Raw genomic sequence first — 54,761 nt, forward strand, 5'->3', positions numbered from 1 at the left:
CACCTTGAGCCCGTTGACGAACGTGCCATTGCTGCTTTCCAGGTCGCGGACAGAGAAAACTCCGTGATCGGAAGACAGCAGCGCATGCGCACGGCTGACCTGCGTGCCATGCAGCACGATATCGCTTTGGTCCGACCGGCCGACCGTGATCTGCGGCGATTCCAGCTCGATTTGTTTCGCACGTCCGTCGCTCGTGATCAGGATCACCTTGGCCATCGTTTCGCCCTCGTTGGTTGTTGAGCATGCTCAGCGCGTTGGCTGGCAGGGCTAATGTGACGCTGCCGACCTTAGTACAAAAGTGCAAATTCGACGAGGACGGCGTTTTTACCGAACGCTGCTCAACCATTCGACTCGAACGTGAAATAAATCGGTTGTCGGTTCGATTGAACGGCGGGAGCCCCAAAAGCTGATGGACAAGGAATGCGTCCGTGCCCTGGCCCACGGCCAAGACGGCCTGTTACCCGACAGCCAGACGCCACAAGCGAGGTAGAAACTAGTGGGAACCCTTACGTTAGCACTCGCTCTAACCGAGTGCTAATATGGTTTTTACGAAGGAGTTTCCCCAAATGACAACACTGTCTGGAGCCTCTGCAGCAAACCAGCTCGCCGTCGCCAACCCATGGTCGATGGTGCCCCCGCTGGGTAACCTGGACGCCTACATTTCTACAGCCAACCGGCTGCCGCTGCTCACACTCGAGGAAGAGCAGGGATTCGCGCGCAAGCTGCGCGACAACAACGACCTCGAGGCGGCCGGTGCCTTGATTCTTTCGCATCTGCGCTTGGTCGTGTCCATTTCCCGCCAATACCTCGGCTACGGTTTGCCTCACGGCGACCTGATACAGGAAGGGAACGTCGGCTTGATGAAAGCGGTGAAGCGCTTCGACCCTGACCAAGGTGTGCGGCTGGTGAGCTATGCCATGCACTGGATCAAGGCCGAGATTCACGAGTACATACTGAAGAACTGGCGCATGGTCAAGGTCGCGACGACCAAGGCCCAGCGAAAGCTGTTCTTCAACTTGCGCTCGATGAAGCAGGCCTACAAGGCCAAGGATGCAGCCGCCAATGGCGACACCCATCGCGCGACGCTGACCGAAAGTCAGGTCACGCAAATGGCCGAGAAGCTGAACGTCAAGCGCGAAGAAGTGCTCGAGATGGAAATGCGTCTATCGGGCGGCGACGTGTTGCTCGACCCGAGTCCGTCGGACGACGGCGAAGACCAGTTCGGCCCGATCGCCTATTTGGCCGACGCGACGCAGGAACCGACGGCGCAGCTCGAATCGCGGGCTCGCGACCGGCTGTCGAGCGACGGCATCTCGACCGCGCTCGAAGCGCTGGACGAACGCAGCCGACGTATCGTCGAGGAGCGCTGGCTCAAGGTCAACGACGACGGTTCTGGCGGCATGACGCTGCATGACTTGGCTGCGGTGTACGGTGTCAGCGCCGAGCGGATTCGCCAGATCGAAGTGGCGGCGATGAAAAAGATGAAGAAGTCGTTGGTGGCTTACGCCTGATCTTCTTGCCCTCGCAAAGCAAAAAGCCCGACGGTGTCGGGCTTTTTTTTGGCTTTCAATCTGGGCGGGGGCCATGCGGGAGCCCCGACAGGCTCAAGACGATTTCAGCAAAGCCTTCACGTCGGCCACCATTGCCGGAACGCCCGAGCCGTAGCGCGCATAGAGGCGCAGCCGGCCCTGTGGGTCGTACAGGTAGCTCGCAGCCGAATGGTCCATCGAATAGCTGGTCGGCGTGGATCCGTCGACCTTCTTGTAATAAGCCTTGAAGTCTTTTGCCGTCACGGCGAGCTGCTCGGGAGTAGGAATCAGCGCGATGAAGCTTGGATCGAACGCGCCCATGTACGCCTTCATGACGGTCGGCGTGTCACGCGCCGGATCGACCGTGATGAAGAGCACTTGCAACTTGTCGGCATCGGCACCGAGCGCTTGCTTCACCTGCGCCATCTCGGTCATGGTCGTCGGGCAGACGTCGGGGCACTGCGCATAGCCAAAGAACAGCACGACAACCTTGCCCTTGAAGTCGGCCAGCGTGCGCACCTTGCCATCCGCGTCGGTCAGCGAAAAGTCCTTGGCGTAGTCAGCGCCGGTCATGTCGACCGCATTGAACGTCTGCTTGGCTTCCTCGGTGCAACCTGAAATGCCAACGCCTGCAGCCATGGTCACACCGGTCCACGCCGCGACCAGTGCGATCGCTTTGAGCGCGTTGCGCTTGTTCATGAAAAGGGTCCGTTTAAATCAGGTAGTGATCGACCAGCAGCGCCGCAAACAGCACGCTCAAGTGGATCAACGAAAAGCGGAATGTCTTGCGCGCCAACGCATCGGAATAGTTGCGCCACAGCGCGAAGGCATAGCCAGTGAAACCGATGCTGACCGCAATGGCCACCGCAAGATAAAGCCAGCCGCTCATGCCGTAGATGAACGGCATGAGACAGGCGGCGAACAACACGCAGGTATAGAGCAGGACCTGCAGCCGCGTGAACTCGTTGCCGTGCGTCACGGGCAGCATCGGCAGACCGGCCTTGCGATAGTCCTCGACGCGATAGAGCGCGAGCGCCCAGAAGTGCGGCGGCGTCCACAAGAAAATGATCAGAAAAAGAATGAGCGCATCGGCGCTGACTTCGCCGGTCATCGCAGCCCAGCCCAGCACCGGTGGCATCGCGCCCGAGGCACCACCGATCACGATGTTTTGAGGCGTCAGCGGTTTCAGGATGAGCGTGTAGATCACCGCATAGCCGACGAAGGTGGCGAAGGTCAGCCACATGGTCAGCGGATTGATGGCAAACCACAGCACTGCAGAGCCCGCTGCACACAACACCGCCGAAAAGATCAGCGCCTGCCGGTCGCTGAGCTGACCGCGCGCCGTCGGACGCCATGCGGTGCGTTTCATCTTGGCATCGATGCCCTTTTCAACCAGACAGTTGAAGGCCGCGGCCGCGCCGGCCACCAGCCAGATGCCGGCACAGGCCAGCACGCCGCGCTGCAGATCGTCCCAGCCCGGCACACCGGGAACCGCCAGCACCATGCCGATCAGCGCGCAGAAAACGATGAGCTGCACCACCCGCGGCTTGGTCAGCGCGTAAAACTGGCGGAACACGTTGGCAGTGCTGGTCTGCTCCAGGGGCAATGGAGTGCTCATGCAGCCTCCCAGTCGGGGCCGTTGCTCGATACGCGCGTCTGAGGGTGCAGGTCCGCATCGGAAGGCGCAGGCGCGGCAGCCGTTTCGGGCTTGCTTTCACACAATGTCCATGTCAGGACGACCGCCAGCGCGGCCGCACCGCCGGTGTGCAGCACGGCGGCTGCCAATGGCCAGCCCAGCAGCACATTGCCAAGCCCGGTCGCCAACTGCAGCAGCGCGAGCCCCGCCAGCCAACGGCCTTGTGGCCGTAGCGGGGGGATACGATTCAGGCGCCACGCCAGAATGCCGATCGCGCCGAAGACCACGTAAGCCATCAGGCGGTGCACGTAGTGAATGGCCGTGAGCGCGGCGAATTCGATCGGTACCCCGTCCGATGTCATGCCGAGGTGACGCCAGATTTCAAAGCCCTGCACAAAATTCATCGCGGGCCACCAACTGTCTTGGCAGGTAGGGAACTGCAGACAGGCGACCACTGCGTAGTTGGTGCTGACCCAGCCGCCGAGCGCAATCTGCAGCACCAGCAGGGCGGTCGTCGCAATCAACCCGATGCGGAGCGCTCGACCAAGGGCTGTCGGCGTGCGCCCGGAAGCTATTTGCTGGTAGTGCACAGCCTGCACGCACAACATGGCAAGCAACCCGATGGCCCCGAGCAAATGCAGTGTGACGATGGCCGGGTAGAGCTTCCAGGTCACCGTCAGGGCCCCGAACGCGCCCTGCATGCAGACCCACACCACTGTGACCGCCGGCCAGACGGTGCTGAGCGGAGCAGTTTCGTGCAACGGCATCGTGGCCTCCGATGCCCGCGTGACACGCAGCGAAAGACGCTGGCGCCTGCGCGCCACCAATGTCGCCAAGGCCAAAGCGACGATCAGCGCTCCCACGCCTGTGGCACCGTAGCGATGAATCATCTCGACCCACGCCTTGCCGTGCGTGACCGGTCCGGTGGGTTGCGCAGCCTGCGCTGCTGCGATGTCATGTCGCGCACCGACCGGGCTGGCGTTGCCGTAGCAACCGGGCCAGTCGGGGCACCCCAGGCCGGAATCGGTCAATCGGGTGAACGCGCCGAACAGCGTCAGATCGAAGGTGAGAAACAGCGTGAGGACGGTGAGCGCGTGCAACCGCCGCGCTGCGCCCGCGCCGGCGTTGCGACGCCAAATCCACAGCAAAGGACCCAACGCAAGCAGCGCGCCGGCCACTATCAGCCAGACGATCGGTGTGAGGTCGTAGAGCGCTTGGGTGTTCATGGCATCGACGTCATCACGTCAGCGGTTGGGTTCATCCCAGGAAGCAGAGGCGCGAAGCAACCGATCGAGATCGCGCTTGGCACGCGTGGCGCCTTGCGTGTCCATGCTCGCCGGAAAACGCATCATCCAGTTGCCCATCGGATCGACTACGTAAAGATGCTCGCTCAAGCCATGCCCGGCACCCGGTACCAGCCATTGCGCCAGCTCGGCGGCGGGCAAGCGAAGAACCGTCGCGCCGCGGAGTCCATTGTCGAGACGCTCTGGAATCGGCGCCGTATCGCTCACGAGCCAAACCCGGTCGAGGCGGTCTTTTTCGCGACCGAGGCCTTCGCGCATCTGGCGTTGCAAGTAGAGCTGCTGCTCGCACAAAGAATTGCACGCTGCATCGGCCACGGCAACGAGCAACCACTGCCCCTTGAGAGTCTGTAGGTCGACGCGCGCACCGTCACGCCCGGTTGCGCTGAATGCCGGCAGCGGCTGCTGCGGATCGATCAGTTCTCCGTAAACGCTGCGGCCTTCCGGCCGGACCACGTAGTAAGTGAAGTAAGACGCGACGATCGGTGCGGCACAGCACAGCATGACTGCGATCATCTTCCAGCGCCCCTTGACCGTGCGGCGCGCGCCGTCGCCTTCCGGCTGCTGCGGCGAAGGCATCGAATGCACGGTGAGCGACAACGGTTCGTCAGCCATTCTGTGCACGACTGATTTTGCGCCAGGGGGCGATGAGTTGAAGCCAGACATAGAGAAGTGCGACAAGGGCCGAAAGGGCGAACCACTGAAATGCGTAGCCGTAGTGCCGTTCGATTCCCAGCGCCGGCGCCGGCCAATCGCGTTGCAATCCTTCGGAAGCCGACCCGGACTGCTGCAGCGAGAGATCGGTGCGGAGCGGCAACCCGGTTTCGACACGAAACGCTTCGAGATCCAGATTCTGCCGGATCGCATAAGACCCTTCGGGCGCCGCCATGGCAGCGGCGGCAACCGATGGAGAAGCGACAGCCGATGCGGTGCCGGAAGCGGTTGAACTGGCCGCAGCAGACGAAGCGGCCGCATCAGGTGACGCCACAACAGCGCTCTTGCCAAGTTCCATTAAATGCGACGGCGGCGGCGCGATGCGCCCGACCACCTCCACCAGGCCAACGGGCGTTTGCACTGGCTGCAGTTGCGTACGGTTCTGGAAGTTGCGCTGGATCCAGCCGCGTTGCACCATGACTGTCTGATTGCTGCCCTCCAATGCAAAGGGTGTCAGCACATAGAAGCCAGGCACGCCGTGCATCTGCCGGTTGTCGAGATAGACGGTTTGGGCTCCGAGCCACAGGCCGCGCAACCGCACGGGCCGCAGCATCGCGTCAGAACCCTTGTCGGTCGACAGAAACGTCTGTTGATCGAGCTCTGGGCGCCGGCTCTGCGCCTCGCTTTCGGCCTGCATCGCTTCTTTTTGCGCTGCGCGCGACAGTTGCCAGTGCCCGAGCGACGCCGTTGCGGCAATGGTCAGCATGGCTGCGATGGCGATGACCCAGAAACGGCCTCTCCGTGCGCCTTTCCACTCCTCGCTGGAGCGGGTGGGGGCGGCGCGACCCGTGGTCTGCCCGCGCGTATCGGCATCGTGGTCTGGGTCGCCGTTCAGCACGGGAGAAGGCCTGGTCGGCCGATAATGTGAGTCATGAAATATGTCATCGCCTTGGCGTTCGTGGGCATCTTGGCGAGCTTGGGATTTGCGCTGTTCTTCATGCTGAAGGACGGTCGCGACGGCAGAGCCAAGGGGGGCGGCATGGCGCGCGCTCTGACTGTTCGGATCGGCCTTTCGGTGGTTTTGTTCCTGTGCATTCTGATTGCCTGGAAACTTGGGTACATCCAGCCAGGGGGACTGCCGGTCGGCAAGTAGGTCTTGCCGGCGAGCATCGCCGCTGTCGACACACCACGCCCATGAAAAAAGCGCCTTGCGGCGCTTTTTTTGCTGTGCCGTCGTTACGCGTCAAAGCCAGTAGACCAACGTGTAGAGGCCCAGCCAGACAACGTCCACGAAATGCCAGTACCAGGCGGCACCCTCGAAGCCGAAATGGCGCTCTGGCGTGAAATGCCCTGAGCGAAGTCGCAGCGTGATGAACAGCAGCATCAACATGCCGATGAAAACATGCAGCCCGTGAAAACCGGTCAACATGAAGAAAGTCGAGCCGTAGGCACCGGAACTCAGCTTGAGGTTCAGCTCGGTATACAGGTGGTGGTATTCGTAGCCTTGCACGCCCAGGAACAGCACCCCGAGCAGCACCGTTACCCACATGAAGCGGATGCATTGGGCGCGATGACCGGCGCGCAACGCATGGTGGGCGATGGTGAGGGTCACGCCGGAAGTCAGCAGCAGCGCGGTGTTGATCGTGGGCAGCCAGAACGGCCCGACAGTTTGAAAAGGTTCGACGAGATCGGCAGGAGCGCCGGTTGCGCCCGCAGCCATGCTGGGCCACACCGCTTTGAAGTCAGGCCACAGCAGCGCATTGTCCAAGCTGCCCAGCGCCGGAAGCGCGTGCGTGCGCGCCCACCACAGCGCCGTAAAGAAAGCGCCGAAGAACATCACTTCCGAAAAAATGAACCAGCTCATGCTCCAGCGAAAGGACAAGTCAACCTTGTGGCCGTACTGGCCGCTTTCGCTCTCCGCGATGGATTCGCGAAACCAGACGAACAGCGTGGCCAGCCAGATCACCATGCCCATGGAGAGGACGTAAGCGCCCCACTCATGGCTGTTGATCCATTGCGTCGCTCCGAAGATCACGAACAGCAGGCCGAGTGAGGCCATGACCGGATAGCCCGAAGGCCCGGGCACGAAATAGTAGGGCGTGGTGCCGTGCGTGGTTGAGCTCATATCAGGTCCTGGCTTTTTCTCTCGATTCAAATTCTTATGAAAGTGGCGCCTCAGGGCGCGACCACGAAGCGCACCACCATGATCAGGCCGCCGACAAAAACGATCACGCCCGCAAAGGCCACGACGATGATGTGCAGGGGGTTCAGCTTGGCTAAATCTTCCTGGTAGGCACTGTTTTTCCGAACGCCGAAAAACGACCAGCCCACCGCCTTGATGGTGCCCAGGAGTGAACCTTTACGCGGCTGCGGCGGTGCTTTCACGAATTGGGGCCCAGCGGAACGGGGGCCGTAGCCACCGGTGCAGGTGGTGTCTTGCCACCCACTTCGAAGAAGGTATAGGACAACGTGATCGTCTTCACGTCCTTCGAGATCTTCGGATCGATCACGAAAGCGACCGGCCATTGCTTTTTTTCGCCCGGCTCCAACGTGTACTGATTGAAGCAAAAGCATTCGAGCTTGTTGAAATACTGGGCCGCTTGCTGTGGCGCATAGCTTGGAATAGCCTGCGCAGCCATACGCCTGTTTTGCGAATTCTGGAACTCGTACATCACCGTGTTCAGTTCACCCGGATGGACCACCAGTGAATTGAGTGCGGGTTTGAATTCCCACAGTCCTCGCGCGTTGGCGTCGAACTCGACCGTGATGGTGCGGCTTTTGTCGACCTGCGTATTGTTGGGCAACCGTACGTCGGCGCCTCCAGTGGCGCCACCGGGAACCCTGAGTTCGGCGACTGCCAGCACGTTGATTCCCGTGACCTCACAGATCGTTCGGTACAAAGGCACCAGTGCATAGCCGAACGCGAACATGCCAACTGCGATCACGGCCAGCTTGCCGACCATACGTGCATTTTCGCGGCGGGTTCGAAGCGGCAAGCCCATACGTCCTTCAGCGGCTGAACCACACCATGCGAACGATGAAACCCACGAAGAACAGCACCGCGATGGAGGCCAGGGTCAGGCCCATCCTGCGGTTGTTCTTCTTTTGTTCAGGCGTCATGGTGCGGACAGATCAGGCCAAGATGCGCGTGGCGGTCGGATCAAGCCGCGGAGGCGTTTCGAAGGTATGGAATGGCGCGGGAGAAGGCACTTCCCACTCGAGTCCTTCAGCGCCTTCCCACGGTTTTTGCGTGGCCTTCTCGCCTTTGCCGCGCATGACGGGCAGCACGACGAAGAAGAAGAAGTAGACCTGCGCAAAACCGAAGAAGAATGCACCGACCGACGCCACAGCATTGAAATCAGCGAATTGCATGGGGTAGTCGGCATAGCGTCGGGGCATGCCCGCGAGACCCAGAAAATGCATCGGGAAGAAGGTAACGTTGAACGAGATCAGCGACCACCAGAAGTGGATCTTGCCGCGTGTCTCGCTGTACATCACGCCCGTCCATTTCGGGCTCCAGTAATAGAAGCCGGCGAACATGGCGTACAAGGAGCCGGCCACGAGAACGTAGTGGAAATGCGCAACGACGTAGTACGTATCGTGAAGCTGGATGTCGATGGGGGCGACCGCGAGGATCAACCCACTGAAACCGCCCATGGTGAAGACGAAGATGAAGCCGACCGCGAACAACATCGGTGTCTCGAAGCTCATCGAGCCCTGCCACATGGTCGCTATCCAGTTGAACACCTTGACCGCTGTCGGCACCGCGATCAGCATCGTCGCGTACATGAAGAACAACTGCCCTGTCAACGGCATGCCGGAAGTGAACATGTGGTGCGCCCACACGATAAACGACAGGATAGCGATCGACGAGGTCGCGTACACCATCGAGGCGTAACCGAAGAGCCGCTTGCGGGCAAAAGCCGGCACGATCTGGCTGACGATGCCGAAGGCCGGCAAGATCATGATGTAGACCTCGGGGTGACCGAAGAACCAGAAGATGTGCTGGTACATCACCGGATCACCACCGCCAGCGGGGTTGAAGAAGCTTGTCCCGAAGTGCCGATCGGTCAACGTCATGGTGATCGCGCCGGCCAGCACAGGCATTACGGCGATCAGGAGGTAGGCCGTAATGAGCCACGTCCAGCAGAACATCGGCATCTTCATCAGCGTCATCCCGGGGGCGCGCATGTTGAGAATCGTCACGATGATGTTGATCGATCCCATGATCGAAGAGGCGCCCATGATGTGCATCGCGAAGATGCCGGCATCCATCGATGGGCCCATCTGCAACGTCAGTGGCGCGTACAGAGTCCAACCGGTCGACGGCGCTCCACCCGGCATGAAAAAGGAACTGACCAGCATGAGCGAGGCAGGAATCAGCAGCCAGAAGCTGAAATTGTTCATGCGCGCGAAGGCCATGTCCGAAGCGCCGATCTGCAGTGGCACCATCCAGTTGGCGAACCCCACGAACGCCGGCATGATCGCGCCGAAAACCATGATCAGACCGTGCATGGTCGTGAACTGATTGAACAATTCCGGATTGAGGAACTGCAGGCCAGGCTGAAACAGCTCAGCGCGGATCAGCAGCGCGAGCACGCCGCCGATCATGAACATTGTCAGGCTGAACAACAGGTACAGCGTGCCGATGTCCTTGTGGTTGGTGGCAAACACCCAGCGGCGCCAGCCGACCGGCGCTCCGTGGTGTTCGTCGTGCCCATGGTCGTCGTGGCCGGCCGCGTGGCCGTGGGGATCGAGGACTGCGCTCATGAAATCTTCCTTGGCAATTCGGGGATCGGCCGGCTTACTTGCCGCGCTGCGCCAGCACTTCGGCCGGCTGGACCAACTGCCCTGTCTTGTTCGACCAGGTGTTCTTGGTGTATGTAATGACGGAGGCGATGTCGGTGTCGCTCAGCTTGGCCCATGACGGCATCGCGCCGTTGTTCTGACCCTTCAGCAACACTTGAATCTGAATCGCGTGATCAGGATTCAGCACCTTTTCGTCGCCGTCGAGCGCCTTGATCGGGCCGGCGCCTTTGCCATTGGCCTGATGGCAAGCAGCACAGTTGCCCGCGTAAACCTTTTCGCCGCGCGCCAGCATGTCGGGCAAGGTCCAGACCTTGGTCGGATCGTCCAGCTTGGCCGCCGCTTCTTTCTTCTTGCCGGCGACCCAGGTCGTGTAATCGGCTGCCGAGACCACCCTGACATGAATGGGCATGTACGAGTGCTCTTTGCCACAGAGCTTGGCACACTGTCCGTAGTAGTCGCCCACCTCTTGCGCACGGAACCACGTATCCCGCACGAAGCCGGGAATTGCGTCCTGCTGGATGCCGAGCGACTGCACTGCGAACGCATGGATCACGTCCTCCGCCGTCGTGATGATCCGGACCTTCTTGTCGACCGGAACGACCAGCGGGTTGTCTACTTTCAACAGATAGTCGGCCGGCGGCGCTTCCCCGTTCGGGCCCTTGGCGCCGTTGTTGGACATGGCACGGTGCGAACTGTCGAGCGTCGAAATGAAGGCGAGACCTTCGCCCTCACCCTTGATGTAGTCGTAGCCCCACTTCCACTGGTAGCCGGTCGTCTTGATCGTTAGATCGGCGTTGGTCGTGTCTTTCTGGGCGACAAGCACTTTGGTGGCGGGCAGTGCCATCAGGATCACGATGAGGAAAGGAACGATAGTCCAGATGACTTCGACCACCACCGACTCATGAAAGTTGGCCGCCTTGTGTCCAGCCGCTTTCCGGTGCTTCCAGATCGAATAGAACATGATCGCGAAAACAGCCACGAAGATGACGGTGCACAGCACCATCATTGCGTTGTGCAGAAAGTACTGTTCCTGGGCGATCTTGGTCACACCGACCGGCAAATTGAGCTGGCGCACGGAAGGGCCGCCAGCCAGATCGCTGACTGCATGTGCCGCGCCGCTGAACGCCGCGCCGGCCGCCAGCAGCAGATTCGCCGGCTTGTACTTTTTGCGCCAATTGCTCTTCATCGTGTTCACTTCTTGAAAACCAGTTAACCCTGTGACCGCATGTCGATGCCCGCTTGCGCACGCCTGCCTATTCAGGCGCTGCGCAATGCCATGCGAATCTCGCGCGCCAGCGCCGCGCGCAGCTCGGGGCGCACATAGCGCCCCACCCTGACCGAACGACCTTGTCCTGACACTTCGATCAGCGAGCGGTCGCCCGCCTGCGGCTCGATCCGAACTTGATGCGGCAAAAATTCTGCCCGCTCATAGTGGCCGCCGTTCTCCAGTTCGACCACCAGCCGGCCACCTTGCAAAGCAATCTTTTCCCCGTCGGTCGCATGCCGCGCATACAGCATGAAAGCGACGCCCACCGCTGTCAGTTCGAGCCACGCGAACGGCAACACCAGAGGCGCGCCGTTCACCCAAAACACCGTGCCGATGCCGAGCGAAATTACGCACAGCGACGCGTAGAGCCAGCCGAGCTGGCTCGGCGTGACCGAGCAATTGCGCTTCAAAAACCAGTGGATGCTCTGGCCTGAAACAGTGGCAAATCGAAACACGGAATTCGTCAAGGGGCGAGTTCGGCAAATCGGTGCGCCGCGACTGTCAGACCGATGTCCGATTAGCCTCGATCACGGGCCAATTCCCGCGAGTTCACGCATCGGCGGATTGTAGCGGGTGGTTTGTGCGCGAATCCCATCAGCCCGGCCGTCCGCGCTGCAGCATGGTGCGCATCTCGCGCAACGAAACCGCGCTTTCGGACGAAAGAGAAACGCGTGGAGCCGGCTTGAATGCATGGCCGTAGATGATCTCGAAGGTCAGCGTAATGCGCCCTTCGTTTTCGGCGATGCCATGCAATTCGCTTAAAGCATCGCCCAGCCGCCTGCGCCAGCCTTTGCCGCGCAATTGTGCAAACCGCGCAGGATGCAGGTTGCGCCCGAGCGTGCGAAGTTCGGCCAGCGCCGCCTCCGGTGTGGCCCAGGTCAGCACGATGCGCTCCATGTCCATGACAGGCTCGGCAAATCCAGCGCCGACCAGCATGTCACCCCAGTCGTGCATGTCGGTGAACTCATGGCCGGCTGGCGGCCAGCCATGGCGTGCATAGAGGGCACGAAGCTCATGCACCGTGTCGGGGCCGAAACACGAAAACATGAGGAAGCCGTTGGTGGCGACCGAACGATGCCATTCGCCGATGAGCGCTTGCGGATCGGCCGCCATATGCAGCGCCATGTTGGCCCATAGCAAATCGACGCCAGTCTCAGGCACGCTATCGAATCGCGCGGCACCGCCCTGCCAGCGGCGCGCGTTCCACCAGGGGACCGACACGGCCGCGGCGGTTCGCTCGACCAGCCCGCGCTCCTGCTCCACGACATAGGAAGCCGCCTTGGGATAGCGCTTCGACACCAGTGCGTGCGCCTCGAGCCCACCGTGCAGGGGCGACCAGTCGGCCCACGTCGCGGGCTGCGCCTTGATCCACTGCAATCGGTCCTCCATGCGTCGGCCGATTTCTTCATGCAGCCAGGGCGATCCTTCTGCGGGAACCCAGCGCAACCAGCGTGCTGCCGCCGCGGGGTCGATGGTCGGCGGGCGGCGGTCGGGAGCGGTGGACATGGGCAGGCCAGTATATTGAGCGATGTCCGGCCCTTGGCTCACAGGCCTTTTGCGGCCGATCTCTTCATTGCGTCCTGCCTGGCTCGCGCACCTGCCGAGCCAGTGCGCGGTGTGCCGCGCGTGGCCGTCGCGTCGCATGTGCGATGACTGCGTGATGCGCTTCGCGCCGCCGACGCTGCGTTGCCGGACCTGTGCGTCGCCGCTGCCCGATGGCCTTTCGCAGTGCGGCGACTGCGTGAAGCAGGCCCCGCCGCTCGATGCTTGCATGGCCGCCTGCGCCTACGTCTGGCCCTGGCCGGAATGCATCGCGCAGTTCAAGTTCAGAGGAGACGCCGGCTGGGCTGCTCCGCTCGCGACCTTGATGCGCAGCACACCTTGGGTCGAGCCGGCGCTCGATGCGTGCGACCTGGTGCTGCCGATGCCGCTGTCGCGCGAACGGCTGCGCGAGCGCGGTTTCAATCAGGCGTACGAACTGGCCTGTCGCCTGGCGCCCAAAAGAAAATGCGACGCGACCTTGCTGCTACGCACGCGTGAAACGACGGCGCAGAGCGGACTGACGCGCGCCGAGCGGCTGCGCAACCTTCAAGGCGCTTTCGCGTTGGAGCCCCTGCGCGCGACGGCGGTGCAAGGCAAGCGCATCGTGCTAGTCGACGATGTGATGACCAGTGGCGCATCGATGTTCTCGGCGGCGCAGGTTCTGCGAACGGCCGGCGCGGTGCACATCACGGCCGTCGTGCTGGCGCGCACCGATCCGCCCAGCTGATCGGCAGACCTTCGGGTGTCGCGCCCGTTGCGACAATGCGTGGATGTTTCATATCGTCCTGGTCGAGCCCGAGATTCCGCCCAACACCGGCAATGTGATTCGCCTTGCCGCCAACACCGGCTGCATGCTGCATCTGGTCGAGCCGCTGGGGTTTTCCATGGATGACCGGCTGCTGCGCCGTGCCGGACTGGACTATCACGAATACGCCGAAGTGCGCTGCTACGCCGGCTGGCAGCAATTGCTCGACAGCGAATCACCACCGCCCGATCGCATGTTCGCGCTCACGACGCGCGGCAGCCGTCCGGTCCATGAGGTGGCATTTGCAGACGGCGACTGGCTGGTGTTCGGTTCGGAGAGCAAGGGACTCGACCCCGGATTGCGCGAGTCATTCCCCCAAGCGCAGCGACTGCGGCTGCCGATGCGAGAAGGCCAGCGCAGCCTGAACTTATCGAATGCGGTGGCAGTGACCGTGTTCGAAGCCTGGCGACAGATCGGATTCAGATAGCCCGATCGGCGCTGCATTACTTGTAGCGACGTACCACCGACTCGGCCACGCACGCCGGCTTGGGCGAGCCTTCCAGCTCGATCGTCGTTTCCCAGGTCATCTGCAGACCATCGTTGGCAATCGACTCCGATGTCAGAAGCTTCATGCGCCCGCGCAGCCGACCGCCGACAGGCACAGGCGCCATGAAGCGGACGCGATTCAAACCGTAGTTCACGCCCATCCGCGACTCGGTCACTTCGAAAGCCGCTTCGTAGAACTTCGGCAACATCGACAGCGTGAGAAAGCCGTGCGCGATCGGCCCGCCGAAAGGTCCAGCCTTGGCGCGCTCAACATCGACGTGAATCCACTGGTGGTCTCCCGTCGCGTCAGCGAACTGATTCACCTGCTCCTGCGTCACGGTGATCCAGTCGCTCACCGCGACCTCCTGGCCAACGCAGGCGGCAAGATCCTGAAGGGTCTGGAATGTTTTCATGGCGGCACTCTAGCGCTGCGTCGGTCGGCTGGGCTGTCTGAAGCGTGACAGGGCTTGCCCCGATTGCGCTATGTTCGCCAGATGAGCTCAACCACCGCAACGGCTTCGAAGTCGCCCACCATTTATTTGCTGGCGGCGCATCCGCACTGGCGCGACTCCCGCGTCAATCGGCAGCTGGTGCGGGCCGCCCGCGGCGTCGAAGGAGTCGAAGTCAACGATCTCTACGACAGCTATCCCGACTATGCGATCGACGTCGAAGCCGAGCAAGCCAAGCTCGCTCGCGCCGATCTGGTCGTGCTCATGCATCCGATCCACTGGTATTCGATGCCGCCGCTTCAGAAGCTCTGGCTCGACGAGGTCTTGAGCTACGGCTGGGCCTATGGCACCGGAGGCACCGCACTGGTTGGCAAGGACTTGTGGTTGGTCGCGACCACTGGCGGCCCTGAAGAGAGCTACCACCCGCAGAGCTACAACCGCTATTTCTTCGACGCGTTTTTACCGCCCTATGAGCAGACCGGCGTGCTCTGCGGCATGCGCTTTTTGCCGCCGCTCATATTGCACGGCGCCCGCAGCGCAAGCGACGACGAGGTCCAGTCGCACGTCCAGACTTTCTCCGAGCGCCTGGGCAGCTTTCCGAACTGGCCCGAGATCGACGCGCTCGGCGATTGCCCAACCTGCGTGGTACCGCCGACCGACCGGCCGCAAGAGGATGAGGATGCAGCGGCGATGTCGCGCGAATTCGGCAAGGCGCTGAGCAATGTTCCCGCTGCCATGTCCGGCACGGCAGAAAGCGCCTGAGCATGGAACACGCACCGGTCTGGCTGACGAGCAGCCTCATCTATCTGGGCGCCGCCGTATTGGTGGTGCCGCTTTCCAAAGCGCTGGGCCTCGGCTCGATCATCGGCTACCTGGTGGCGGGCATTGCCATCGGCCCCTGGGGACTCGGACTGGTGTCGAGCGTCGAGGACGTGCTGCACTTTGCCGAATTCGGCGTCGTGTTGATGCTCTTTCTGGTTGGGCTCGAACTGGAACCCAAGCGGCTCTGGAATTTGCGACGCCCGATCTTCGGCTGGGGCCTGGCGCAGGTCGCGAGCTGCGCCGTCGTGCTCTTCGGTATCGGCTGGTTGGCCGGCGCCGAATGGCGTGTCGCGCTGGTCGCTGCGCTCGGCCTCGCGCTGTCGTCCACCGCTATCGCCCTGCAGGTTTTCGGCGAACGCAACCTGCTGAAGACCAGCAGCGGCCAGGCCGGCTTTTCGATCCTGCTGTTCCAGGACGTGGCCGCCATCCCGATCCTCGCGCTGCTGCCGTTGCTGGCGGGCGCTGCCGCTGGCGCTCAGGAGGTGACAGGCCTCGACCGGCTCTTCGAAGGCCTGAAGATCGTCGGCGTGATCGCCGGCATCGTGTTGGGCGGCCGGCTCGCGTTGCGCCCCTTGCTGCGCTGGATCGCCCGCAGCAAAACGCCCGAAATCTTTACTGCCACCGCGCTGCTGTTGGTCGTCGCCATCGCGGCGCTGATGCAGTTCGTCCACCTGTCGATGGCCCTCGGCGCCTTCCTGGCCGGCGTGCTGCTGGCAGAAAGCGAATACCGACGCGAGCTCGAGACCGACATCGAGCCCTTCAAAGGCTTGCTGCTCGGACTCTTCTTCATCGCGGTGGGTATGTCGATCAACTTCGGCGTGTTGATCGCGCAGCCGCTGATGATGGCGTTGCTGGTCGTCGGCTTCATGGTCGTCAAGCTGGTGGTGATCTACACGCTCGCCAAGGCGATGGGTATCCCGTACCAGCAGCGACCCGTGTTCACGTTGCTGCTGGCGCAGGGCGGCGAGTTCGCCTTCGTGGTGTTCCAGGCGGCCGGGCCCAACGTGCTGCCACCGGAAGTGACTTCGCTGTTGATCGGCGCGGTGGCGTTGTCGATGCTGCTGTCGCCGCTATTGCTGGTCGCAATCGACAAATGGGTGCTGCCGCGCTACAACGAATACGCGAAAAACGCTGGGCCGAAGATCGACGAAATTTCCGAGCAGCAGGAGCCCAAAGTGCTGATCCTCGGGTTCGGTCGTTACGGGCAGATCATTGGCCGCATGCTGTGGTCGCAAGGCCTGCCGCTCACCGTGCTCGATCACGATTCGGACACGGTCGAAGGCCTTCGTGAGTTCGGTTTCAGGGTGTTCTACGGCGACGCCACGCGGCTCGACCTGTTGCGCACAGCTGGCGCCGCAACGGCGCGGGTGGTGGTCGTGGCGGTCGACGACATCGAACAGTCGCTCACCATCGTCGACTTGTTGCGCGAGCACTTTCCCCAAGCCCGTGTGGTGGCCCGCGCACGCAACCTCAGGCACTTGTACCAATTGCGCGATCGCGGCGTGGAACACATCGAGCGCGAAGTGTTCGAGTCATCCCTGCGCAGCGCGCGCGCCACGCTTGAAGGGCTCGGCTGGCCAGCGTACGAAGCACGCGAAACGGCAATGCGGTTTCGCGCCCGGAACATCAAACTGATGGACGCGACCTATCCGCACTACAAGGACCGGGCCAAGGTGATCGCCGTGGCCAAGGAGGGTCGTCAGCAGTTCGAAGAGCAGATGACGAAGGAACGCGAGGAGCGGCAGAAGCGGTCGGGGATCGACTGGGGGAAGCTGGAATCGGAGGAAGAGCAGAGCTTGCCCTGAGGGATCCGGGACTGCGCGGACCGATCAGCGCACAGGGGCCCTCAGCTGGCAACCACCTGATCCAGCCTCAACAACCGCACCGCATTCCCCTTCAAGATCCCCGGCACCACTTCCGGCTTGAACCCCGCCCCTTCGAAGTCTTTCAGCCACTTGTCGGGTGTGATGAGCGGGTAGTCGCTGGCAAAAAGAATCCGGTCTTTGAGCAACGTGTTGGCGTACTGCACCAACTGCTTCGGAAAGTATTTCGGGCTCCAGCCAGACAGGTCGATCCACACGTTGGGCTTGTGCGTCGCCACGCTCAAGGCTTCGTCTTGCCACGGAAAACTGGGGTGCGCCATGACGATCTGCATGTCCGGAAAGTCGATGGCCACATCGTCCAGATGCATGGGGTTGCTGTACTCCAGGCGCAGTCCGCCGCCGCAACGCATGCCCGAGCCGATGCCGCTGTGGCCGGTGTGAAAAACGGCGGGCAAGCCGTACTCAGCAATGATTTCGTACAGCGGCCATGCCATCTTGTCGTACGGGTGAAACGCTTGCATCGTGGGGTGAAACTTGAAGCCCTTCACACCGTAGTCTTCGATCAGTCGGCGTGCCTCGCGCGCGCCCATTTTTCCCTTGTGCGGATCGATGCTGGCAAAGGCAATCATGATGTCGCTGTTCTTCTGCGCAGCCTCGGCGATCTCTTCGTTCGGGATGCGCCGGCGACCGGTGTTCGACTCGGCATCGACCATGAACATCACCAGCCCGATCTTGCGTTCACGGTAGTGGTCGATGCTCTCCTGGATGGTCGGCCGCTTGCCCGCCTTGAAGTATTTATCGGCCGCGCGGTCGTACTCCTCGCCGTAGTTGTCGAACGGGTTCCAGCAGCTGATTTCGGCGTGCGTATGGGTGTCGATGGCGACGAGATTGGCGTGATCCATGGCGCGGTCTCCTATTTATGGTCGGGCTGAGGGTAAGTCCCAATGTCGAGGTCTACATTGCGCCTTGAATATTGGTTATCTTGCATAACCATAATCGAAGCCAACACGGATTGCAATCATGACTCACCCCGATCTCCATCTCGAAATCCTCGACGACGTCGCCGTGGTTCGCCTTACACGCAGCGCCAAGCGCAACGCGCTGTCCGACGGCCTCATCTTGGCGCTGCGCGACGCGTTCGAAAGCCTGCCCGACACGGTGCGCGCCGCCGTCGTCGACGGCGAGGGTCCGCACTTCTGCGCGGGCCTCGATTTGAGCGAATTGAAAGAGCGCGATGCCGGTCAGGGCATGAAGCATTCGCGCATGTGGCACGCCGCGCTCGAGCGCGTGCAATACGGGCCGGTTCCTGTGATCGCGGCACTGCACGGTGCGGTGGTCGGCGGTGGGCTCGAGCTGGCCAGCGCCTGCCACATCCGCGTAGCCGACACCTCGACCTTCTATGCGTTGCCCGAAGGCTCGCGCGGCATCTTCGTCGGCGGCGGCGGCTCGGTGCGCATCCCCAAGCTCATCGGCGTCGCACGCATGACCGACATGATGCTCACGGGCCGCGTCTACAACGCCGAAGACGGCGAGCGCGTCGGCTTCGCGCAGTACCTGGTGCCTGAAGGCACCGCATTCGACAAGGCACTCGAACTCGCCAGGCGCGTGGCCAAGAACGCGCCGCTCACCAACTACGCGCTGATGCACGCGCTGCCGCGTATCGCCGAGCAACCGGCCGACCAGGGATTCTTCACCGAAGCGCTGATCGCCGGCATTGCACAGAACGCACCCGAAGCCAAGGAACGCGTGCGCGACTTCCTCGAAGGCCGCGCTGCCAAGGTCGCGAAATCATGAGCACGGGCGCAGCCCCCAAGTACCGTTCGCTGGCCTTCGGCGTCACGCGCGGGGTGCTGCGCGAAGGCGCGGCGGGTACGCGCTATCTCAGTGCCGAAGCACCGTTGGCATCGGGCACCGAACGCATGACCGACCGCCTGGTCCATTGGGCCGAAGTCGCGCCCGATCGCACCTTCATTGCGCGGCGTGAACGCAAGGCCGATGGCAGCACGGGCGAATGGCGCCATGTGACTTTCGCCGAAGCGCTGCAGCACGCGCGGCGCATCGGGCAGGCGCTGCTCGACCGCGGGTTGAGCGCTGACCGGCCGCTCGCCATCCTGAGCGAGAACGGCATCGAACACGCACTCCTCGCGCTGGGTGCGCTCTACGTCGGCGTGCCGCACTGCTCGGTGTCGCCGCCCTACTCCATCGTCAGCCAGGACTTCGAAAAACTGCGCCACGTGCTCGACACGCTGACGCCCGGCCTGGTGTTCGCGAGCGATGCGGCACGCTTCGGCCGCGCCATCAGCGCAGCGGTACCGGCCGACACCGAAGTCGTGCTGGGCGAAGGCTCGGTCGAAGGGCGCGCTGCGCTGTCTTTCGCCGAGCTCGATGCCACCGTCGCGACGCCGGCGGTCGATGCCGCGATGCGCGCCACCGGGCCCGACACCATCGTCAAGTTCCTCTTCACCTCGGGCTCGACCAAGCTGCCGAAAGCGGTCATCAACACGCACCGCATGTGGTGCGCCAACCAGCAGCAGTTGCGTCAGTCGATTCCGGCGCTGGAAGACGAGCCGCCGGTGCTGATCGACTGGCTGCCGTGGAACCATACCTTCGGCGGCAACCACAACGTGGGCATCGTGCTTTCCAACGGCGGCACGCTCTACATCGACGACGGTAAGCCGACGCCGTCGGGCATGGCCGAGACGCTGCGCAACCTGCGCGAGATCGCGCCGACCATGTACTTCAACGTGCCGACCGGTTTCGAAGCCATCGCCAACGCGATGGAAACCGATACCGTCCTGCGCAAGAAACTGCTCTCGCGCGTGAAGATGTTTTTCTACGCCGGTGCCGCGCTGTCGCAGCCAATCTGGGACAGCCTGCATCGCACGCAGGAAGCCGAAGTCGGCGAGCGCATCGTGATGGGCACCGGGCTCGGCATGACCGAGTCGTCGCCCTTCGCGCTCTACATAACCAGCCCCCAGGTGTCGTCCGGCGATCTGGGTCTGCCGGCACCCGGCATCGACTTGAAGCTCGTCGAGGTCGACGGCAAGACCGAGGTGCGCTACCGCGGCCCCAACATCACGCCCGGCTACTGGCGCGCGCCGGAAGCCACGGCTGAAGCCTTCGACGAAGAAGGCTTTTTCTGCACTGGCGATGCCGTCACCTGGATCGACCCCGACGATATCCACAAAGGCCTGCGCTTCGACGGCCGCATCGCCGAAGACTTCAAGCTGGCGACGGGTACCTTCGTGAGCGTCGGCCCGCTGCGCGCGAAGATCATCGCGGCCGGCGCGCCGTACATCCAGGACGTGGTGCTGACCGGCATCAACCTGAAGGAAGTGGGCGCGCTGATCTTCCCGACGCAAGCCGTGCGCAAACTCGCCGGCTTGCCCGCCGATACGCCGATGCAAGACGTGCTGCAGAGCACGCCGGTGCAGACCTACTTTCAAGGCGTGGTCGACACGCTGGCGCAACACGCGACCGGCAGTGCCAATCGCATTGCCCGCGCGCACCTTGTCGCCGTCCCGCCCTCGATCGACAAGGGCGAGGTGACCGACAAGGGTTCCATCAACCAGCGCTCGGTGCTGAAACATCGCGCGGCAGAAGTCGAGGCACTGCATGCGGGCTCGTTGCCGTACACCTTGCAACCGACACCCCAAGGACACAAACAATGAAGATCGAAGGACAAGCCGCACTGGTCACAGGCGGTGCATCGGGCCTGGGCGAAGCGACCGCACGCGAGCTCGCGCGCCTGGGCGCCAAGGTCGCCGTGCTCGACCGCAATGCCGAGCTTGCAGCGAAGGTCGCGGCCGAGATCGACAAAGAATTTGGAAAAGGCTGCGCCGTGGCGTGCGCCTGCGACATCACCGACACCGCGAGCGTCATCTCCGCGCTCGCCAAAGCCGCTGCCGCGCACGGTCCGGCGCGCATCCTGATGAACGTCGCCGGCATCGGCAGCGCGAAACGCATCGTCGGCAAAGACGGCCATCCGGCGCCGCTCGAAGACTTCGTGCGCGTGGTCAACGTCAACCTCATCGGTGGCTACAACATGGCCCGCCTCTTCGCCGCGGCTTGCGCCAAGCTCGACCCGCTGGACAACGGCGAGCGCGGGGTGATGCTCTTCACCGCTTCCGTCGCCGCCTTCGATGGCCAGGTCGGGCAGCAGGCTTACAGCGCATCGAAAGGTGGGCTGGTCGGCATGACCTTGCCGATGGCGCGCGACCTGGCGCAGCACGCCATCCGCGTGTGCACCATCGCGCCGGGCTTGTTCGCCACGCCGTTGCTGATGGAACTGCCCGAACCGGTGCAAAAATCGCTGGCTGCATCGATCCCGTTTCCGCCGCGGCTCGGCAAGCCTTCGGAGTTCGCCGAGCTGGCCTGTCACATCGTCACCAACGGCCACCTGAACGGCGAAGTGATTCGCCTCGACGGTGCGTTGCGCATGGCGCCGCGCTGAGCAAGGCCACCGGCTTCGCATTTCAATTCGCTCCCCCTGGAAACAGTCCGATGAAGTTCACCAAAACCATCCTTGCCACCGCCTTTGCGTTCGTGACCGTGGCCGCCCATGCCGACCTCACCATCGGCGTGGTGCAACCCCTGACCGGCCCGGCCTCGGGCCTCGGCATTCCCGTCAAGAACGCGGTCGCCCTCTGGCCCAAGACCATCGCCGGTGAAACCCTCAAGGTCATCGTGCTCGACGACGCCAGCGACCCGACGGCAGGCGTCAAGGCGACGCAGCGCCTCATCACCGAAGACAAGGTCGACGTGCTGGTCGGCTCGACCGCGACGCCGGTCGCCATTCCGATGGCCGACGTGGCTGCCGAATCGGGCACGCCGCAGATCTCGACCGCACCCGCATCGCTGCCGCCCGGCAAGGACAAGTGGATGTTCCGGCTGCCGCAATCGAACGCGGTGATGGCGGTCGCGGTCGTCGGCCACATGAAGAAGATGGGCGTGAAGACGGTTGGGTTCCTGGGCTACACCGATGCCTACGGCGAAGGCTGGTTGAAAGACTTCACCGCAGAAGCCGAGAAGAACGGCATCAAGATCGTCGGCACCGAACGCTTCGCCCGTGCCGACACCGGCGTGACCGCGCAAGCGCTCAAGCTCACCTCGGCCAACCCCGACGCCATCCTGATCGTCGCCTCAGGCAGCGGTGCGGGCATGCCGCAAAAGGCCATCATGGAGCGCGGCTTCAAGGGCAAGGTCTACCAGACGCACGCCGCCGCCACGCAAGACCTGATGCGCACGGCAGGCAAGGATGCCGACGGCGCCTACGTGGTGTCCGGCCCGGCCGTCATCGCCGAACAACTGCCCGACAGCCATCCCTCGAAGAAGATGGCGATCGCCTTCGTCGAAACCTACGAGAAGGCTTACGGGCCGGGCTCGCGCAACCAGTTCGCCGGCCACGGATCGGATGCGCTCGTCGTGCTCGAAAAAGCGGTACCCATCGCACTCAAGAAGGGCAAGCCCGGTACACCGGAGTTTCGCGCCGCACTGCGCGATGCGCTCGAAACCATGGGCCGTACGGTGCTGGCACACGGCGTCATCAACTGGTCGCCGACAGACCATTGGGGCTACACGAACGAGACCGGCGTGATGCTGAAAGTCGTCGACGGCAAGTTCAAGGTCGAGCAGTAAACACACACGCGCAGAAAGACGGCTCCGTCACGTTATGGATTTTTCGATTGCCAGCATCCTGACGCTGGATGGACTCACCAACGGCGCGATCTACGCGCTGTTGGGCATGGGCATTGTGCTCGTGTTCACCGTCACCCGCGTCATCTTCATTCCGCAGGGCGAGTTCGTTGCGTACGGCGCACTGACCCTGGCGATCTTTCAAACCGGCAAGGTGCCGGGCACGGTGTGGCTGCTGCTCATCCTGGCGGTGGTCGCGGCGCTGATGGAGCTGGTCACGACGTGGCGGCACCGTGGCGGCAACGCTGCAGCCGCAGCGCCGGCCTTCAAGGCGGCACTCAAGACCTTCGTCATTCCGGCGGTGATCTGCGCGGTGTCGGCCTGGGCCGGGCCGCGCAATTTGCCGCTGGCGGTGCAGGCGCTGCTCACCATTTGCATCGTGACCGCCTTCGGTCCGCTGGTATACCGCGTGGCATATCAATCGCTGGCCGGATCGAGCTCGCTGGTTCTGCTGATCGTCTCGGTCGGCGTGCACTTCGCGATGACCGGACTCGGCCTCTTGTTCTTCGGCGCCGAAGGCTTTCGCAATCCGTCGTTCTGGGATGTGCGCTTTGCACTCGGCCCGCTCAACCTGAGCGGCCAGACGATCATCATCTTCGGCGCGTCGGCGGCGCTCATCGTGCTGCTGTGGCTCTTCTTCGAGCGCAGTCTGTATGGCAAGGCGCTGCGCGCGACCGCGGTCAACCGCCTCGGCGCGCGGCTCATGGGCATCTCGACGCAGAACGCGGGGCAGCTCACCTTCGCGATGGCCGGCCTCATCGGCGCACTGTCGGGCTTGCTGATCGGGCCGACCACGACGATCTTCTACGACTCCGGTTTTCTGATCGGCCTCAAGGGTTTCGTGGCGGGCGTGATTGCCGGCCTGTCGAGCTATCCCGGCGCGCTCCTCGGTGCGCTGGCGGTCGGCATCATCGAATCGTTCGGCTCGTTCTGGGCCAGTGCTTTCAAGGAAGTAATCGTGTTCACCATCATCTTGCCGGTGCTGCTGTGGCGCTCGCTGGCCAGCGGTGGATCGGACGAGGAGCACTGACATGGCCATTGCTTCGCCAGTCACCCCGACACCCGACGCGCTGCTTGCCGGGCCTGCACGCAAGAGCGTTGCCCGCACCTGGGGTCCGCTGCTCGCCATCCTCATCCTGGTGGCCCTGCCGCTGCTGCCGCTGCCCGACTTCTGGATCCTCCAGCTCAACTACATCGGCATCTACGCGTTGCCCGTACTCGGCTTGGTGCTGCTCACCGGCGTCGGTGGCCTGACTTCCTTCGGGCAGGCCGCCTTCGTCGGCATCGGCGCGTACACCACCGCCTATTTGACGGTGAACCTGGACATGTCGCCGTGGCTCACCTTGTTCATCGGCTTGGGCCTGACCGCGCTGAGCGCCGCCTTCATCGGCGCCATCACCCTGCGAATGTCGGGCCACTACCTGCCGCTGGCGACCATCGCCTGGGCGCTGGCGCTGTACTACCTCATGGGCAATCTCGATGCGCTCGGCAAGTACGACGGCATCCTGGGCGTCAAGGGGCTGTCGCTGTTCGGCTTCGAGTTCGGCAAGCAGCGCATCTTCTATGCGCTGGTCTGGGCGCTGGTGCTGGTCGCTTCCTTCGCCGTCATCCGGCTGCTCGATTCGCGCAGCGGCCGCGCCATTCGCGCGCTGGCCGGCGGCTCGCAAATGGCCGAGGCGATGGGCGTCAACACGCTGCGCTTCAAGATCGGCATCTTCGTGCTGGCGGCGCTGTTGGCTTCGGTCTCTGGCTGGCTCTATGCGCACTTCCAGCGCACCGTCAATCCTTCTCCCTTTGGCTTGAAGATGGGCATCGAGTACCTCTTCATGGCGGTGCTGGGCGGCTCGGCACACGTGTGGGGCGCCATCGCCGGCGCCGGCATCGTCAAGCTGCTGGAAGACCAGTTGCAGGTGCTCCTGCCGCGCCTGATCGGCACCAGCGGCAACTACGAACTCATCGTCTTCGGCATCATGATCGTGCTGGTGCTCAAGTACCTGCCGGACGGCGTCTGGGCCTTCGTCGACCGGCGCCTGCCGCGGCCGCACCGGGCGCGAGACTGGGGTGAAGGCGCTAACGTTGCCGAGTTGTCCACACGGACCAAGCCGGCCGCCGGCGAAGTGGTGCTCGACGTGCAGGCCATCCGCAAGACCTTCGGCGGACTGGTCGCGGTCAACGACATCAGCTTTCAGACGCGCGCCGGGCAAGTCGTCGGGCTGATCGGGCCCAACGGCGCGGGCAAGTCGACCACCTTCAATCTGGTCACCGGTGTGCTCGGTCTCTCCGGTGGCACGGTGAAGTTCCGTGGTGAGCGCATCAGCGGCCTGCCATCCCGCAAGATCGCCGAGCGCGGCGTGGCGCGCACTTTCCAGCACGTGAAGATGGTGCCCGACATGACGGTGCTGGAGAACGTCGCACTCGGCGCCCATCTGCGCGGCCGCAAGGGCGCCATCGCCGCGATGCTTCGCACCGACCGCGGTGAAGAGCGGGCGCTGTTCCGCGAAGCCGAGCGCCAGCTGCAGCGCGTCGGCATGGGCGACATGACGAACGAACTGGCCGGCAACCTCGCGATGGGCCAGCAGCGGCTGCTGGAGATCGCCCGCGCACTCTGCGCCGACCCCGCCTTGCTGCTGCTCGACGAACCCGCCGCCGGCTTGCGCCACAAGGAGAAGCAGGCGCTGGCCGAGGTGCTGCGCGGTCTGCGTGCAGGCGGGATGAGCATCCTGCTGGTCGAACACGACATGGGCCTGGTGATGGACATCTGCGACCACATCGTGGTGATGGAGTTCGGCACGCATTTGATGGAAGGCACGCCCGGCGAAGTGCAGCGCAGCGACAAGGTGCGCGCGGCTTACCTGGGCACGGAACACTGATGACGACACCTCTTCTCCAGATCCGGGACCTGCATGCCGGCTATGGCCGCGCCGAGGTGCTGCACGGCATCGACCTGCAAGCAGGCGCGGGCAGCGTCGTGACGGTGATCGGCCCCAACGGCGCGGGCAAGTCGACGTTGCTTAACGCGCTCATGGGGGTGCTGCCGGCCAAGGGGGTCATCGAGTACCGCGGGCAGTCGATCGCCGCGCTGTCGCTCGAAGAGCGGGTGATGCTCGGCATCGCGCTGGTGCCCGAAAAGCGCGAACTCTTCGGCACCATGCCGGTGGAAGACAACCTGGTGCTGGGCGCGTTCCGGCAGGTGCGCATCGGCAACCGGCAATGGCGCGACCAGATCGATCAGGTCTACACGCTGTTCCCCCGCCTCAAGGAGCGACGCACGCAATTGGCGGGCACGCTGTCGGGTGGCGAACGGCAGATGCTGGCGGTGGGCCGCGCGCTGATGTCGCGGCCATCGCTCCTGATGCTCGACGAGCCGAGCCTGGGGCTGGCGCCGCTGGTGGTGCAGGAGATCTTCCGCACGGTGAGTGCGCTGCGTGCCACCGGCGTGACCATCTTGCTGGTCGAGCAGAACGCACGCGCTGCGCTCGAAGTGGCCGACCACGGGTATGTGCTGGAGATGGGCAACGTGAGCCTCGAAGGCGCGGCGCGCGATTTGGCCGGGGATTCGCGGGTCATCGATACCTATCTGGGCGCTGCACGGGCCTGAGCGCACGCGCGATCACATGAACTACCGACCCAACTCCGAAGACGTCCGCTTCGTCCTGCACGCCGTGCTCGACGCGACGCCGCAACTCCGTGCCCTCGCACCATTCGCCGAGATCGACGCCGACCTGCAGATTCAGGTGCTCAACGAAGCCGCGAAGTTCGTCGCCGAAGTGGTCGCACCGGTGAACCGTGCGGGCGATGAAATCGGCTGTCGCTTCGTCGATGGCGAAGTCATCACGCCGCCTGGTTTTCGTGAGGCTTATGCAGGCTTTCAGCAAGGCGGATGGCCGGCCCTGTCAGCTGCGACCGAAGACGGCGGACAAGGCCTGCCGGGCGTGCTGGAAGCCATCGTGTTCGAGTGGTTGAGCGGTGCCAACCACGGCCTGACGATGGCGCCGGGCTTGCTGCACGGTGCCTATGAATGCCTGAAGCACCATGCCAGCGGCACGCTCAAGCAGCGCTATCTGTCGAAGATCGCGACGGGCGAATGGCTGACCACGATGTGCCTCACCGAAGCACATGCCGGCAGCGACCTCGGCCAGGTTCGCACGCGCGCAGAGCCGCACGTCGATGGCAGTTATCGCGTCAGCGGCGCCAAGATTTTTATCTCTGGCGGTGAGCACGACCTCACGCCCAACATCGTTCACCTGGTGCTGTGTCGGTTACCGGATGCGCCCGCCGGCCCCAAGGGCCTGTCGCTCGTTCTGGTGCCGAAGGTATTGCCCGACGGCCGGCGCAATGCCGTGCGTTGCGACCGCATCGAAGAGAAGATGGGCCTGCATGGCAGCTCGACCTGCAGCATGCGATTCGACGCTGCCGAAGGCTGGCTGGTCGGCGAGCCGAGCCGCGGTTTGGCCGCCATGTTCGTCATGATGAATTCGGCCCGGCTGCACTGCGCGATGCAGGGCATCGGCCTGCTCGACGCGGCCTGGCAAAAGGCCGATGCGTACGCCCACGAGCGGCGCCAGATGCGCGCGCCTGCACCGGCGAGCGGCGCAGTACCGGGCTCGCGCGGCACCCAAGCAGCCGACCTGCTCGCCGAGCACCCCGCGATGCGCCGCATCCTCGATACGCAGCGCGCCTGGATCGATGGCGCGCGCGCCATCGCCTACCGCACCGCCATTCAGCTCGATGTCGCCAAGCACGCCGCCGACGTCAAGACACGCGACCGCGCGCAGCGCTGGTGCGCGCTCGTCACGCCGGTGCTCAAGGCCGCCTGCACGCAGCAAGCCTTCAGCGGCGCCAGCGAATGCCTGCAGGTGTTCGGCGGCCACGGCTACGTGCGCGAATGGGGCATCGAGCAGGTGGTGCGCGATGCGCGCGTGACCATGATCTACGAGGGCACCAACGAGATTCAGGCGATCGATCTGCTGGTGCGCAAGGTGCTGGTCGATAGCGGCACCGGCATGTCGGCGGTGCTGATCGAGATGCGCGATCAGCTCGATGCGTCGCGGGAGACCGATGCCGACGTACAGCGGCGTCTCGCCCAACTGCGCTACCTCACCACCACGCTGGCGATGGCCGCCAAGGTCGACCCGGTGCTGCCGTACGAGGTGGCCGACGACTACCTGCGAGTCGTCATGATCGTGATGCTGGCGTGGGCCTGGGCGCGCATCGACGTCGCAGCAGCCACGGCGACAGACGCCGAATCGACGCGCTGGTCACGCCCATCGGCCGCGTTCCGGCGCTGGGTGCTGCCCGAGTTCGACATGCGGCTCGGCATCGTCAAGCGCGCCTGCGACGCGGTGATCACGGCGCAGGCCGAGCGCGGCAATACATTCGGCACATGACCACTGGACGTAAAAAAACAGCCGGTGCCGATACGTCGCAAGCCGCGCCAGGCGCGCCCGCTTCGCCCGCGTCGCTGGCGTCGCGGCACGACCGCACCGAACGCCTCGACAGTCACGTGCTCGAAGCACTGGTCGGCTACAACACGCGGCGCGCCTGGTCGATGATCAGCGCGGTGTTCTCCGAGCGCATGGCGCCGTACGGACTGAAGCAGGTCGATTTTTCAGTGCTGTCGCTGCTGGGGCACAACCCCGGCGCGACTTCACGCCAGCTCTGCAGCACGCTCGACATCCTGCCGCCGAACCTGGTGAGCCTGGTCGCGACAATGGACAGCCGCGGGCTCATCGAGCGGCGCCCGCATCCGCGCGATGGCCGTGCTGTCGGCCTTCACTTGACGCCCGCCGGCGAGAAGCTGGTGCACGAAGCCGAACAAGCGGTGGTGCAACTCGAACTCGAAGCCAGCGCCAAGCTCACCACCCGGGAGCGCGACACGCTCATCAAGCTGCTTCAGAAAATCTATCTGTAAGGCTGGGCGCAGAGGTCGGCCAAGCTTTCAGGCCGCATCCCGTACATCCGCCACCGGCTTGCTGCCGAAGTCCGGCCGCTCGAGGTAAGCCAGCACCTTGGTGGCGGCCGCATCGGGCGAATCGAGCAGCCCCTTCTCCTGCATATCGACGAAGCGACCACGGTCTGCAAAGAGGGCAGGATCGGTGGCGCGCATCTGCACCTGCATGTCGGTGTCGATCACGCCCGGTGCCAGCGACACGATGCGTGCACCGTTCGGCGCTGCGGCTTCTTCGAGCGCCACAGCGCGCGTGAAGTGGTCCATGCCGGCCTTGGCGGCGCAGTACGACGCCTGGCTCGCCATCGCGTTGCGCCCGAGGCCCGACGATATGTTCAGCACCTTGCGCACGCTGCGCCAGTCTTTGGTCGCATGCAAGAAAACGGAGGTCAGCAGCAACGGTGCCTCGAGGCCGACGCGCATGGCTTGCGCAAGCACCGCTACGTCGGCCGTGGCCAGCGGACGCGGATCGCCGATGGTGCCTGCGTTGTTGATGAGCGTCACCTCGTCGAACGCCTGCCCGTCTTGCTGAGCGAGCCACGTCGCCACGCGTTCGGCCGCAGCCACCGGGTCGGCCAGGTCTTGCTCCCATTGCTCGAGACCGGTGCCGCGTGAGCTCGCCTGCGCTGCAAGTGATGGGTCGCTGCGCCGAGAGATGCACAGCAGCTTGTTGCCCGGCTGCAGGAGGCGGCCGGCCATGGCGCGACCCATGCCGCGCGAGGCACCGGTAAGAATGATGAGACGTGATGTGGTCATGGGATGAGCTCCGGGTCGGCGGTGCATGAAGAAGGAAAGCCCGCCATCATGCACAAGCCGCCGCCGCGCGTTACAGCGGCAAACTAATCGGCAATCCGCCGCTTGGCAATACGTCGCTCAGGCTGGGTGCACTGGGTGCGGCTTCAGGCCCCGGCAGTGCCGCGGACGGCACTGGTCCACAAGGCTCGGCGATCGAGCGGCACGGAGGACTTCGTCAGTGGCTTTTTTCAGCGCGAGGCCGGTCCGGTCCATCCGCTGCGGCGCCCCGGGGCTCCAGCAGCTTCGAACTGGCGCGCGCCGGTGTCTATCGAGTCATCGAGCCGGCCGAGCAGCGTCACCGTTTCCTGAACCCGATTCGCCATCTCGTCACCCAATTGCTTGGGCGACCGGCTGACCACGATGACGATCAAAATTCCGGCGCCGACGATCGAGAAAAGTCCGGCGAAAAACTCCGCTTGTGTAAACAGTTCCATGATCTTTTCTCCGTTGCAGACGCCGATGAGCAATTTGTCGAAGGGCGAGTCTCACATGTGACGCGCGGAGTTCCTATTCGCCTTTTGGCTAACTCGCCCGTATGCTTTTCGGCGCAGCCCGTCCGCCTTAAAACTAAAGGCCTCAACCCTCGGCATGAAGCACACGATATGGTCCTTTCACGCCGCACAAAGCGCGAGGGATAACACCGAGAAACAAAAACAACACGAAAAGGTCAGACGCGCTCGAGGATGACCGCGATGCCCTGGCCGACGCCAATGCACATCGTGCACAGCGCATAGCGGCCGCCACCCTTGTGCAACTGGTTCACCGCGGTCGTGGCAAGCCGCGCGCCGCTGGCACCCAGCGGATGGCCCAAGGCAATAGCACCGCCGTTGATGTTGACGCGCGCGTCGTCGTCCTTCAGGCCGAGCAGCCGCAGCACCGCGAGGCCTTGCGCCGCGAAGGCTTCGTTGAGCTCGATCACGTCCATCTGGTCGATCGTCAAGCCAGTGAGCGCCAACACCTTTTGCGTAGCAGGTGCCGGGCCGATGCCCATCACGCGAGGCGGCACACCGGCCGTCGCCATGCCGACGACACGCGCACGGGGTATCAGACCGTTCTTGGCCGCCATCGACTCGCTCGCCAGCAGCAGAGCGCATGCGCCATCGTTCACACCGCTGGCGTTACCGGCCGTCACGGTGCCATCGGGACGGACCACGCCCTTGAGCTTGGCAAGCGCTTCCATCGTGGTGTCACGCGGATGTTCGTCCTTGCTCACAACGATGGCCTCTCCCTTTTTCTGCGGCACGGTGACAGACACGATCTCGCTGTCGAAGAAGCCCGACTTCTGCGAAGCGACAGCGCGCTGCTGCGATGCCAGCGCCATGCGGTCTTGCGCTTCACGCTCGATCTTGTAGTCGGTCGCAACGTTCTCGGCGGTCTCGGGCATGGAGTCCACGCCATAGAGCTCTTTCATCTTCTTGTTGATGAAGCGCCAGCCGATGGTCGTGTCGTACACGGCGTTAGCGCGGCCGAACGCGCTCTCGGCCTTGGGCATCACGAACGGTGCGCGGCTCATGCTCTCGACGCCACCGGCGATCATCAACCCCGTCTCGCCGGCCTTGATGGCACGCGCTGCGGAGCCGACTGCGTCGAGCCCCGAACCGCAGAGCCGGTTGATGGTGGCGCCGCCGAGTTCGAGCGGCAGTCCGGCCAGCAACGACGACATGCGCGCCACGTTGCGGTTGTCTTCACCGGCCTGGTTGGCGCAGCCGTAGAGCACATCGCCGACGGCTTGCCAGTCGACTTGCTTGTTGCGCTCCATCAAGGCGCGCAGCGGCACGGCGCCGAGATCGTCGGTGCGAACGCTGCTGAGAGCACCGCCGTAGCGGCCGAAGGGCGTGCGGATGGCGTCGCAAATAAAGGCTTCGTTCTTGCTCATGGTCTTGTCTCTTTCAGGTAGTTGTCAGGCGGCGATCGGAAGGCCGACCAGCTTCTCTAATTCATCGTGGGCGAGGCCTTCGACCTTGTCGATCAGCTTCAGCCCATCGGGCGTGCATTCCAGCGTGGCGAGATCGGAATACACACGCTTCACGCACCCGATGCCGGTCAGCGGGTAGGTGCATTCCTTGACCAGCTTGCTCGCGCCTTGCTTGGTCAGGAGATCCATCATCACCCAGGTCTGCTTGGCGCCGATGGCCAGGTCCATCGCACCGCCGACCGCCGGGATCGCGTCTTTCTCGCCGGTATGCCAGTTGGCCAGGTCGCCGGTGGCCGACACCTGGAAAGCACCGAGCACGCAGATGTCGAGATGGCCACCGCGCATCATCGCGAAGCTGTCGGCGTGATGAAAGAACGAGCCGCCGGGCAGCAGCGTGACGGGCTGCTTGCCGGCATTGATGAGGTCGTAGTCCTCTTCGCCAGCCGCAGGCGCAGGGCCCATGCCGAGGATGCCGTTCTCGCTTTGAAGGATGACCTCGCGTCCCGCAGGCAAGTGATTGGCGACGAGCGTTGGCTGGCCGATGCCGAGGTTGACGACGGCGCCGTCGAAGATGTCTTGCGCGACGCGGGCGGCAAGCTGGTCTTTGGTGCGGCGCTGGTAGGTTGCGGTTGTGGTGGTCATGATCACGCTGCCTTTTTGAAGCCGCCGGCCTGCGTGGCGACACGCTCGATCTGCACGACCTGATGAACGAAGATGCCCGGCGTGACGATGGTCTCCGGGTCAAGCGTGCCGAGCTCGGCGATCTCGTGCACGGTGGCGATGGTCTTCTTCGCGGCCATGGCCATCACCGGGCCGAAGTTGCGCGCGGCCTTGCGATAGACCAGGTTGCCCCAGCGGTCGCCGCGTTCGGCCTTGATGAGCGCGACGTCGCCTTGAATCGGGTACTCGAGCACGTACTGAACGCCACCGATGACGCGCGTTTCGCGGTCGCCCGACAACTGCGTTCCGTAGCCCGTTGGGCAAAAGAAAGCGCCGATGCCCGCACCCGCTGCGCGAATGCGCTCGGCCAGATTGCCTTGGGGTACCAGTTCGAGCTCCAGCTTGCCGGTGCGGTACAGGCCATCGAACACCTGGCTGTCGGCCTGGCGCGGAAAGCTGCAGATGATCTTGCGCACACGGCCCGCCTTGAGCAGCGCAGCCAGTCCCGCCTCGCCGTTGCCGGCGTTGTTGTTGACGATGGTCAGGTCTGTTGCGCCTTGTGCGATCAGTCCGTCGATCAGTTCGTTGGGAATGCCGGCGGTGCCGAAGCCGCCGATGAGAACGGTCGAGCCGTCCTGGATGCCGGCCATCGCTTCAGCGATGGAGCGGGCGATCTTGTTGATCATGGAATTTGTCTCCTGTGGGTTGGGGAGCAGCGAGGGAAATTACCGAGAAATCCGTCTGCGTGTTCGCTAATCGTTCGACTGCCAATTTGTTCGCATGTAGAACAATTGTTCTTATAATGAATTTTAGGAGATCCACTGCGCCATGGCAACCACCACGAAACAAACCGACAAGCCACGCCCTGGCGATACCTATGTGCAGTCGTTCGCGCGCGGGCTCGAGGTCATCCGATCGTTCAACGCCAGCGCACCGCGGCAAACGCTCAGCGAGGTCGCCGCGGCCAGCGGGCTCACGCGGGCCGGCGCACGACGCATCCTGCTCACGCTGCAGACTTTGGGCTATGTCGAGAGCGACGGCAAGCTCTTCGCGCTGACGCCGCGCATCCTCGACCTCGGCTTTGCCTACCTGTCGTCGATGCCGATCTGGAACCGCGCCGAGCCGGTGATGGAGGCGCTGGTGCAGCAGGTGCACGAGTCGTGTTCCGCCGCCGTGCTCGACGCCACCGACATCGTCTACGTGATGCGCGTGGCCACGCAAAAGATCATGAGCATCAGCCTGGGCGTCGGCTCGCGGCTGCCAGCCTGGTGTACGTCGATGGGCCGGCTGCTGCTGTCCGACCTGGACGATGCCGAAGTGCTCGCACGGCTCGAAGCCGCACCGCCCGAGGCGCTAACAAAGCACACCGTGACCGATGTCGATGCTTTGCTCGCCAAGGTGATTCAGGCGCGCCGACAGCGCTGGTGCCTGGTCAATCAGGAACTCGAAGAAGGGCTCATCTCGATCGCCGCGCCCATCGTGAATCGCTCTGGCCGCATGGTCGCCGCGCTCAACATCAGCGGGCAGGCCAATCGCACCAGTGCCAAGGTGATGCAGGAGACCATGCTGCCGGCGCTGCTTGCCTCGGCGCAGCAGATTTCCCGTTTGCTCTGAGCCGCTTCTATCCCCGCTCCGCGCTCTATCAGCCGAGCCCGAGCATCCGCCGATTCATCGCGACGCCCGCGCCATCGTCGCTGGCATTGCCGGCCGCGAAGTCATCGAAGGCCCGGTCCGCCACGCGAATGATGTGTTCGGCAATGAATGTCGCGCCTTCCCGCGCGCCGTCTTCAGGGTGCTTGATGCAGCACTCCCACTCCAGCACCGCCCAGCCCGGAAAGTCGTACTGCGCCATCTTCGAAAAGATCGCCTTGAAGTCGACCTGGCCGTCGCCCAGCGAACGGAAGCGCCCTGCCCTGTTGATCCAGCTCTGAAAACCGCCGTACACGCCCTGCTTGCCGGTCGGGTTGAACTCAGCGTCTTTCACATGAAAGATCTTGATGCGCTCGTGGTAGTGGTCGATGTAGGCGAGGTAGTCGAGTTGCTGCAACACGAAGTGGCTCGGGTCGTAGAGCAGGCAGGCACGCGGATGGTTGTCGACGCGTTCCAAAAACATCTCGTAGGTCACGCCGTCGTGCAGGTCTTCACCGGGATGGATCTCGTAGCAGACGTCGACACCCGCATCGTCGAAGCGGTCGAGGATGGGCTTCCAGCGCCTTGCCAGTTCATCGAATGCAGTCTCGATCAACCCCGACGGGCGCGGCGGCCATGAGTACAGGTACGGCCAGGCGAGCGCGCCGGAAAAGGTCGCGTGTGCGGTCAATCCCAGATTCTGCGAGGCCTGCGCCGCGTACATCAGTTGCTGTACCGCCCACTTCTGGCGCGCCGCCGGATTGCCGCGCACTTCGGGCGCCGCGAAGGCATCGAAGGGCTCGTCGTAGGCCGGATGCACCGCGACCAACTGGCCTTGGAGGTGCGTCGACAGCTCGGTGATCTCGACGCCGTGCAGCGCCAGCTTGCCTTTGAGTTCGTCGCAATAGGTCTTGCTGGCAGCAGCGGTCTTCAGGTCGATCAGGCGTGGGTCACACGGGATTTGCACGCCCTTGTAGCCGAGGCCAGCCGCCCAGGCGCCGAGCGATTCGAGCGTGTCGAAAGGCGCTGTGGCGCCGAGAAACTGCGCCAAAAAGATGGCGGGGCCTTTGATGGTTTTCATCGTGCTTGTCTCATTGCTCGTGTCTCCTTGCAAAACCGCAATCGGGTCGAGGAATGATAGGCAATGCTAGCCTCGGCGTCATGTTCAATCCCTCCCAGGAAGAAGTTCGCCGCTTCTTTTGCGACGTCTACGCCAAGCACCGCGAGGGCTTGCCGATGGAGCCGCTAGAAACGATCGCCGCCGGCTGGATCGACGCGCACCCCGAATACGCCGCCGACCTGGCCGATGCCGATGCCGCGGTCGCACGTACCTACGACGGCGCGAACGGGCGCGAAAACCCGTTCCTGCACCTGTCGATGCACCTGTCGATCAGCGAGCAGTGCTCCATCGATCAGCCGCGCGGCATCCGCCAGGCTGTCGAGTTGCTCGCCGCACGACGCGACTCACTGCTCGACGCGCACCACGAGGCGATGGAATGCCTCGGCCAGATGATGTGGGAAAGCCAGCGTGCCGGACGCCCGCCCGATGGCGATGCTTACACCGCCTGCGTGCAGCGCCGCGCGACGCGCGATTGACGGGCGTCGCGCCTACAGCTGAACGCCGCGCGTGAGCGCGCCGTCGACCACCAAGTTGGTACCGGTGACGAAACTCGCCGCCGGGCTCGCGAGAAACGCTGCAGCGTTGGCCATTTCCTGTGGCGTGCCCATGCGCCCGGTCGGGTTAAGGGCCAGCGCCTGCGCGTAGAGCGTGGGGTTGCCCTGCTCGATCTGGTCCCACACGCCGCCCTTGAAGTAGGTGTTGCCAGGCGACACCGAGTTGGCGCGGATGCGCTTGGCCGCCAGTTGATGCGCCAGCCCCTGCGTGTAATGCACGATCGCGGCCTTGAAGGCGCCATAGGGTCCGGCGGCGAAATCGATCTCGCGGCCCGAGACGCTCGATATGGTGACGATGGCCGCGTGAGGGCTGCGTTCCAGTCGCGGCATGGCGGCGTCCACCAGCCGCACCGTGCCCATCATGTCGACCTCGAAACCTCGCTGCCAGCCGGCCTCGTCGTTCGCAATGGCGAGGGCGCTCACGTTCGCGACCACGATGTCGATGCCGCCCAGCGCGTCGCCCGCCGCCAGTACCCAGTCCTTGAGCGCGGGCCCGTCGCCGACGTCCACCGCATGGCCGAACACCTTGACGCCGTAGGCCGACAGTTCTGCGACGGTCTGCGCCACCTCGTCGGCGTTGCGAGCACAGATGCCCACGTTTGTGCCCTCTGCCGCGAAGGTCTGCGCAATGGCGCGGCCGATGCCTTTGGTGCCACCGGTGACCAGCGCGTTGAGTCCCTTGAGTCCGAGGTCCATGTGAGTTCCTTTGGTTGTGGGCTTCAGCCCGGGGCGAGATAGGTCTTGGAAATGCCGGCGCCGACCGTGTACTTGGGGTCCACGAAATTGCCGAGTCGCACCTGGCCGCATTGGCTCAGCATCATGTAGGCGTCCCAGCGGTCGTATCCGTACTCCGCTTCCATCCACAGCACCAGCTCGCGGTACGCGATGCGGGTGGCGTCTTCGAGCGGACGTGCGCTGCCGATGGCCATGATCACGCGCTCGTTCTCGAGCCGCGGCCAGTCGAGCCGCCAGCCCTTGATGAGATCGACCTGGATGGTGGTGGTGCTGGGGTACTCGACGGCAGTGCCGCAGACCTCGCCGTCGCCCTGGCAGGCATGCGCGTCGCCGATGAAGAGCCGCGCACCCGGGCTCTGTACCGGCAGGTAAGTGATGCTGCCCGGCCCCATGTCGGGCAGGTCCATGTTGCCGCCGTGCTGGTCGGGCGTGAGCGTATTGATGGAATCGATTTCGGGCGAGCAACTCAGCGTGCCGATGTGCGGCCGGTACGGCAGCGTGACGCGCTTACTCCAGTAGACGCCCTGCTCGTCGAGGTCGATCTTGCGGACGATCTCGGGCAGCGGATCGGCCAGCAGCGCGGTAAACGCCGTGCCGCTGAGCGCGCCGAAGTGCGGGATCATTGCGCAGGTGCCACGTGGGTTGGGACCACGCGGTGCCATCGACTCGATGTACACCGCGACCACGTCGCCCTTCTCGGCGCCCTCGACCATGATCGGGCCGTTCTGCGGGTTCACGAAGGGCATGGTGAGCACGCGCGACGGCAGGTCCTGCTCGGTCTTGATCGCACCTTCGAAGGCATCGCGCGTCTCGACCACGACACGGTCTCCGGGCCGAACGTGCAGCACCGGGTCGGAGTACGGGCCAATGGTGTAGTGGTACTTGCCCTGCTTCGCTTCGGTCAGCTGGTGAAGGTCGGGCGTGCGGCCCTGCGCCACGCCGCGCGTTCGCATGATGGAGGTGTCGAGCCAGGTCATCGGTGTGCTTCTTTCAGGATGAATTCGGTCGCGCTGACACTTTATGCGCCGGCCGCGGCACCGGCTTTCGGTAGGGTGCGAAAAGCCCAGTCGACTCCCGTGTTGCGAAGTGCACCGCGCCCGGCCTCGAGCAGCCGCACCTTGCGCGTCGGGTCGGCCGATGGTCGGCTCGCCAGCACGGACGTTTAGAGTGCCGGGTGTCGCTGATGCCAGTCGGTGGCCTGCTGAAAGGCCCAGCCGGCACGCACCAGCAACTCTTCCTCGAAATGGCGCGAAACGAACTGGAAAGCGACCGGCGTGCCGGCATCGGTGAAGCCACCGGGCAGCGTGATGGTCGGGCTGCCGCTGGTGTCGAGCGGGCAGGTGTAGCGCAGCATCGCGGACATCATTTCGGCGTCGGTACCGAAGGTCAGCATGCGTTCGAGCGTGGGAGACGCTACGCCTTGCGACGGCATCAACAGCAGGTCGATGCCCTCGAACATCGCTCGCACCTTCCCGGTGAACGCCAAGCGGTTGAGCACGATCTTCTGGTAGTCCATGCCGGTCTGCGCATGGCCCAGGTCGAGCAGGCCCGACAGCGCCGGGCCGTACATGTCCTTGCGTGCCGGGTAGGTCGACTGGTGCACCACTGCAGCTTCGATACCGCAGAGCGGGAACCAGTCGACGATGACCTGCGCCGGGTCGGGGAAAGTCACTTCGCGCACGTCTGCTCCAAGTTCGCGCACGGCAGCCAGTGCGCCGACCATCACCTTGAGGGTGGCGGCGTCGACGCCTTCTTCGTTCCAGCGCGAGTCGATGCCAACGCGCAGGCCGCGCAGGCCGCGCTTCATGCCGGCGAGGTAGTTGGGCACGGCCGCCAAGCTGGCGGTCGGGTCTTTCGGATCGGCGCCGGCAATGGCACCGAGCATCGCGCCGGCGTCGGCCGCGCTGCGCGTCATCGGGCCGATATGGTCGAGCGTCGCAGCCAGTTCGAATGCACCGTAGCGGCTCACACGGCCCCAGGTCGGCTTGAGGCCGGTGAGCCCGTTGGCGGACGAGGGAAAGCGGATCGATCCGCCCGTATCAGTGCCGAGCGAGCCGTAGCAAAGCCCGGCCGCCGTGGCCACGCCCGAGCCACTCGACGAAGCGCCCGACCAATGGGCCGCATTCCACGGGTTGACGGGTGGCGTGACGGTCGGATGATGGTCGGCGTAGGCGCTTTCGGTGAGCTGCAGCTTGCCGAGGATGACGGCGCCGGCTTCGCGCAGCTTGCGCACAGCGGTGCCGTCTTCGGTCGGCACGAAGTCCTTGTAGAGCGTCATGCCGGCCGCCGTGGCCACACCCTGGGTCCAGCACAGGTCCTTTACCGCCACGGGCACGCCGTGCAGCGGCCCGCGAATCTCGCCCCTGGCGATCTCGGCCTCCGCCTTGCGCGCGTCGGCCAGCGCCTGCTCGGCCATCACGGTCACGTAGCTCTTGAGCGCGCCGTCGACTTTGCCGATGCGGTCGAGCTGCGCCTGCGTGACCTCGACCGGCGAGAGTTCCTTCTTTTGAATGCGCTGGCCGATATCGACCAGCTCCAGGTAATGCAAATCGTTGGTCATCCATGTACTCCTGTGTATTGACTCATGATTTCGAAATCGCCCAAGTGCTCGCGCGGGATCTCCTCGCCGATCTGGCCGCGCTTGATAACGAGCACGCGTTGCGACACCGCGGCGATGAATTCGAGGTTCTGCTCGACCAGCACGATCGTCAGCTTCATGCGGTCGCGCAGCGACGCCAGTGTCTCGGCGATCTCTTCGATGATCGAAGGCTGGATGCCTTCGGTCGGCTCGTCGAGCAGCAGCAGCGTGGGCTTGCCGGCCAGCGCGCGCGCCAGCGACAGCAGCTGCTGCTCGCCGCCGGAGAGCGATCCACCAGGCCGGTCGAGCAGCGGCTTGAGCCTTGGAAAGTCCTGCAGCAATGCCTCGATCGTGTCGAGCGAGCGCTCGCCGGTCTTGACCAGGCCCATGCGCAGGTTGTCCATCGCGCTCAGCGTCGGAAATATCTCCCGCCCCTGCGGCACGTAGGCCATGCCGAGCTTGGCCCGCGCGTGCGGTGCGTAGCGCGTGACGTCGGTGTCGTTGAAGCGGACCGTGCCGGTCGTGGCGCGCAACGCGCCGATCAGCGTGCGCAGCATGGTCGTCTTGCCCATGCCGTTGTGGCCGAGGATGCCGACCGATTCGCCCGTCGCTATCCGCAGCGAGATGTCGTGCAGCACGGGGATGGCGCCGTAGCCGGCGTGAAGGCCAGAGACTTCCAGCATGCGTGGCTCCGGTCAGTGCGGCTTCTTGCCGAGATAGATCTGCTGGATCAACGGGTCGCTCATGATGCGGTCCGGCGTGTCTTCCATGATCACTGCGCCCTGGTGCAACACAGTGACCTTGCGCGCGATCATGCGGATGAAGTTCATGTCGTGCTCCACCACCACCAGCGCATGCTGGCGGTTGATTTCCAGGATGAGCTCGGCGGTGCGCGCCACCTCGGCGTCGCTCATACCGGCGGCGGGCTCGTCGAGCAGGATGAGCGGCGGATCGGCCGCGATCACCACGCCGATTTCGACCCATTGCCGCATGCCGTGCGCGAGCAGCCCGGCCTGCACGTTGCGATACGCTGCCATGCCAACGCGCTCCAGCGTTTCGCCCGTGATGCGATTGGCATGCGCGGTGCTGTTGAGCCGGCGCGCCGACAGCCACACGTTCTCCCAAACGCTGAGTCCGTTGAACAAGCTCGGCACCTGCGTCTTGATGCCGATGCCGAGACGGCCCGGCTCGTGCGGCTGCATGTTGGAGATGTCCTTGCCCCGAAAAAGGATCTGCCCCGAAGTCGGTTTGACCTGCCCGGTCAGCAGCTTGAAGAAGGTGCTCTTACCGGCGCCGTTAGGGCCGATCACGCAGCGCAGCTCGTTCTCGGCCAGCGAGAAGTTGACGTCGCGCGTGGCATGCACACCGCCGAAGCGCACGTTGAGGCCGCGGGTTTCGATCAGCGGCGTCATTGCACCTGCTCCGAAGTCGTCAGTGCGCGTGGCGATTCAACCAAAGCTGCACCGACTGCGGCAGCTGACGAAGCGGGTTTGGGCGAGGGCTTGGGTGCGGGCGAAACCGCAGGCCGCCGCATGCGGCGCCACGCCAACTCAAGCAATTGCCCGATGCTGGGCACGATGCCCTTGGGCACCAGCAGCACGAACACCACCAGGATGCCGCCCAGCACCAGGTTCGAGTTGAAGACCTGCTGCGTGCCGATCTGCGAGGTGAGCCACTGGATCGCGACCGCGCCGACCACCGGGCCGACCAATGTTCCCAGCCCACCGACGATGACCCAAATGATGATCTGAGCCGATTGTGCGAGCCCGAAGATCGTGGGGCTGGTGAACGCGCCCCAGTTGGCGAACAGGCAGCCGGCCAGGCCCGCGATGGCGCCACCGAGCATGAAGCTGAAGAGCTTATATGCACGGGCGTCGTAGCCCAGCAGCAGCACGCGCTGCTCGTTCTCCTTGGCCGCGATGATGACGCGCCCGATCTTCGAGGCGATCAGCACGCGCAGCAGGACGTAGACCATCAGCAGGCAGGTGAAGGTGACGTAGAACAGGTCTTTGGGCGTCAGCACTTCGTCTTGTTGCCCGGGCCAGTTGAGCGTCGGTATCGCCGGAATGCCGTTGAAGCCGCCGAGCGGCGCGCTGCCGATGCGCCATTCCGGACCGGCCGTCGAGTTGATCAGGTTGAACAGGATGAGCGTGACCGTCAGCGTGATCACGCCCATGTACACATCGGACAACCGGCCATAGAAAATCACGTAGCCGAGCAGCGTGGCAAACAGCGCCGGCACCACGATCGCGAGCAGAAATGGCACGGTGCTGTCGCCCATGTTCACCACCGCGATAGCGTAGGTGTACGAGCCCAGCCCGAAGAACGCGGCCTGCCCGAAGCACAGGATGCCGCCAAAGCCCCAGATGAAGGCCAAGCTAACCGACAAGATCGCCATCACCGCATAGATGGTGACCTCGATCAGCGTGTAATCGTCCATGACGCCGGGCAGCCCGAACATCAACGCGATGCCGATCGCGAGACACAGCGCGGCACTCCCCCAGGAGTTGGCGAATCGATTCACAAAGAGCCTTTGAAGAAGCGGCCGGTGATGCCTTGCGGCAACAGGCGCAGCATGATGATGGCGGCCAGCAGCAGTGCCACCTCGCCCAGCACCGGCGTGGTGACGAAGGTGGCGAGCTGGTTGATGGCACCGAACAGCGACGAGGCGCCGAGCAGGCCGGCGAGGATCGCCGGTCCGCCGCCGATCACGGTGATGAAGGCCTTGGCCACGAAGGCCGCGCCCATGGTCGGCACCACGCCGGTCAATGGCGCGAGCAATCCGCCAGCCAGCCCTGACAACGCCGCACCGACCGCGAAGGTCACCGAGTACACGCGGCTCGGGCTGATGCCGAGCGCGTTGGCCATGTCGGGCTTTTGCATGGTGCCGCGTGCGATCAAGCCGAACTGCGTGCGCGTGAGCACAAAGCGGATGGCGAGCGAAAGTACGACGGCGACCGCGATGATCACCAACGTGTAGCCACTGACCGAATACGCACCGATCGAAAAGCTGCCGAGCGGCGCCGAGACGCCGGCCGTGGTGTTGCCCGCCACCGAAGTGACGATGCCCACCAGCAGCAGCGACAGACCCCAGGTCGCCAGCATGGTGTCGACCATGCGGCCGTAGAGGCGGCGAATGACCAGCCGCTCCAGCACCACACCGACGATGCCGACCGCGATCGGCGCGACGATGAATATCGCGACCCAGAGGTTGATCCCCACCTTGAGCGCGGCGATCACGGCATACGCACCGAGCATCATGAACTCGCCATGTGCGAGATTGATGACCTTCATCATTCCAAAGATGACAGCCAGACCGGCCGAGATGATGACCAGGCTCGCCACCGCGTAGAGCACCTGGATGAAAACGATGAGTGCGAGATCCATGTCGGCGCGCTTCTCCTTTTGCCTTGCCTAACCTTGGCCTATGCCTTGATCACGTACTGCTGGTTGTCCTTCGGGTTCTTCTTCAGATTGCAGACCGCACTGGTGTCGACCGGCGGCTGCTGCTGGAACGTCTCCACGATGTTGAGCTGCTTGTTGCGGACCTCGGCGATCCTCACATTGAGCACGCAGTGGTGCGTCTCGGGGTCGATCGACACCTTGCCGCTCGGGCCGTCGATTGTGATGCCGCTCTCCAGCGCCGCGATCATCTTCTCGCGGTCGATGGAACCCGCCTTCTTGACAGCCTCTGCCCACAGCTTGAAGCCCTGGTAGGTGCCCATCGCGAGTTCGGTGATGTTCGGATAGTCGGCACCGAAGCGCTTGTAGAAGCGCTCCTTGAAAGCCTTGTTCTCCGGCGTGTCGACGTTCTGGAAATAGTTGTACGAGACCAGGAAGCCATCCGCCTCGGCGGGCGACAGAACGATATGCTCGTTGCCGCCGGCAAAGGTGGTCGATGCGAGCGGAATCTTCTTGGTGAGGCCTGCTGCGGCCCATTGGCGGTAGAAAGCGATGTGCGCGCCACCGACCAGCGCGGAGACGATCATGTCGGGCTTGGCCTGCTCGATCTTCGAGATGGTTGGACCGAAGTTCGTGACGTCGAGCGGGAAGAAGTCGATGGATGCGACCGAGCCCCCGTTTTCCTGTACGAACTTCTTGACCCACTGCGACGTGATCTGGCCGTAGTTGTAGTCGGCCGCCACCACGTAGACCTTCTTGCCCCACTTCTTCATGGCATACGGAACGAGCTTGGCAACGGTCTGGCCCGGCGTGACGCCAGTGCAGAAGGTGTTGCGGTCGCACACGCCACCTTCGTACTGCGTGTTGTAGAAATAGAGCGTCTTGTTGCGCGTGAGCACCGGGCGAATCACCTCTCGCGAGGCGGACGTAATGCCACCCATCACGACCGTCGACTTGTCCTTTAACGCCGACTGTTGCGCGAACTGCGCATAGAGCTGCATGTTCGATTGCGGGTCGTACGTCGCGAGCTTGATCTTCTTGCCGAGCAACCCGCCGGCAGCGTTCTGCTCCTCGACCGCGAGCGTCATGCAGTCGGCCATCGGCTTGCCGTAGATGTCGAGCCCGCCCGACATGTCGATGATGCTGCCGACGACGATTTCGTCGGCGGCCATGGCAGCCATCGGGAACAGCGGCAAGGCGGAACCGGCGAGTGCGGCGGCGGAACCGTGGATGAAGGAACGACGATCCATGAACAAACTCCTCGAAGATTAACGGCGGGTGCCGTCGTGGTTTTATTGAAAGAAGAACTGCGGAACGAAAATTGGAAGGACAGGGGCCGAGCTCAGATGGCCTTCCAGTCGCCGGCCTGCTCGAATGCGAAGGCGGCGCGGTAGATCGTGGCTTCGTCGTAGAACTTGCCGACCAGCATCATCCCGACCGGCATGCCATCGACCAGGCCGCACGGCACGCTCATGGCCGGATGGCCGGTCACGTCGAACGGGCAGCAGTTGGGCAGCATTTCGAAGGCACGGCCGATCACTTCCTCGACCGGTGCACCAGCGGCGGGCAACGGCGTGGCGGTCATGGGCAGGGTGGGCATAAGGAGCAGGTCGAAGTTGGCGAGCGAGCTGTCGTAGGCGGCCGTCAACTGGCGCGACAGATTCTGCGACTTGGCGTAGAAGTGGCCGCGGTAGTGCTGGATGAAATACTCGCCCAGCACCATGGTGAGCTTGAGCGTTTCCGACAACTCGTCGGCCCGCTGTTTCCAGCCCGCGTGGAAGTCGACCATGCTGGTGACGTACAGGCCCTTCCAGTTGAAGCCGTGCCCGTTGTCCTTCATCATTTGCTGGGTCGCGCCCTCGGCCGCGATCGGCAACCAGATCGCCGGACCGACCGCATGCATGGGCACCGACACTTCGCTCACGATGGCGCCGAGCCCGGTGAACACCTCGGCCGCCTTGCGCACCTTTTCGTTCACCAAAGGGTCGGACTGCGGCCAGCCGAAGCCTTCGGTGACGATGCCGATGCGCATGCCCTTGACGCCGCCTTTCATGAGTTCGGCGTAGGGCTTGGATTCCTGGCCCGCATGCTGACGCGGGTCGAGCCCATCGGGCCCCGCAAGCACTTCGAGCATCAGCGCGTTGTCGGTGACGTTGTTGGTCATCGGACCGGTGTGGTCGATGGTCAGCTCGATCGGCATCACGCCGGTGTAGGGCACGAGTCCGTGCGTGGCCTTCATGCCATAGATACCGCAGTAGGAAGCGGGCATGCGGATCGAGCCGCCCTGGTCGCCACCGATGGCGAGGTCGACTTCTCCAGCGGCGACCAGCGCTGCGCTGCCGGACGACGAGCCGCCCGCCGAATACCCCATGCGGTGCGGGTTGTGCACCGGCCCCGACGAACTGGTGTGCGAGCCGCCGGAAAAGCAGAAGTACTCGCAGACCGACTTGCCCACCACCGTGGCGCCGGCGTCGAGCAGACGTGTGACGACCGTCGCGTCGACGTTCGGCATGTAGCCCTCGAGCGTGGAGGCGCCGTTCATCATGGGCACGCCGGCCAGGCACACGTTGTCTTTGAGCACGACCGTCTTGCCGTCGAGCTTGCCGCCCGGCTTGCCTTTGATCGTGGTCTTGATGTACCAGGCGCCGTACTTGTTTTCTTCGCCAGAGGGGCGGTAGCCGGGCGTGCGCGCGTAGCTGACGACGGGCTGGTAGTCGGGCATCGCATCGATCACATCGTAGGCATCGAAGTTGCCCTGCAGCAGCGCGTTATAGCTGGCCGCTTGCGATTCGGACAGATGGATGCCGAGACTCAGGGCAACGTCTTGCAACTGGTCGATGGTGGGGCGCTTGATGGCCATGGCTGACTCCGTCTTTTGCGTTGAATGTTGACCGAATTTTGTGAGTCGATAGTTCCTACGTCAAGCATTTTATTTTCCTTGGAAAATAAAATGCGTCGATCCACCGCTTCTAAAAACGTGTCAGCACGCGAAAAGTATTGCCCTCGGCGCGTGCAAGATAGATCGGCACGCGGTTGATGCCACTGCCGTCGTATGCGGCGTCGCGGGCACTGCGGTAAACCAGTGGCGCGTGGCCCAGGTGCTTGCGGTCGATGTCCGTCTGGAGATGGCCGTCGAGCAGCGCCGCGAGGAAATGCATGCCTTCGTAGGTCGACTGGCCGAAGGTGTTGAGCGTGGGTGCGCGTTCGCCGAAGTGCGCGTGATAGCGCTCCTTGAACGCCAGGTTGGACTCGGTGTCGAGCGTGGCGAAATAGCCGCACGCGACATAGAGTTCCTCCGAGTTGTCGGCGCCGATTCCCAGCAGCTCGTTCTCTCCAACGGCACACGACAGGCGCAGCATTTCGCGGTGCAGCCCGGCACGGCCGAACGCTCGGTTGAACTCGATGGCATCTTGGCCGACGAGGGACACCAGTACGGCGTCGGCACGGCACTGCCGCAGCGCGTCGAGCGCTGCCGAAAAATCCGTAGTGCCGAACGGAACGTAGCTCTCGCCGACCATGGCAGCGCCTGCCTCGGCGATGTAGCCGCGCGCCATGCGATGCGACATTTGCGGCCAGATGTAGTCGTTGCCGATCGCGAACCAGCGCCGTGGGCGTTTTCGCTGGCCCAGCCAGGCGATGGATGGCTGCAGTTGGCGGGCCGTGGTCTCACCGATCGCGAACACGCCAGCGGACGACTCTCCACCTTCATATAGCGGGGTGTAGATGATAGGAATCTGGCCACCGACGGCGCGCAGGATGCGTTGGCGCACTGCACTGGTGTGCATGCCGATGATCGCGTCGATATCGCCAGCGTGCACCAGTTCGGTCAGTGCGGCCTCGATGTCGGCTGAGTCGTCTGCGGCGTTGACCGTCAGCAAACGGCAGGACCGGCCGCCGATACCGGCCTCGCGGTTGAGTTCAGACACTGCGAGCTTCGCGCACGCGAGCGCCGACGGCCCCCATATACCTGCCGATCCGCCGAGCGGCACGCAGAGCGCGATATTGAGTTCCGTACGCGCTAGCGGTGGGTGCGGGGGACGCGGCAAGTGCCAGGTGCCGCCATTCGGCGCAGGTACGGGCGAGCGACGCATGACCGATTCAAGGGATGAAAACATCGGAGCTCCCAGGCATTGCACCAAGATGGCAACAGGGATTGAAGTGTCGCAAAAATCGCGCCAATGCTTTCCAAGGAAAACGATCGTTGCTAAACTGGAAAGATACCCTGCGTCTTCATGACAAAGCCTACCGCCACACCCATGCCTGAGCAAGACATCTCACAGTACCTGGCCTATCTGCTGGCCTCCGCCAACCGGCGCATGCGCATCGGGCTGGCGCAGTCGATCGCTGCTGAAGAGGTGACAGAAGAGCACTGGCGCATCCTCCAGGTGCTCGCCGACGAGTACGGGCGCTCGATGGGTGATCTGGCGGAGACGGTGCTGCTCAACCACCCGGCGTTGACGAAGAACATAGACAAATTGGTGAGCCGGGGCTTGGTGCAGCGTGCGGCCGACGCATCGGACAGCCGTCGCGTGCTCGTCTACATCAGCGACCTCGGGCTCGAAACGGTGGCGCGCCTGAAGAAGAGCGTCGACGCGCACCACGGTCAGCTGGAAGAGGCGCTGGGGCCGCGCAAGACCAGTCAGCTCAAGAAGCTGCTCGAAAGCTTCATCGAGGAGTGCGAGACGCACTGAGCCGGCCGGTGCGCTTGGGCTCCTGGCCTTGCCGGGCCGACTCGCGCAACAGCCCCACCATCGCATTGCAGGCGGCCGACGGCTCGGCTTCGCTGCGCAGCAGCAGCCCGACCGGTTCTTCGGTGCCGGATGTCTGGATGCGCAGCCGTGACAGCGTGCCGGCCTGCAGGTCGTCGTGGACAGCGCCTAGCGGCGTGATCCAGACCGCATCGGACTGCGCCACCAACGCGCGCGCCACCATCAGGTCCAGCGTCTCCAATGCGTTTGGTGGCACTGCGAGGCCGCGCGCGGAAAAGAAACTCTCGGTGCTGTGGCGCGGGATCGTGCCCTCGGCGAACAACACGAGCGGATAGGCGAGCACCGCCTGTACCGACGCTGCACGCCGGGCCAGCGGGTGCCCATTCCGTGCCACGAACACCAGCGGCTCGGCGTAGAGCAACTCGAAGCTCAAGCCCTTCATCAGCTGCGGATCGCTCATGCGGCCAGCGACGAGGTCGAGTTCTCCTGCGCGCAACGCGTCGAGCAGCACCGCGTTGGCAGCGCTCTTCACGGTCACCTGCAATGCTGGCCAATGGCTGCGCAGGCGGGCCAGCGCCAGCGGCAGCAGCGCGGGTGCCACGCTCGGCAGCGCGCCGATGCGCAACCGCTCTAGTCGGTCACCCGCAGTGGGCGCGATCGCCTGCGCGCTGGCGTCCACCGCCTCCAGCACGCGCAGCGCGTGGCCGAGCAACTGCTCGCCCATCGGCGTCAGGCCCTGAACGCCGCGCCGACCGGCACTGCTGCGCTCGACCAGACGCGTGCCGGCAAGCGTCTCGAGCTCTGCCAATGTCTTCGAAATGGCCGGCTGGCTCAGCGCCAGTCGCTCCGCTGCCCGTGCCAAATGGCGCTCCTGCGCGATCGCGACGAAGCATCGCAAATGACGCAGTTGCACGTTGCGAGCGAAGGCCAGCGAGGAAAGAAGGGGGACGGTTTTCAATTACCTTTGATTATCGAAAAAGACGGAATCTTCAATTTACATGATCGGAGGCGACTTCTAAAGTAAGGCCCGCCGTTGAAATACCGACGAGACATCCTCAAGAAATTCAGACTGGACACAAAAAACATGCTGGACCGAAACCCAAAGCCCCTGGCGACGCTCTCACCGCGCGACTGGGCCAGCCATCCCTCGTACATCTACCCGGGCTACAAGTCGACCTTGAAGCGCGGCCCGCAACAGCCGCTGATTCCACTCAAGGCATCGCTCGGCGAACTGCAGCAACCGGTCTACGGACACAACGCCATCGGCGAGTTCGACCACGACCTGACGCGCAACGCGCGCAAGAACGGCGAGCCGTTGGGCGAACGCATGATCCTGACCGGCCAGGTGCTCGACGAGCGTCGACGCCCGGTCGCCAACACGCTGGTCGAGCTGTGGCAGGCCAACGCGTCGGGCCGCTATGTGCACAAGGTCGACCAGCACGATGCGCCGCTCGATCCCAACTTTCTCGGTGCCGGGCGCTGCCTGACCGACAGCGAAGGCCGCTATCGGTTTCTGACCATCAAGCCAGGCGCCTATCCCTGGGGCAATCATCCCAACGCATGGCGCCCACAGCACATTCACTTGTCGCTGTTCGGCCAGCATTTTGCGAGCCGCCTGGTGACGCAGATGTACTTTCCCGGAGACCCGCTGATGCAGTACGACCCGATGATCACCGGCACGCCGGAGCGCTATCGCAACCGCTTGATCGCCGACTTCAGCCTCGACGTCACCCAAGAAGGCTACGCACTGGGCTACCAGTTCGACATCGTGCTGCGCGGCGCCGACGAAACGCCGTTCGAAAACCGTTGATGGTCCACCAGACAAAGACACCGACAAGGAGACTCGCACCATGATGAGCGCACTGGAAGCCGACTTCGGCCAGACCCCTTCCCAAACCGTAGGCCCCTACTTCGCCTACGGCCTCACCGCCTCGCAATATGGCTACGACTTCGACCAGCCTTTTGACGCCGTGCTGGCGCTCGAAAACGCCAGAGGCGAGCGCATTCGGGTCGAAGGTCGCGTGATCGACGGCGACGGCAATGTGATCGGCGATGCGCTGGTCGAGATCAGCCAGCCCGATGGCGAAGGTCGCTATCCACAAACGGTCGACGACGCGCGAAGCTCGAGCTTTCGGGGATTCGGCCGCTGCGGCACGGGCACCGAAAGCGGCAATCGCTTCGTATTCCATACGGTGAAGCCCGGCGCCGAAACATTGGGCGAGGCACCGCACATCAACGTCATCGTGACGATGCGAGGGCTGTTGCTGCACACCTTCACGCGAATCTATTTCAGCGACGAAGCGGGTGCCAACGCGAATGACACCATGCTGCAAAGCGTACCCGCCGATCGCCGCGGCACGTTGATCGCGGAACGCGTGGCGCAAGACGGCGCGGTGCGATATCGCTTCGACATTCGTATGCAGGGCGATGGCGAAACGGTGTTCTTCGACGTCTGAACCCGGTTTGCCGTGCAATGACGCGCCGCAAGATCGCGTTGTGAGCTCGACCGTAAAAAAGCCCGCTGCGAGCGGGCTTTTTCAATGGTGCGGGGACGCCTGACCGGGCGTCTTCACCGGCATCTTCAATCAGACCGGTGAATGAGCGACTCGGGCACCGTTTTCACTTCGCCCGGCAACGTGCTGATGTAGCTGGCCAGCACCTTAAGTTCAGCCACGCTATACCTCTTGGCTTGCCCGCCCATGATGGCGTTGGCACGGCCGACCATCGGATGGTTGTCGGCCTTGTACGCCTTGAGTGCGACGAAAAGATAGTCCGGATACTGGCCGGCCAGCTTGGGCACGGAGCCGTCGTTCGGCATGTTGAAGTTGGCGCCATGGCACTTGGTGCAGGCGTTCGCCGAATCCCGCGCGATGAGTGCTTCGACTTCCTTGCTGGGCGCCTTGGCCAACGCAGCCGGCGGCGCGGCGCCTTCTTTCAGGCCGAGCTGGCTGTAGTACGCAGCGAGGTCGACGATGTCTTGCGGGGCGAGGGTATCGGCGATGGCACGCATCGTCGGGTGCTTGCGATCGCCGCCCTTGTACGCAGTGAGTGCCGACACGATGTAGGTGGCGCTTTGGCCCGCAATCATCGGCACCTTGTGGATCTCGGGGAAGCTCGCCTGGTACCCGACGATGCCGTGGCAACCCACGCACATGGCAATCTTTTTGGAGCCGTCTTTTGCGTTGCCGGTGAGCGTTTGGGACTGGGCCGAAAACGTCACGCAAGCGACAGCGAAGGCAAATATCGTGGTCAACAACTTGTTCATTTTGCGCGCACAATCTCGTGGAAATTTCGGTTTCTCTATCAGCTTTCGATTATATGCGGCGGCTCACGCGGCGGCTCTCAGCAGCCCCGTGCGGAATGCGCCTCACTGGCCGCATAGCGACTCGACTGTCTTCTTTTATCCACCCTCCTGTTGCAGCTACATCCATGAAATTCAAGGGTTCAGACAACTACGTTGCCACGCAAGACCTGATGCTGGCAGTCAACGCCGCCATCACGCTCAAACGGCCCCTGCTCGTCAAGGGCGAACCCGGCACCGGCAAGACGATGCTGGCCGAAGAAGTGGCGCAAGCACTCGAACTGCCGCTGCTCCAATGGCACATCAAGTCGACCACCAAGGCGCAACAGGGTCTGTATGAATACGACGCCGTCAGCCGCCTTCGCGATTCGCAACTGGCAGACGTCGACGGTGGCGAGCGCGTCAAGAACATACACAACTACATCCTGAAGGGCGTGTTGTGGCAAGCCTTCACGGCAGAAGAACCGGTGGCACTGCTGATCGACGAAATCGACAAGGCCGACATCGAATTTCCGAACGACCTGCTGCGCGAAATCGACCGCATGGAGTTCTATTGCTACGAGACGCGCGAGCTCATTCGCGCCAAGCACCGGCCGCTGGTGTTCATCACCTCGAACAACGAGAAAGAACTGCCCGACGCTTTTCTGCGCCGCTGCTTCTTCCACTACATCAAGTTTCCAGACGCCTCCACGATGAAGCAGATCGTCGACGTGCACTTCCCCGGTCTGAAGCAGGAATTGCTGACTGCTGCGATGAAGACGTTCTACGACGTGCGCAACTTGCCGGGCCTGAAGAAGAAGCCTTCGACCTCCGAGCTGCTCGACTGGCTCAAGCTGCTGGTGGCTGAAGACATTCCGCTCGAAGCGTTGCAGAGCAAGGAAGACAAGGTGGCAGTGCCGCCGCTGGTCGGCGCGCTGCTCAAGAACGAACAGGACGTGACGCTGTTCGAGAAGCTCGTCTTCATGCAGCGCAACAACCGCTGAGGCCATGGCTCAAACACCGCACCCGACGAGCCAGTTGCTCATTCTCGGCGTCGCGCAGGCGGTGCTGTTCGTCCTCGGCGGCTTGCTGGGTCGCTGGATCGGCATTGCGTTCGGCATCGATGCCTTTGCCAGCGCCGGCTACAGCGCCCGCGAAATGATCGGCATCCTGCTCGTCGGCCTCGGTGCCGGTGGCGGGCTGCAGTTGGCGCGTGTCTGGTACGCGCGCCGGTATGGAAACCCCAGAGGCTGAACAGATGGCTTTCGTCGAACCGATCACTCTCTCGTCGCGCGGCATCGCCTTGGTGCCGCTGGCGCTCTCGCACGAAGTGGGCTTGGGCGCCGCAGCGGCCGATGGCGAGTTATGGAAATTGCGTATTACCTCGGTGCCCGAGCCGCAAGACACGCGCGGCTACATCGAGACCGCATTGCAGATGCGCGAGGCCGGCAATCGATTCGCCTTCGCTGTGACCGAACAGGCCACCGGCACCGTGCTTGGCAGTACCAGCTATCACGACATCCTGCCCGCAGTGAAACGCGTCGAGATCGGCTACACCTGGTATGCGAAGCGCTGCCAGCGCACGCACGTCAACACCACCTGCAAGCTGCTGATGCTGAGCCACGCGTTCGAGGTGCTCGGCTGCAACGTGGTCGGATGGCGCACCGACAACTTCAACCACGCGTCGCAGCGCGCCATCGAGCGGCTCGGCGCCCGCAAAGACGGCGTGATCCGCGGCCATGCGATGCGCCGCGACGGCACCATCCGCGACACGGTGATGTACAGCCTGCGCTCGGGCGAATGGCCGGAGGTCAAGGCGCAACTGCTCTATCTGCTCGACAAGCCACGTGCGCAAGCAAACGACAAGGAGTGATCCGCCATGCTGATCGACTTTTTCTACACCCTGCGATCGGCCAAGTTGCCGGTGTCGGTCAAGGAATACCTGGTGCTGCTCGAAGCGCTGAAGGCCGACGTGGTCGGACCCAACTCCGACGATGCTTTCGGCCTCGATGACTTCTACTATCTGAGCCGCACTTCGCTGGTCAAGGACGAGAAGCACTACGACAAGTTCGATCGTGCCTTTGCCAGCTACTTCAAGGGCGTCGACACGCTGACCGACTTCACCAAGGAAGTGCCACTCGACTGGCTTCGCAAAACGCTGGAGCGCGAGTTCACCGCCGAAGAAAAAGCCAAGATAGAAAAGATGGGCTGGGACGAGCTCATGGAAACATTGAAGAAGCGTTTCGAGGAGCAAAAGGAGCGGCACGAAGGCGGCAACAAGTGGATCGGCACCGGCGGCACATCGCCTTTCGGCAACGGCGGCTACAACCCGCAAGGCGTGCGCATCGGCGGTGCCGGCAAGAACAAGAGCGCGGTCAAGGTGTGGGATCAGCGCGCTTACAAGGACTACGACGACAGCCAGGAACTGGGCACGCGCAACATCAAGATCGCGCTACGGCGCCTGCGCAAGTTCGCGCGCGAAGGTCATGAAGAAGAACTCGACCTCGACCACACCATCCAGTCGACCGCAGCCAACGCCGGCTATCTCGACATCAAGATGCGGCCCGAGCGCCACAACAACGTCAAGGTGCTGTTGCTGATGGACGTGGGCGGCACCATGGACGAACATATCCAGCGCGTCGAAGAGCTGTTTTCAGCTGTCAAGACCGAGTTCAAGCACCTCGAGTTCTATTACTTCCACAACTGCGTCTACGACTTCATGTGGAAGAACAACAAGCGGCGCTTCTCGGAAAAGTTCGCTACGGTCGACATCCTGCGCAAGTACAACAAGGACTACAAGCTCATCTTCGTCGGCGACGCCACGATGAGCCCCTACGAGATCCTGCAGCCGGGCGGCAGCGTCGAATACAACAACGAAGAAGCGGGCGCCGAATGGATGGCGCGCCTGACGCATGCTTTCCCCAAATTCGCCTGGATCAACCCGGAGCCCCAGGGTGTCTGGCAGTACCGCCAGAGCATCGCCGTGATGCAGCAGCTGGTGTCCAACCGCATGTATCCGCTCACGCTCAAGGGGCTGGAAGAGGCGATGCGCCTGCTTTCCAAATAACGTCGACCAGAACATTGATCCGGATCAAACTGAAAATTTGAGCATTTCGCTACTTTCAGATACATTAATACAAACGTACACACATTCGACCCTTAAGCCCAACACATCATGTCGATCAGCGTCCCGCCCGAAATCTTTACATCGGCCACGGAGGCTGCGTCCATCGGACAGTTGGAGCGCGCTCCCGTCGCTAACACGGTAACCATCCGCGGCGTCCGGCTGCCATTGGATGAACTGGTCAACTACAAGCTCTTCGAGCCGGAGCAGCGCCAGCGCTTTCGCGATGAGTTGCTGGTCGCAAAGCCTTTTCCGCATCTGGTGATCGAAGGCATCTTCAATCCGCGCCTGCTGGAGCTGGTGCTCGAAGAATTCGAAACGCTCACGACGGGCGGCTGGCTCGACGTCAAGAGCCGCTACGAATCGTTTCGCCGATCGGTGATCGGGGCTCGCCTCGGGCCGGCTTCCCAAATTTACTTCGACATCGTCAACTCGGGCTGGTTCACCGAATGGGTGTCGAGCATCACAGGCCGCCCGTACCTGCTGCCCGACCCGCAATTGCATGGCGGCGGCCTGCACGAGAGCCGCACCGGCGCCTCGTTCGCGATCCATCGCGATTTCGGACGCCACACCGAATCGGGGCTGGTCAACGAGATGGTGTTCATCACCTATCTCAACAAGGGATGGGAGCCGACCTGGGGCTCCGCGCTGGAGCTCTGGGACAAGAAGAAAAACGCCTGCATCACCAAGGTGCAGCCGGAGTTCGGCCGCAGCGTTTTCATGCTGCACGGCAAGGCCAGCTACCACGGTCATACCGATCCACTGAACGCGCCCGACGGCCGGCCGCGGCGTTCGATCGCTGCCTACTACTACAGCAGCCCCGAGGCCGGCAAACCGAGTCGCGACATGCTCAACACGATCTTCATGGACCGTCGTCCCATCGACAAGGCCCTCGCGGTGGCACGCGTGCTGACGCCGCCGATCGTCTGGTCGACCATCAAGAAGGTCACCGGCCGCTGACCACGCCGTTGCGCATGTGACCTTGCGGCGACGTGGGGCATATCGGGCGGGCTGACCTTGCTGTCAGAATCAACCCGATGGTCAGGAGGGTGCTTTTTTTAACGCCGGCATGGATGCCGGCTTTGTTTTTTGGGAGTGTCCTTCTTCTGCAGGGATGCAGCGTGCTCTCGGGCCTCACCGGCCACACACCGCCCGCGGATGCACCCGAAGGCGCACCGGTTGCCAGCAGCACCGCGCAACGCGACAAGCGCGACGCCTTCGCCCTCGAAGTGCACGGCCCCGACACGGTCCGTGACTACCTCAACCGGCACCTCGAAATCCAACGCTATCGCCAAGTCGACGACCTTGGCGCCGCGGAACTCTCGCGCCTTATGGTGGCCGCCGAGGCCAACGCGCGCGAGCTGCTCGGCACGCTGGGTTACTTCACGCCCACGCTTACGCTCGAACTCAAGGAAACACCAGTCGCCAGCGCCAAGGCTCCTCGCGAAGTGGTCATCACGGTCGAGCCCGGCGAAGTGACGCATGTCAGCTCGGTG

At 63.5% G+C, this 54,761-nt stretch carries 60 protein-coding genes (2 of these 60 only partly in view); 26 read left to right on the forward strand and 34 right to left on the reverse strand.

Features of this window, described 5'->3' with window-relative positions; all coding sequences use genetic code 11:
* On the reverse strand, positions 1–216 hold the 5' portion of the coding sequence (locus H7F36_RS01380; protein ID WP_187052997.1) for an FHA domain-containing protein. Its footprint begins 117 nt before the window's first position; 216 of the gene's 333 nt are visible here — the first part of the coding sequence; its start codon is at positions 214–216; its stop codon lies beyond the left edge, outside the window.
* 350 nt (positions 217–566) lie between these two features.
* Here H7F36_RS01380 and rpoH point away from each other — a divergent pair, with 350 nt between their 5' ends.
* The gene (rpoH, locus tag H7F36_RS01385) at positions 567–1,511 is read left to right on the forward strand and encodes an RNA polymerase sigma factor RpoH (RefSeq protein ID WP_187052998.1); all 945 of its coding nucleotides are present in this window, start codon (positions 567–569) and stop codon (positions 1,509–1,511) included.
* A 93-nt stretch (positions 1,512–1,604) separates the two neighbouring features.
* Here the strand turns inward: rpoH and H7F36_RS01390 are convergent, their stop codons facing one another.
* Genes H7F36_RS01390 through H7F36_RS01410 form a run of 5 tightly spaced genes read right to left on the reverse strand, consistent with a single transcriptional unit; the run spans position 1,605 to position 5,886 of the window.
* Complete coding sequence (locus H7F36_RS01390; protein WP_187052999.1) at positions 1,605–2,228, reverse strand: SCO family protein; 624 nt, start codon at positions 2,226–2,228, stop codon at positions 1,605–1,607.
* A 13-nt stretch (positions 2,229–2,241) separates the two neighbouring features.
* Positions 2,242–3,147 (reverse strand): heme o synthase, encoded by a 906-nt coding sequence (cyoE, locus tag H7F36_RS01395; RefSeq protein ID WP_187053000.1) that lies wholly within the window; start codon positions 3,145–3,147, stop codon positions 2,242–2,244.
* Positions 3,144–4,391, reverse strand: a complete 1,248-nt coding sequence (locus tag H7F36_RS01400; RefSeq protein ID WP_187053001.1) for a COX15/CtaA family protein — start codon at positions 4,389–4,391, stop codon at positions 3,144–3,146. Before H7F36_RS01400 ends, cyoE begins: the two co-directional genes overlap by 4 nt.
* Positions 4,392–4,409: 18 nt before the next feature.
* Entirely contained in the window at positions 4,410–5,081 is a 672-nt protein-coding gene (locus tag H7F36_RS01405) for an SCO family protein (RefSeq protein ID WP_187053002.1), read from the reverse strand.
* Positions 5,074–5,886 (reverse strand): SURF1 family protein, encoded by an 813-nt coding sequence (locus tag H7F36_RS01410; RefSeq protein WP_187054748.1) that lies wholly within the window; start codon positions 5,884–5,886, stop codon positions 5,074–5,076. The genes H7F36_RS01405 and H7F36_RS01410 overlap by 8 nt, the downstream gene beginning before the upstream one ends.
* Positions 5,887–6,051: 165 nt before the next feature.
* Between H7F36_RS01410 and H7F36_RS01415 the strand changes: the two genes are divergently transcribed.
* Positions 6,052–6,273, forward strand: coding sequence for a twin transmembrane helix small protein (locus H7F36_RS01415; protein WP_187053003.1), 222 nt, complete (start codon positions 6,052–6,054; stop codon positions 6,271–6,273).
* A 90-nt stretch (positions 6,274–6,363) separates the two neighbouring features.
* Here H7F36_RS01415 and H7F36_RS01420 read toward each other — a convergent pair whose 3' ends face one another.
* The 8 genes from H7F36_RS01420 to H7F36_RS01450 all read right to left on the reverse strand — a co-directional run bounded on the left by H7F36_RS01420 (position 6,364) and on the right by H7F36_RS01450 (position 12,702).
* Positions 6,364–7,245, reverse strand: coding sequence for a cytochrome c oxidase subunit 3 (locus H7F36_RS01420; RefSeq protein WP_187053004.1), 882 nt, complete (start codon positions 7,243–7,245; stop codon positions 6,364–6,366).
* A gap of 50 nt (positions 7,246–7,295) precedes the next feature.
* The gene (locus tag H7F36_RS01425) at positions 7,296–7,505 is read right to left on the reverse strand and encodes a DUF2970 domain-containing protein (protein ID WP_187053005.1); all 210 of its coding nucleotides are present in this window, start codon (positions 7,503–7,505) and stop codon (positions 7,296–7,298) included.
* On the reverse strand, positions 7,502–8,122 hold the full coding sequence (locus tag H7F36_RS01430) for a cytochrome c oxidase assembly protein (RefSeq protein ID WP_187053006.1): 621 nt from the start codon (positions 8,120–8,122) through the stop codon (positions 7,502–7,504). The genes H7F36_RS01425 and H7F36_RS01430 overlap by 4 nt, the downstream gene beginning before the upstream one ends.
* Before the next feature lie 7 nt (positions 8,123–8,129).
* Positions 8,130–8,240 (reverse strand): cytochrome oxidase small assembly protein, encoded by a 111-nt coding sequence (locus H7F36_RS21985; protein WP_222620422.1) that lies wholly within the window; start codon positions 8,238–8,240, stop codon positions 8,130–8,132.
* Between the two features lie 12 nt (positions 8,241–8,252).
* Positions 8,253–9,890, reverse strand: coding sequence for a cytochrome c oxidase subunit I (gene ctaD, locus H7F36_RS01435; protein ID WP_187053007.1), 1,638 nt, complete (start codon positions 9,888–9,890; stop codon positions 8,253–8,255).
* A gap of 34 nt (positions 9,891–9,924) precedes the next feature.
* Positions 9,925–11,115 carry a cytochrome c oxidase subunit II gene (gene coxB, locus H7F36_RS01440; protein WP_187053008.1) on the reverse strand — a complete coding sequence of 397 codons (1,191 nt, stop codon included), beginning with the start codon at positions 11,113–11,115 and terminating at the stop codon, positions 9,925–9,927.
* Between the two features lie 71 nt (positions 11,116–11,186).
* A complete protein-coding gene (locus H7F36_RS01445; RefSeq protein ID WP_187053009.1) occupies positions 11,187–11,663 on the reverse strand; it encodes a DUF2244 domain-containing protein in 477 nt (158 codons plus the stop codon).
* A 127-nt stretch (positions 11,664–11,790) separates the two neighbouring features.
* A complete protein-coding gene (locus H7F36_RS01450; RefSeq protein WP_187053010.1) occupies positions 11,791–12,702 on the reverse strand; it encodes a biotin synthase in 912 nt (303 codons plus the stop codon).
* A 22-nt stretch (positions 12,703–12,724) separates the two neighbouring features.
* On the opposite strand from H7F36_RS01450, the gene H7F36_RS01455 reads away from it, so the two are divergent.
* Both H7F36_RS01455 and H7F36_RS01460 read left to right on the forward strand, forming a co-directional pair.
* Positions 12,725–13,465, forward strand: coding sequence for a ComF family protein (locus tag H7F36_RS01455; protein WP_187053011.1), 741 nt, complete (start codon positions 12,725–12,727; stop codon positions 13,463–13,465).
* Between the two features lie 43 nt (positions 13,466–13,508).
* Positions 13,509–13,970, forward strand: a complete 462-nt coding sequence (locus H7F36_RS01460; protein ID WP_187053012.1) for a tRNA (cytidine(34)-2'-O)-methyltransferase — start codon at positions 13,509–13,511, stop codon at positions 13,968–13,970.
* A 16-nt stretch (positions 13,971–13,986) separates the two neighbouring features.
* Here H7F36_RS01460 and H7F36_RS01465 read toward each other — a convergent pair whose 3' ends face one another.
* Positions 13,987–14,442, reverse strand: a complete 456-nt coding sequence (locus H7F36_RS01465; RefSeq protein ID WP_187053013.1) for a MaoC family dehydratase — start codon at positions 14,440–14,442, stop codon at positions 13,987–13,989.
* 81 nt (positions 14,443–14,523) lie between these two features.
* Here H7F36_RS01465 and H7F36_RS01470 point away from each other — a divergent pair, with 81 nt between their 5' ends.
* Complete coding sequence (locus H7F36_RS01470) at positions 14,524–15,240, forward strand: NAD(P)H-dependent oxidoreductase (RefSeq protein ID WP_187053014.1); 717 nt, start codon at positions 14,524–14,526, stop codon at positions 15,238–15,240.
* 2 nt (positions 15,241–15,242) lie between these two features.
* Positions 15,243–17,105, forward strand: a complete 1,863-nt coding sequence (kefC, locus tag H7F36_RS01475) for a glutathione-regulated potassium-efflux system protein KefC (RefSeq protein ID WP_187053015.1) — start codon at positions 15,243–15,245, stop codon at positions 17,103–17,105.
* A gap of 41 nt (positions 17,106–17,146) precedes the next feature.
* On the opposite strand, the gene H7F36_RS01480 is transcribed toward kefC, so the two are convergent.
* Positions 17,147–18,025 (reverse strand): amidohydrolase family protein, encoded by an 879-nt coding sequence (locus H7F36_RS01480; protein ID WP_187053016.1) that lies wholly within the window; start codon positions 18,023–18,025, stop codon positions 17,147–17,149.
* Positions 18,026–18,143: 118 nt separating this feature from the next.
* Between H7F36_RS01480 and H7F36_RS01485 the strand changes: the two genes are divergently transcribed.
* Genes H7F36_RS01485 through H7F36_RS01525 form a run of 9 tightly spaced genes read left to right on the forward strand, consistent with a single transcriptional unit; the run spans position 18,144 to position 28,728 of the window.
* Entirely contained in the window at positions 18,144–18,917 is a 774-nt protein-coding gene (locus H7F36_RS01485) for a crotonase/enoyl-CoA hydratase family protein (protein WP_187053017.1), read from the forward strand.
* Positions 18,914–20,794 carry a feruloyl-CoA synthase gene (locus tag H7F36_RS01490; RefSeq protein ID WP_187053018.1) on the forward strand — a complete coding sequence of 627 codons (1,881 nt, stop codon included), beginning with the start codon at positions 18,914–18,916 and terminating at the stop codon, positions 20,792–20,794. The genes H7F36_RS01485 and H7F36_RS01490 overlap by 4 nt, the downstream gene beginning before the upstream one ends.
* On the forward strand, positions 20,791–21,576 hold the full coding sequence (locus H7F36_RS01495; protein WP_187053019.1) for an SDR family NAD(P)-dependent oxidoreductase: 786 nt from the start codon (positions 20,791–20,793) through the stop codon (positions 21,574–21,576). The genes H7F36_RS01490 and H7F36_RS01495 overlap by 4 nt, the downstream gene beginning before the upstream one ends.
* A gap of 50 nt (positions 21,577–21,626) precedes the next feature.
* Positions 21,627–22,760 (forward strand): ABC transporter substrate-binding protein, encoded by a 1,134-nt coding sequence (locus tag H7F36_RS01500; RefSeq protein ID WP_187053020.1) that lies wholly within the window; start codon positions 21,627–21,629, stop codon positions 22,758–22,760.
* 34 nt (positions 22,761–22,794) lie between these two features.
* Positions 22,795–23,847 carry a branched-chain amino acid ABC transporter permease gene (locus tag H7F36_RS01505; RefSeq protein WP_187053021.1) on the forward strand — a complete coding sequence of 351 codons (1,053 nt, stop codon included), beginning with the start codon at positions 22,795–22,797 and terminating at the stop codon, positions 23,845–23,847.
* Between the two features lies 1 nt (position 23,848).
* Positions 23,849–25,687: an ABC transporter permease subunit gene (locus tag H7F36_RS01510; RefSeq protein ID WP_187053022.1), complete on the forward strand. Its 1,839-nt coding sequence runs from the start codon at positions 23,849–23,851 to the stop codon at positions 25,685–25,687.
* Entirely contained in the window at positions 25,687–26,415 is a 729-nt protein-coding gene (locus tag H7F36_RS01515; protein WP_187053023.1) for an ABC transporter ATP-binding protein, read from the forward strand. The genes H7F36_RS01510 and H7F36_RS01515 overlap by 1 nt, the downstream gene beginning before the upstream one ends.
* 16 nt (positions 26,416–26,431) lie before the next feature.
* A complete protein-coding gene (locus H7F36_RS01520) occupies positions 26,432–28,204 on the forward strand; it encodes an acyl-CoA dehydrogenase family protein (RefSeq protein ID WP_187053024.1) in 1,773 nt (590 codons plus the stop codon).
* A complete protein-coding gene (locus H7F36_RS01525; RefSeq protein WP_187053025.1) occupies positions 28,201–28,728 on the forward strand; it encodes a MarR family winged helix-turn-helix transcriptional regulator in 528 nt (175 codons plus the stop codon). Before H7F36_RS01520 ends, H7F36_RS01525 begins: the two co-directional genes overlap by 4 nt.
* A gap of 27 nt (positions 28,729–28,755) precedes the next feature.
* Here the strand turns inward: H7F36_RS01525 and H7F36_RS01530 are convergent, their stop codons facing one another.
* The 5 genes from H7F36_RS01530 to H7F36_RS01550 all read right to left on the reverse strand — a co-directional run bounded on the left by H7F36_RS01530 (position 28,756) and on the right by H7F36_RS01550 (position 32,820).
* Positions 28,756–29,520 carry an SDR family NAD(P)-dependent oxidoreductase gene (locus H7F36_RS01530; protein WP_187053026.1) on the reverse strand — a complete coding sequence of 255 codons (765 nt, stop codon included), beginning with the start codon at positions 29,518–29,520 and terminating at the stop codon, positions 28,756–28,758.
* A 227-nt stretch (positions 29,521–29,747) separates the two neighbouring features.
* Complete coding sequence (locus tag H7F36_RS01535) at positions 29,748–30,026, reverse strand: hypothetical protein (protein WP_187053027.1); 279 nt, start codon at positions 30,024–30,026, stop codon at positions 29,748–29,750.
* A 200-nt stretch (positions 30,027–30,226) separates the two neighbouring features.
* Positions 30,227–31,435, reverse strand: coding sequence for a 3-oxoadipyl-CoA thiolase (gene pcaF / locus H7F36_RS01540; protein WP_187053028.1), 1,209 nt, complete (start codon positions 31,433–31,435; stop codon positions 30,227–30,229).
* Between the two features lie 24 nt (positions 31,436–31,459).
* Positions 31,460–32,116 (reverse strand): 3-oxoacid CoA-transferase subunit B, encoded by a 657-nt coding sequence (locus H7F36_RS01545; protein ID WP_187053029.1) that lies wholly within the window; start codon positions 32,114–32,116, stop codon positions 31,460–31,462.
* Between the two features lie 2 nt (positions 32,117–32,118).
* Positions 32,119–32,820 carry a 3-oxoacid CoA-transferase subunit A gene (locus tag H7F36_RS01550; protein ID WP_187053030.1) on the reverse strand — a complete coding sequence of 234 codons (702 nt, stop codon included), beginning with the start codon at positions 32,818–32,820 and terminating at the stop codon, positions 32,119–32,121.
* 142 nt (positions 32,821–32,962) lie between these two features.
* On the opposite strand from H7F36_RS01550, the gene H7F36_RS01555 reads away from it, so the two are divergent.
* Positions 32,963–33,748, forward strand: coding sequence for an IclR family transcriptional regulator (locus H7F36_RS01555; protein WP_187053031.1), 786 nt, complete (start codon positions 32,963–32,965; stop codon positions 33,746–33,748).
* Between the two features lie 28 nt (positions 33,749–33,776).
* Here the strand turns inward: H7F36_RS01555 and H7F36_RS01560 are convergent, their stop codons facing one another.
* On the reverse strand, positions 33,777–34,844 hold the full coding sequence (locus tag H7F36_RS01560; protein WP_187053032.1) for a sugar phosphate isomerase/epimerase family protein: 1,068 nt from the start codon (positions 34,842–34,844) through the stop codon (positions 33,777–33,779).
* 80 nt (positions 34,845–34,924) lie between these two features.
* Between H7F36_RS01560 and H7F36_RS01565 the strand changes: the two genes are divergently transcribed.
* Positions 34,925–35,359 (forward strand): DUF1841 family protein, encoded by a 435-nt coding sequence (locus H7F36_RS01565; protein ID WP_187053033.1) that lies wholly within the window; start codon positions 34,925–34,927, stop codon positions 35,357–35,359.
* A 12-nt stretch (positions 35,360–35,371) separates the two neighbouring features.
* Here the strand turns inward: H7F36_RS01565 and H7F36_RS01570 are convergent, their stop codons facing one another.
* The 10 genes from H7F36_RS01570 to H7F36_RS01615 all read right to left on the reverse strand — a co-directional run bounded on the left by H7F36_RS01570 (position 35,372) and on the right by H7F36_RS01615 (position 46,267).
* On the reverse strand, positions 35,372–36,133 hold the full coding sequence (locus H7F36_RS01570; RefSeq protein WP_187053034.1) for an SDR family NAD(P)-dependent oxidoreductase: 762 nt from the start codon (positions 36,131–36,133) through the stop codon (positions 35,372–35,374).
* Between the two features lie 23 nt (positions 36,134–36,156).
* Positions 36,157–37,149, reverse strand: a complete 993-nt coding sequence (locus tag H7F36_RS01575) for an acetamidase/formamidase family protein (protein WP_187053035.1) — start codon at positions 37,147–37,149, stop codon at positions 36,157–36,159.
* A gap of 185 nt (positions 37,150–37,334) precedes the next feature.
* Complete coding sequence (locus tag H7F36_RS01580; protein WP_187053036.1) at positions 37,335–38,732, reverse strand: amidase; 1,398 nt, start codon at positions 38,730–38,732, stop codon at positions 37,335–37,337.
* Positions 38,729–39,433 (reverse strand): ABC transporter ATP-binding protein, encoded by a 705-nt coding sequence (locus H7F36_RS01585; protein WP_187053037.1) that lies wholly within the window; start codon positions 39,431–39,433, stop codon positions 38,729–38,731. The genes H7F36_RS01580 and H7F36_RS01585 overlap by 4 nt, the downstream gene beginning before the upstream one ends.
* Positions 39,434–39,445: 12 nt before the next feature.
* Positions 39,446–40,162: an ATP-binding cassette domain-containing protein gene (locus tag H7F36_RS01590; RefSeq protein ID WP_187053038.1), complete on the reverse strand. Its 717-nt coding sequence runs from the start codon at positions 40,160–40,162 to the stop codon at positions 39,446–39,448.
* Positions 40,159–41,274, reverse strand: a complete 1,116-nt coding sequence (locus H7F36_RS01595; RefSeq protein ID WP_261802462.1) for a branched-chain amino acid ABC transporter permease — start codon at positions 41,272–41,274, stop codon at positions 40,159–40,161. The genes H7F36_RS01590 and H7F36_RS01595 overlap by 4 nt, the downstream gene beginning before the upstream one ends.
* Positions 41,271–42,137 carry an ABC transporter permease subunit gene (locus tag H7F36_RS01600; RefSeq protein ID WP_187053039.1) on the reverse strand — a complete coding sequence of 289 codons (867 nt, stop codon included), beginning with the start codon at positions 42,135–42,137 and terminating at the stop codon, positions 41,271–41,273. Before H7F36_RS01600 ends, H7F36_RS01595 begins: the two co-directional genes overlap by 4 nt.
* Before the next feature lie 38 nt (positions 42,138–42,175).
* Positions 42,176–43,402 carry an ABC transporter substrate-binding protein gene (locus H7F36_RS01605; RefSeq protein ID WP_222620423.1) on the reverse strand — a complete coding sequence of 409 codons (1,227 nt, stop codon included), beginning with the start codon at positions 43,400–43,402 and terminating at the stop codon, positions 42,176–42,178.
* A gap of 92 nt (positions 43,403–43,494) precedes the next feature.
* Positions 43,495–45,012, reverse strand: coding sequence for an amidase (locus H7F36_RS01610; protein ID WP_187053041.1), 1,518 nt, complete (start codon positions 45,010–45,012; stop codon positions 43,495–43,497).
* Positions 45,013–45,121: 109 nt separating this feature from the next.
* Entirely contained in the window at positions 45,122–46,267 is a 1,146-nt protein-coding gene (locus H7F36_RS01615) for a substrate-binding domain-containing protein (protein WP_261802463.1), read from the reverse strand.
* A 117-nt stretch (positions 46,268–46,384) separates the two neighbouring features.
* On the opposite strand from H7F36_RS01615, the gene H7F36_RS01620 reads away from it, so the two are divergent.
* Positions 46,385–46,843: a MarR family winged helix-turn-helix transcriptional regulator gene (locus tag H7F36_RS01620; protein WP_261802464.1), complete on the forward strand. Its 459-nt coding sequence runs from the start codon at positions 46,385–46,387 to the stop codon at positions 46,841–46,843.
* Here the strand turns inward: H7F36_RS01620 and H7F36_RS01625 are convergent.
* Positions 46,818–47,819, reverse strand: coding sequence for a LysR substrate-binding domain-containing protein (locus H7F36_RS01625; RefSeq protein WP_261802465.1), 1,002 nt, complete (start codon positions 47,817–47,819; stop codon positions 46,818–46,820). The two genes, H7F36_RS01620 and H7F36_RS01625, sit on opposite strands and share 26 nt — an antisense overlap.
* 126 nt (positions 47,820–47,945) lie before the next feature.
* On the opposite strand from H7F36_RS01625, the gene pcaH reads away from it, so the two are divergent.
* Together pcaH and pcaG are read left to right on the forward strand one after the other, a co-directional pair.
* Positions 47,946–48,671, forward strand: coding sequence for a protocatechuate 3,4-dioxygenase subunit beta (pcaH, locus tag H7F36_RS01630; protein WP_187053042.1), 726 nt, complete (start codon positions 47,946–47,948; stop codon positions 48,669–48,671).
* A 40-nt stretch (positions 48,672–48,711) separates the two neighbouring features.
* Positions 48,712–49,317, forward strand: a complete 606-nt coding sequence (gene pcaG, locus H7F36_RS01635) for a protocatechuate 3,4-dioxygenase subunit alpha (RefSeq protein ID WP_410003059.1) — start codon at positions 48,712–48,714, stop codon at positions 49,315–49,317.
* A 125-nt stretch (positions 49,318–49,442) separates the two neighbouring features.
* Here pcaG and H7F36_RS01640 read toward each other — a convergent pair whose 3' ends face one another.
* Positions 49,443–50,126, reverse strand: coding sequence for a c-type cytochrome (locus H7F36_RS01640; RefSeq protein ID WP_187053043.1), 684 nt, complete (start codon positions 50,124–50,126; stop codon positions 49,443–49,445).
* A 164-nt stretch (positions 50,127–50,290) separates the two neighbouring features.
* Between H7F36_RS01640 and H7F36_RS01645 the strand changes: the two genes are divergently transcribed.
* The 6 genes from H7F36_RS01645 to H7F36_RS01670 form a co-directional block, all read left to right on the forward strand.
* Entirely contained in the window at positions 50,291–51,145 is an 855-nt protein-coding gene (locus H7F36_RS01645) for an AAA family ATPase (RefSeq protein WP_187053044.1), read from the forward strand.
* 4 nt (positions 51,146–51,149) lie between these two features.
* The gene (locus H7F36_RS01650; RefSeq protein WP_187053045.1) at positions 51,150–51,395 is read left to right on the forward strand and encodes a hypothetical protein; all 246 of its coding nucleotides are present in this window, start codon (positions 51,150–51,152) and stop codon (positions 51,393–51,395) included.
* Between the two features lie 4 nt (positions 51,396–51,399).
* Positions 51,400–52,014: a GNAT family N-acetyltransferase gene (locus H7F36_RS01655; protein ID WP_187053046.1), complete on the forward strand. Its 615-nt coding sequence runs from the start codon at positions 51,400–51,402 to the stop codon at positions 52,012–52,014.
* Between the two features lie 6 nt (positions 52,015–52,020).
* Complete coding sequence (locus H7F36_RS01660) at positions 52,021–53,208, forward strand: vWA domain-containing protein (protein ID WP_187053047.1); 1,188 nt, start codon at positions 52,021–52,023, stop codon at positions 53,206–53,208.
* Positions 53,209–53,316: 108 nt separating this feature from the next.
* Entirely contained in the window at positions 53,317–54,225 is a 909-nt protein-coding gene (locus H7F36_RS01665; RefSeq protein ID WP_187053048.1) for a 2OG-Fe(II) oxygenase, read from the forward strand.
* 77 nt (positions 54,226–54,302) lie between these two features.
* Positions 54,303–54,761, forward strand: the start of a protein-coding gene (locus H7F36_RS01670) for an autotransporter assembly complex protein TamA (RefSeq protein WP_187053049.1). The gene runs 1,446 nt beyond the window's last position; the window shows 459 of its 1,905 coding nt (coding positions 1–459); the start codon lies at positions 54,303–54,305; the stop codon falls past the right edge of the window.

It is taken from the genome of Variovorax sp. PAMC28562, from assembly GCF_014303735.1.
Classification (GTDB): Bacteria; Pseudomonadota; Gammaproteobacteria; order Burkholderiales; family Burkholderiaceae_C; genus Variovorax.

Excerpts from the sequence above, each read along its gene's own strand:
- H7F36_RS01515 (WP_187053023.1), top strand. The coding sequence starts at position 25,687 with ATGACGACACCTCTTCTCCAGATCCGGGACCTGCATGCCGGCTATGGC.
- H7F36_RS01420 (WP_187053004.1), bottom strand. The coding sequence starts at position 7,245 with ATGAGCTCAACCACGCACGGCACCACGCCCTACTATTTCGTGCCCGGG.
- H7F36_RS01405 (WP_187053002.1), bottom strand. The coding sequence starts at position 5,081 with ATGGCTGACGAACCGTTGTCGCTCACCGTGCATTCGATGCCTTCGCCG.
- H7F36_RS01470 (WP_187053014.1), top strand. The coding sequence starts at position 14,524 with ATGAGCTCAACCACCGCAACGGCTTCGAAGTCGCCCACCATTTATTTG.
- H7F36_RS01480 (WP_187053016.1), bottom strand. The coding sequence starts at position 18,025 with ATGGATCACGCCAATCTCGTCGCCATCGACACCCATACGCACGCCGAA.
- H7F36_RS01570 (WP_187053034.1), bottom strand. The coding sequence starts at position 36,133 with ATGGACCTCGGACTCAAGGGACTCAACGCGCTGGTCACCGGTGGCACC.
- H7F36_RS01640 (WP_187053043.1), bottom strand. The coding sequence starts at position 50,126 with ATGAACAAGTTGTTGACCACGATATTTGCCTTCGCTGTCGCTTGCGTG.
- kefC (WP_187053015.1), top strand. The coding sequence starts at position 15,243 with ATGGAACACGCACCGGTCTGGCTGACGAGCAGCCTCATCTATCTGGGC.
- H7F36_RS01600 (WP_187053039.1), bottom strand. The coding sequence starts at position 42,137 with ATGGATCTCGCACTCATCGTTTTCATCCAGGTGCTCTACGCGGTGGCG.
- H7F36_RS01645 (WP_187053044.1), top strand. The coding sequence starts at position 50,291 with ATGAAATTCAAGGGTTCAGACAACTACGTTGCCACGCAAGACCTGATG.
- H7F36_RS01465 (WP_187053013.1), bottom strand. The coding sequence starts at position 14,442 with ATGAAAACATTCCAGACCCTTCAGGATCTTGCCGCCTGCGTTGGCCAG.
- H7F36_RS01415 (WP_187053003.1), top strand. The coding sequence starts at position 6,052 with ATGAAATATGTCATCGCCTTGGCGTTCGTGGGCATCTTGGCGAGCTTG.
- H7F36_RS01585 (WP_187053037.1), bottom strand. The coding sequence starts at position 39,433 with ATGCTGGAAGTCTCTGGCCTTCACGCCGGCTACGGCGCCATCCCCGTG.
- H7F36_RS01505 (WP_187053021.1), top strand. The coding sequence starts at position 22,795 with ATGGATTTTTCGATTGCCAGCATCCTGACGCTGGATGGACTCACCAAC.
- H7F36_RS01560 (WP_187053032.1), bottom strand. The coding sequence starts at position 34,844 with ATGAAAACCATCAAAGGCCCCGCCATCTTTTTGGCGCAGTTTCTCGGC.
- pcaH (WP_187053042.1), top strand. The coding sequence starts at position 47,946 with ATGCTGGACCGAAACCCAAAGCCCCTGGCGACGCTCTCACCGCGCGAC.
- H7F36_RS01620 (WP_261802464.1), top strand. The coding sequence starts at position 46,385 with ATGACAAAGCCTACCGCCACACCCATGCCTGAGCAAGACATCTCACAG.
- H7F36_RS01485 (WP_187053017.1), top strand. The coding sequence starts at position 18,144 with ATGACTCACCCCGATCTCCATCTCGAAATCCTCGACGACGTCGCCGTG.
- H7F36_RS01520 (WP_187053024.1), top strand. The coding sequence starts at position 26,432 with ATGAACTACCGACCCAACTCCGAAGACGTCCGCTTCGTCCTGCACGCC.
- coxB (WP_187053008.1), bottom strand. The coding sequence starts at position 11,115 with ATGAAGAGCAATTGGCGCAAAAAGTACAAGCCGGCGAATCTGCTGCTG.
- H7F36_RS01605 (WP_222620423.1), bottom strand. The coding sequence starts at position 43,402 with ATGGATCGTCGTTCCTTCATCCACGGTTCCGCCGCCGCACTCGCCGGT.
- pcaG (WP_410003059.1), top strand. The coding sequence starts at position 48,712 with ATGATGAGCGCACTGGAAGCCGACTTCGGCCAGACCCCTTCCCAAACC.
- H7F36_RS01545 (WP_187053029.1), bottom strand. The coding sequence starts at position 32,116 with ATGACCACCACAACCGCAACCTACCAGCGCCGCACCAAAGACCAGCTT.
- cyoE (WP_187053000.1), bottom strand. The coding sequence starts at position 3,147 with ATGAGCACTCCATTGCCCCTGGAGCAGACCAGCACTGCCAACGTGTTC.
- H7F36_RS01455 (WP_187053011.1), top strand. The coding sequence starts at position 12,725 with ATGTCCGGCCCTTGGCTCACAGGCCTTTTGCGGCCGATCTCTTCATTG.
- H7F36_RS01430 (WP_187053006.1), bottom strand. The coding sequence starts at position 8,122 with ATGGGCTTGCCGCTTCGAACCCGCCGCGAAAATGCACGTATGGTCGGC.
- H7F36_RS01390 (WP_187052999.1), bottom strand. The coding sequence starts at position 2,228 with ATGAACAAGCGCAACGCGCTCAAAGCGATCGCACTGGTCGCGGCGTGG.
- H7F36_RS01650 (WP_187053045.1), top strand. The coding sequence starts at position 51,150 with ATGGCTCAAACACCGCACCCGACGAGCCAGTTGCTCATTCTCGGCGTC.
- H7F36_RS01580 (WP_187053036.1), bottom strand. The coding sequence starts at position 38,732 with ATGACCAACGATTTGCATTACCTGGAGCTGGTCGATATCGGCCAGCGC.
- H7F36_RS01410 (WP_187054748.1), bottom strand. The coding sequence starts at position 5,886 with ATGCTGACCATTGCCGCAACGGCGTCGCTCGGGCACTGGCAACTGTCG.
- H7F36_RS01590 (WP_187053038.1), bottom strand. The coding sequence starts at position 40,162 with ATGACGCCGCTGATCGAAACCCGCGGCCTCAACGTGCGCTTCGGCGGT.
- H7F36_RS01610 (WP_187053041.1), bottom strand. The coding sequence starts at position 45,012 with ATGGCCATCAAGCGCCCCACCATCGACCAGTTGCAAGACGTTGCCCTG.
- rpoH (WP_187052998.1), top strand. The coding sequence starts at position 567 with ATGACAACACTGTCTGGAGCCTCTGCAGCAAACCAGCTCGCCGTCGCC.
- H7F36_RS01510 (WP_187053022.1), top strand. The coding sequence starts at position 23,849 with ATGGCCATTGCTTCGCCAGTCACCCCGACACCCGACGCGCTGCTTGCC.
- H7F36_RS01665 (WP_187053048.1), top strand. The coding sequence starts at position 53,317 with ATGTCGATCAGCGTCCCGCCCGAAATCTTTACATCGGCCACGGAGGCT.
- H7F36_RS01450 (WP_187053010.1), bottom strand. The coding sequence starts at position 12,702 with ATGTCCACCGCTCCCGACCGCCGCCCGCCGACCATCGACCCCGCGGCG.
- H7F36_RS01565 (WP_187053033.1), top strand. The coding sequence starts at position 34,925 with ATGTTCAATCCCTCCCAGGAAGAAGTTCGCCGCTTCTTTTGCGACGTC.
- H7F36_RS01525 (WP_187053025.1), top strand. The coding sequence starts at position 28,201 with ATGACCACTGGACGTAAAAAAACAGCCGGTGCCGATACGTCGCAAGCC.
- H7F36_RS01660 (WP_187053047.1), top strand. The coding sequence starts at position 52,021 with ATGCTGATCGACTTTTTCTACACCCTGCGATCGGCCAAGTTGCCGGTG.
- H7F36_RS01495 (WP_187053019.1), top strand. The coding sequence starts at position 20,791 with ATGAAGATCGAAGGACAAGCCGCACTGGTCACAGGCGGTGCATCGGGC.
- H7F36_RS01555 (WP_187053031.1), top strand. The coding sequence starts at position 32,963 with ATGGCAACCACCACGAAACAAACCGACAAGCCACGCCCTGGCGATACC.
- H7F36_RS01500 (WP_187053020.1), top strand. The coding sequence starts at position 21,627 with ATGAAGTTCACCAAAACCATCCTTGCCACCGCCTTTGCGTTCGTGACC.
- pcaF (WP_187053028.1), bottom strand. The coding sequence starts at position 31,435 with ATGAGCAAGAACGAAGCCTTTATTTGCGACGCCATCCGCACGCCCTTC.
- H7F36_RS01550 (WP_187053030.1), bottom strand. The coding sequence starts at position 32,820 with ATGATCAACAAGATCGCCCGCTCCATCGCTGAAGCGATGGCCGGCATC.
- H7F36_RS01575 (WP_187053035.1), bottom strand. The coding sequence starts at position 37,149 with ATGACCTGGCTCGACACCTCCATCATGCGAACGCGCGGCGTGGCGCAG.
- H7F36_RS21985 (WP_222620422.1), bottom strand. The coding sequence starts at position 8,240 with ATGACGCCTGAACAAAAGAAGAACAACCGCAGGATGGGCCTGACCCTG.
- H7F36_RS01400 (WP_187053001.1), bottom strand. The coding sequence starts at position 4,391 with ATGAACACCCAAGCGCTCTACGACCTCACACCGATCGTCTGGCTGATA.
- H7F36_RS01530 (WP_187053026.1), bottom strand. The coding sequence starts at position 29,520 with ATGACCACATCACGTCTCATCATTCTTACCGGTGCCTCGCGCGGCATG.
- H7F36_RS01460 (WP_187053012.1), top strand. The coding sequence starts at position 13,509 with ATGTTTCATATCGTCCTGGTCGAGCCCGAGATTCCGCCCAACACCGGC.
- H7F36_RS01615 (WP_261802463.1), bottom strand. The coding sequence starts at position 46,267 with ATGTTTTCATCCCTTGAATCGGTCATGCGTCGCTCGCCCGTACCTGCG.
- ctaD (WP_187053007.1), bottom strand. The coding sequence starts at position 9,890 with ATGAGCGCAGTCCTCGATCCCCACGGCCACGCGGCCGGCCACGACGAC.
- H7F36_RS01655 (WP_187053046.1), top strand. The coding sequence starts at position 51,400 with ATGGCTTTCGTCGAACCGATCACTCTCTCGTCGCGCGGCATCGCCTTG.
- H7F36_RS01490 (WP_187053018.1), top strand. The coding sequence starts at position 18,914 with ATGAGCACGGGCGCAGCCCCCAAGTACCGTTCGCTGGCCTTCGGCGTC.